This is a genomic window from Aerococcus sp. Group 1, from assembly GCF_000193205.1.
Classification (GTDB): domain Bacteria; phylum Bacillota; class Bacilli; order Lactobacillales; family Aerococcaceae; genus Aerococcus; species Aerococcus urinae_A.
On record NC_015278.1, the window covers coordinates 230,687 to 288,357 of the forward strand.

Sequence of the window (57,671 nt, forward strand, 5' to 3'; positions counted from 1 at the left end):
TAGGAAAAACAATATTAAATTATGAGGATTCCCATCAATTGGCTTCAGCCATGGGAACGGCCTTTAAGGATTCTCTTTTTCTACTCATTTCCTATTCTGGTCAAACCCACGAAGTGATTGAATTAGCTAATCTGGCTCATGAATTAAATATCAAAGTCATTGTAATGACATCAAGCTCAGGGAATAACTTACAAAAACAAGCAGATTACCAGCTCTTAGTCGCTCAATATCGTGAAGCGTCTCTGCGTGCTGGAGCAATGATCTCCTTACTGAATCATCTATTCTTAAATGATATCTTATTTCTATATTTCCTATCGACTACGTATAAAAAACTCTTACTAGTTTAGAAACCAGTCGTCATGGAGTAGAGGAGCTAGTGAATATACGTCGTCAAAAGTGATTAAATATTTTTTATATATAATACATTTAAATAAAAAGCTATGAATATGATATTTACGTCTCTAGGGGTATGAGGGTAGATAATGACATAGCTTTTTTGTGTTTTAGAGGTTAAGAAATTATTTCATTCAATGGTGTTTTATTTTATTATAATATATAGTTTTGCTGATAAAGATTAACCCAGCCAGGTGATTCATATGCTCTCTCTAAGAAAAACTTTTCATAAACATAAGCTGCTGCTTCGACTCCTATACATGACCTTTACTTTAGTGATTGTTACCTTATTAATCATGTTTTTTATCTTAACTCGGTCCAGTAAGCAGACCATTGTCGATTCTCAAGCGGACATGTTGTTAAAAGTGGGCCATGAAATTGCGGACGATCCCTTTATCCAGTCCTCTGCTGAAGATACGCATTTTTCCCAGCAGATTATCGACTATGCCTCTGCTGAAGAAGCTCGCTTTGGCTTGGATTATGTGGTGATAATGACTAAGGATAGTACCCGACTAACCCACCCCAACCGTCATTTAATTGGAAGTCCCTTCCAGGGAGAACAAGACCAGTATGATGCCCTCAATGGTAAATCCTATACCCGGACAGGGCAAGGCCCTATGGGGCGGTCGATGCGTGCCTTTGTCCCTATCCTCAATCAAGAGAATCAAGTGGTAGGCGCAGTAGCTTTAGGGATCATGTTGCCCAAGTTAAATCTCTTATTCGATCAGGCTAGACACACAGTGATCAGTTCTATCTTGGTCGCCTTTCTTGTGGCAGGGATAATGGCCATTTGGTTGGCTTATTCCTTAAAGAACCGCATGTTGGGAATGGAACCTGAAGAAATTGCCCAGGTAGTGGAAGAGCGCAATGCCATGTTTAATTATACCGATATGGCTATCCTAATCACTGATCCAAAAGGGAAAATCCGTTTTGAGAATAATAGTGCAATCACCTATATTGGCAACTATCTCAACCAACCTTATTCTGCAATTTTCCCTAATTTAAAGGTAAAGGACAAGGCATTTATGTCTTTGATTAAGTCGGTCAACGAGGATGAATATGTCGGTTCTGTGGCTCCGATTATTGTCAACCGGGAGAAACGAGGCTATCTTTTTATATTACGTAATGCTTTAGAAGTGATTGATTTAGTTAACCAGCTGGAGAATTCCCACTACTTTGCCAAGCAATTAGTCAAGCAGAACCATGATTTTCTCAATAAAGTTCATGTTATCTATGGCCTAACTGATTTAGGGGAATATAAGGAATTAAAGAGTTATTTGCAAGACTTAATTAGTGATAAGAGCCACTTCAATCAAAATGTGCAGCTATTGATTAACAATCCCACCATAGCGGGCTATTTACTCCTAGGCGCTAATCACTATTCCACTTATCGGCAGATCACTGTGAAGGATGAAATTCCCGAAGCCCAAAATTTTAGTCAGAATAATGAATGGCTGAAAATCACCAATACGATTGAAGAAAGCTTAAACCAGCTTCAAGACACGGTGAAAATTGACATTGAACTGGAATATGTCAATGATCATTTATTGACTTCATTCTATTTATATCCTGACCAAGGTCTTTACCATAAAGTCGCTAAGGTCTTAGATCAAGTACACAATGATTTTGATAAGGTGAAAATAAATAATAAGAGAAACTACTTTGTTTTAAGCTATCAAGTGCAATATGGAGGCTAAGTGATGTATAAAGTAATGCTTGTTGAAGATGACCGCATGGTTCAAGCCATTAACAAACAATATGTCGAAAAAGTGTCAGGCTTTGAAGTAACTGCGGTGACAGAAAGTTACCAAGAGGCCCTTGATCAGTTAGCTGAGGACCATTTCGACCTTTTGTTAATTGATGATCATTTGGACGATTTCCAATCACCCGGTATGCAGCTGGTTGAATATTTGGCTACTCGTGACCAGCATCCGGGAGTAATCATGTTAACGGCTCAAAACGCCAAATCAGCCATTCAAAAGGGCTTAAATTTAGGGGTGCAGGACTATATTCTCAAACCCTTTACCTTTGAACGCTTAGAAAGTAGTTTGCTTCGGTTTAAAAAGGAAAGAGAGTTATTAAATCAAGAGGAGGAGATTGACCAAGACATCTTGGACCAATTATATGGTTATCCGGATGACTTAGGTGCCGACAACCGTTTAGCGGAGTCTGCTAATATGGAAATGAGTGATAGTATCGAAAAGGGTCTGACCTTTTCCACCATGGAAGTCATTGCCGCGTCCATCGAAAGCCAAGATTGTGAATCTTTTACTATTCCCCAAATCACTCAGAAAAGCCAACTCTCCCATGTGACGGTGCGTAAATATATCCATTATCTGGTTAAAAAGGGCTATCTGAAGACCTTCCAATACTATGGAACAACTGGGCGGCCTACTATTCATTACCAACAAGTCCACCCCTTGGATAGAAGTTTGTGAAAAGTCTCTTAAATTACTTAAAAAACTTTCATTTAATTAAATAATATTTCCTAGCTCCTCTATATAAACTAGAATTCAACTATAGAGTTTATCGATAAGTTCTTGTGAATTTTTTATTATAGAGGAGCTATTTTTATGTCGTTTGGTGAAATATTGATAGCTACCCTGACAAATATGAAGTTTATTTCGGCAATTACTTCGACGATTGGGATTATCTTGATTGGTTATATTTGCAGACGTCGTGGCATCTTTAACCAACATGTTTCTAAAGTCTTGTCAACGGTAGTTTTAAAGTTAGCGATTCCATGTATGGCCTTCAATGCCTTTATGCAAGATTTGAATGTCCAACAACTCCACCAAAGTATGAGTGTTTTGGTATGGGGCCTGTTAATTTATTTAGTTTTTATTGTTATTACCCGTCTTACTTATGCGCGTTATGAGGGGGACACCCAACTTGTTTTACGCATGTTAACGATTTTTGGCTCGACAACCTTTTTTGGGATTCCAATTGTGTCAGCGGTTTACGGGGCTGACGGGGTCATTTACGCCAATGTTTTTAACATCGGTTACCGGATCTTCTTATATTCCTATTGCTATATCTTGATGAGTGGTTTGCAATTTAAAAAGAGCAACCTCAAAAGTATCTTCCTCAATCCGACGATCTTATTTACCTTGGCGGGTTTACTGATTTGGGCTATGCAGGCTTATCTGCCCCATGTCACGGTGGAAACCCTGGCCAAGACTGGAGAAATGGTTGAGCGTCAAGCCCCAATTCTCCGCTTTGACTTAACCCTACCTTGGTTATACCAATTGATGAACTATTTATCTAAATTGGCTTCACCATTGGCCTGGTTATCAATCGGGGCAACTCTTGGTGAAAGTGAAATTACCGAAGCGGTTAAGGACAACAAGGTGTGGTACTACGCCTTTAATAAAATGCTTATTGTTCCATTGATTACTTTAGTCTGTGGGATTTTATTCACGGTGACGAACACTCTCCCAATGGATTATGCCGCAATTGGGACGACTGTAGTGATGATGGCGACTCCACCGGCCAGTGTGGCGGTCTCCTATGCGATTGGTTTTGGACGTGAAAGTAAGCTAGCCTCGAACGCCTCTTTTGTAACCACCTTAACGGCTACCCTAGCCATCCCAATTTGGCTGGTGGTAATTGAAATCTTAAAAACCAGTGGGATTATTTAAATTTTTTGAGTGAACGTGCATTAAAAATTAATAAATATGAGTAAAAAGAATAAGGAGAGATTGTAATGACTTTTAAAGTAGCTTGCTATGGGGTACGGTCGAACGAAGTGGATATTTTTAACCAATATAATAAGTATAATTATGACCTAACTTTAATTGAAGAATTATTGACTGAAGATAATATTGAAACCGCTAAAAGCCATGATGCTGTCCTACTCAGAGGAAACTGTGTGGCCAATCGGAAAAACCTGGAATTACTGAAATCCTGGGGCATTGATTTAGTTTTCACCCGGACTGTGGGAATTAACCACATCGATATGGACGCTATCCGCGACTTAGGCCAAGTGGTCGCTCGAGTACCAGGCTATTCTCCGAATGCCATTGCCGAATTAGCAGTGACCCTGGCCATGAGTTTGTTGCGTAATGTGCCTTATACTACTGAAGCGACCGCTAAGGCATACGATTTCCGTGTGAAACCTCGTATGTTTAGTCGCGAAGTGAGAAATTGTACGGTGGGAATCATTGGTTGCGGACGTATTGGCGTGACCGAAGCTAAACTCTTCCAAGGTTTAGGAGCTAGGGTGATTGGTTATGATATCTATCAATCTGATGCGGCCAAAGAAGTCGTTGAATTTAAAGACACCCAAGACGAACTCTTAAAAGAGGCTGATATTGTAAGTATTCACTCGGCCTACATTGAAGGTGAAAATGACAAGATGATTAACCGTCATTTTATCGAAACCATGAAAGATGACGCTATCTTAGTCAATACTGCCCGAGGAGAACTCCAAGACAACCAAGCCATTATCGATGCCCTTAAAGCAGATAAATTGTATGGCTTTGCGGCCGATGTGCTCCCCAATGAAGGACCAATTTTCTTCCACAACTTCGATCGTTTAGAAGATGTTCCTGATGAAACGGTTCAAGAATTGATTAAGTTATATCCAAGAGTCCTGCTAACTCCTCATGTAGGTTCCAACACCGATGAAGCAGTCAAAAACATGGTGGAATATTCCATGGATAATTTTGAAGAATACCTTACCACTGGGAAAGTTGCTAATTTGGTGGAGTAAGGGTAAGTCATACCCAAAAAGTAAAAACTCCTTCCAATGAAAATAGGCCTATGATGAAAGGAAAGTCGTCATAGGCCTTTTAAGTCGATCTGCTGTTGTTAAGTCGCTAAATATTCTCCGTCAAGAACCGGGCCGTATCAATATCTGTAATCAATTCATCAACATACTGACTCTTAATGGCGGAGAGAATACTTATATGTTTTTTTCGCCCGCCAGCGATACAGATTTTACGGTCAATTTGAGCAAAGGCCTTTTGGGAGACGCTGATGCGGCGTTCTTCTAACTCTTGAAGGATTTCTTTACCTTCTTGGTTAAGGAAAATAATGGAGGCAATATCACTCGTGGTATCACTTTCCTTGATGAGGGCTGTCTCTTTTTCGGACAGGTAGCCGGTCGAGATAATATTATTTTCTTCGTCATTAGGGTTACCGATACTGAAGATGGCGATGTTGGCTTGACTGCTTCTATCAATAGTGGCCAAGACGTTGGGGTCGTGCATGTACATGTCGGCAGCAACTTGGCTTTGGGCGAAGGCTGGGGCTAGGATGGTAGCTGACTTGGCCAGATAGTTTTCGGCAAATTGGTTGGCGATGGAATTGGAATGGCGGTTGAAGTTCTTATCTCCGTGACCGCCGATCAGGGGAGTGAAGAGCGTCTTTTTATTCAGATTGCCGTAGCAATACTTGGTCAATTCTTGTAGGGTCTTTCCCCATCCCACAGCGATCGTGTCGCCTTCTTCAAGAATAGTATTTAAATAAGAGCCAGCCATTTGGGCTAGGGATCCGCGGACGTCATGGTTATGGATATCCGTAATCATGACGTTTTTAAGTTGAAAACTTTCTTTAATGGTGCGTTCAACATGCTCGTAGTTAGGGGTGTCATTAACAACGACGGTTATAATACCCATATCACGGGCTTTTTTGAGCATACGGGAGACTTTGATGCGAGAAATGCCCACCTGGTCAGCGATTTCTTCCTGGGTCAGGTTGTGGTAGTAGTAGAGTTTAGCCACTCGAATAAGATCTTTTTTACTGTTCATGTGTTCACCTCGTGGTATATATAACAATGATACGGGAAGAAGAGAAAGAAAGGCAAGAAATTTATAAATAATTTTTTAGTGACAGAAAATTATTAATTTTTCTATGGGGTTAATGGGTGTAGAAATAAATAATTATCTCCAATGAGTAAAATGTGTTTATATTTTGCAGGAAAGTGCTTTCTGCTATAATATGATTTATCGTGAATGGTTAACTAAGGAGGTGTATTGATGGAAACCAACATAGCAGAACTGATTAAGCAAAAGTATAATCATTTGCCCAATTCACAGAGAAAAGTCGCTGATTATATTTTAAATCATGGTGGTGAGGTCATGAATCATACTTTGTCTGATTTAGCGGCTAAATCGGGAGTTAGTATTCCTAGTGTGGTTCGTTTTACGCACACCATTGGCTACTCTGGCTTCAGTGAATTTAAGAAGGCTATCTTACTAGAAACGGGTCAACAACAGAACCAAGACAATGGCTTTGAGAAAAATTCTCGTGTCAATCTCGATTTTTCGCCTAAAGATTCCTTAAGTGATGTTCCCAAGATGGTGGTGGACAAGTCTATACGAGGCATGCAGGATACCTTAAACTTGCTAGATAGGAATGATTTTGAAGAGGCCATTACAAAAATTATTTCAGCCAAACGGGTAAGTATCTATGGAATAGGAACGTCTTCCAGTGTTGCTTTAGACTTTGTCAGCCGTCTGATCCGTATCGGCATACCAGCGACTTATTATTCAGATATTCATTTACAGCAATTGGCTGTTCACTCCTACACAGAGGATGATTTATTGATCGGGATTTCTCATTCTGGAGCCACAATGGATGCCGTGGATACCCTGAAATTAGCAAAGTCAAGAGGGGTACAAACGATTGCTTTGACTAACTATAAATCCCATTTTATTAATGAATATGCTGATATTTCTCTTCTCACCGGTGATAATGAAACCTCTTTATACAGTGAGACCATGGTTTCACGTATTTCGCTTTTGACTCTGATCGATATGTTATATATTGGAATCATTTTGAGTGACTATGATCACTATACCCAACAGCTTGAACAAATTAGTCATTTCGTCGATAGTAAAAATTACTAATACGGTCTCTTTTTTTACGACTATATGTATAAATTATACAGTTAGGAGAATAGATAATAATTTTTATACCACTCCAAATGCCTTCAACACGGGCGATTGGAGTGGTTTTTATATTCTCCAAGCATAAACACTGAAAAAATAGTAAAGAAAGCGCTTTACAAATGTATGTATTAATTATACAATACAAGTGAGAAAAAGATAAAAATATACAAAAGGAGGAAATGTAATGGCGCTCAACTTATATCCAATGATTTTTGAAGATAATTATAAACATCATATTTGGGGCAATGTCAACCGCCCAGAGCACAATAAAGTTTCTGACCAAGAGGAAGGATTTTCAGAAAGTTGGGAGTTATCGACTCATCCTAACGGCCCTAGTGTGATCGCTAACGGTGACCTAGCTGGTAAACAATTAGTCGATGTATTTAATGAGGATAAGACAGGGATTTTAGGAAGCTTCGCTGATAGCTTTGACGAGTTTCCATTATTGATTAAATTTCTAAATACCAAAACCCGTCCTTCAGTTCAAGTTCACCCTAATGATGAGCAGGCCCAAGAATTAGAAGATTACCCCTATGGTAAGGGTGAACTCTGGTACTTCCTAGACAAGGACCAAGATACCTTTGCGGTCTGTGGTGTTAAACCAGGAGTAACTAAGGAAGAATTAAAGGCAAACTCTAAAAATATTTTTGATTATCTAGGTAAATACCCGATTGAAAAGGATTCATTCTTTAATTTACCACCTGGGACTGTGCATTCTCCAGGTGAGGGGTGTCAGTTTATTGAGATTCAACAATCGAGTGATATCACCTATCGGATTTATGACTACGACCGCTTAGGTAAGGACGGTAAGCCGAGAGAATTGCATCTTGATAAAGGCATTGAATGTATCGACCTGAACTATCAGCCGGATACGGGCGATCCCAAGATTTTAGAAGAAAACGACCACTATAGCGAAGCTAAGATTGCTGACCAAAAATATTTTGAAGTCAACCGTGTCCAAGTGAAAGACAGCATCAAGGAAACAACGGATGGCGGCCCTGTTATCTTAATCTTTATTGAAGGTAGTGCCACCATCGAGGACGCTGGGAAAAATCTGGCTGTTGAACAGATTGAAACCGTTCTTATTCCTGCGTCACTAGATGAAGTAACCATTAAGGGAGATTGTACTTATCTGAAAGTAACTATCCCTGACGCATTAAAGGCATAATAAAAAATAAAAAGGAGAATACTAACAATGACTGCAAAATTACAACTCGCTTTAGATGATATTAGTTTAGAAAAAGGCTTAGAACTCGTAAAACAAGTGAAAGATTATATTGATATTGTTGAAATCGGGACCCCATTTATGATGGAGTACGGTATGGAAGCGGTTCGCCAAGTCAAAGCAGCTGTGCCTGAAGTTGAAGTCCTCTGCGATGCTAAGATTATGGATGCGGGTTACCTTGAAGCTAAGGAAACCTTTGATGCTGGGGCCGATTACGTGACTGTCTTAGGGGTAACAGACAACTTAACCATCAAAGACGTTGTTAAAGCGGCTAAAGAAGCCAATGCTAAAGTCATGGTCGATATGATTACCATTACCGATATTGCTAAACGGGTTGCTGAAGTAGAAGAATTAGGAGTCGATGTGGTTGCTGTTCACACGGGTGTTGACGCTCAAGCAGCGGGCCGTACCCCACTAGAAGACTTAGCAGAGATGAGTAAACACGTCGATAACACCGTTACTGCTGTTGCCGGTGGAATTAAAGTAGACACGGTTGCTGATTACATGCAATACAATCCTCAAATAATCATTGTCGGTGGAGGTATCCTACACGCCGATGACCCCGTTCAAGCAGCAAAAGAATTGAAAGAACAAATGGAGGCTTAATCATGAGTGCAAAAAATTATGTTAAAGAAATTTTAGAAGAATTACTACACAACGTTGCCTATGAAAATGATGATCAATTAAATGACCTGGTGGAAGCTATCCTAAAGGCCAACCATATCTTCTTAACCGGGGCTGGGCGGTCAGGAGTAGGCATTCGTGGCTTTGCTAACCGTTTGATGCACTTAGGTTTCTCTGTCAGTGTGATTGGAGAAATTACTAACCCCCACACCCATGAAGGAGACTTATTAATTGTTGGTTCTGGATCCGGTGAAACCGATAGCTTGGTATCCACTGCCAAGAAGGCGAAAAAGAATGGCGTTAAGATTGCGATTTTAACTATGGATGTGGAATCGACCATTGCTAAATTAGCCGATGTTGTGGTCTTACTTCCTGGGGTATCCCCTAAATTACAACATTCTGGAATGGATATTACTTCCATCCAACCCATGGGCTCAGCCTTTGAACAGTTACTCTTCTTAACTGGTGACGGGATCATCCTGGAATTAATGGATCGGACGGGTGAAACTTCAGATTCTATGTTTGCTCGTCATGCCGATTTAGAATAGTGAAGAAAAAGAAGGAGGATGACATGGAAAATCAAATCGATGCTATTGTTCCTCAAGCAATGATCTTATTAGACGAAGAAGTTGAAAATAGAGATGCAGCCATCCATCATCTGGTCAGCCAAGCCAAGGAAGCTAACTTAGTCAATGATGTGAAACAAATGGAAGAAGCGGTCTTAGCACGTGAAGCTGAGGTTTCGACTGCTGTAGGCTATCAAGTAGCTATTCCTCATGGTAAATCTGAGGCGGTCAACCGACCCTTTATCGGTTTTCTTCGTTTGAAGGATACCATGCTATGGAATGATAGTGATGAAGTGAAATTAATCTTCTTAATTGGCGTCCCTGAAAGTAATGTGGATAATATTCATTTACGCTTTATCGCCCAATTAAGTAAAAACTTATTAAATGAAAACTTTAGAGCCTTTATTTCTAAAGAAAGTAGTCAAGACAAATTGTATGAATTTTTTAAAGAAATTGATTTTAGTGTGAATAGAGATTAGGGAGGATTCACCATGAAAGTTGTCGGAGTATCAGCTTGTCCAACGGGCATTGCCCATACTTATATGGCCCAGGAAGCAATCGAAAAAGAAGCTAAAGCGAGAGGCTATGAATGCAAAGTGGAAACCCAAGGGAGCATGGGGATTGAAAATGAGTTAAGTCAAGAGGAAATTGATGCAGCGGATGTAGTTATTTTTGCAGTAGCCATTGAAGTTGAAGACGAAGAACGCTTTGAAGAAAAAGAAAATCAAAATAAAGTACTCACCGTAGAACCCGGTGAAGTCATTAAAAACCCTCAAGCTATCTTTGACCAATTAGAAGAATTATAGCTAGGGGGAGAAGAGAATGAAAGATAATAAAATTTGGAAAGACCTAAAGAAAGCTTTTAATACAGGTGTTTCCTATATGCTTCCCGCAGTGGTTGTGGGGGGGATCTTTTTAGCCGTTGCTTTATCAACGGGTACAGCGACAGACGCTGGTTTAGAAATCACCAATCCTTTCATGAGAAATTTGAACGAATTAGGGAATGCCGGCTTTGCCATGATGATCCCCTTGCTAGCAGGCTATATTGCCCATAGTCTGGCCGGTAAACCGGGCTTAGTGCCAGGGATGATTTTAGGGTATGTTGCTAATAATCCTATTGGCGCTAATCAAGTAAAAACGGGTTTTCTAGGAGCTATGATTCTAGGCGTCTTAGCGGGTTACTTTGTTCGTTGGGCTAAGACTTGGAAAGTTCCACAAATGTTAAAAACCATCATGCCTATCCTAATTGTTCCTATTGCAACGGTTTTTGTGATTGGGATGCTTTATGTCTACCTCATTGCTACTCCAATTGGAGCCTTTATGGATGCCTTAGTCAGATTACTATCAGATATGCAGGGAGGAAGTTCACTGCTTCTGGGAGTCTTGATTGGCGCTATGACAGCGGTTGATATGGGTGGACCAATTAATAAAACGGCCACAGCCTTTACCATCGCTCTCATGGCAGAAGGTGTTTATGCGCCAAATGGTGCCCATCGGATTGCTTGTGCAATTCCCCCGTTGGCCCTTGCTATTTCTACTTTTATTGATGGGAAGAAATATGACGAATCGGACCGGAATTTAGGTCTATCGACCTTCTTTATGGGCCTTATCGGCATCACTGAAGGGGCTATTCCCTTCGCTGTAAAAGATATGAAGAGTGTCTTACCGGCAATTATTATTGGTAGTGCAATAGGTGGTGCCATTGGAATGATGAATGGGGTTGAATGTTTAGTCCCTCATGGCGGCTTAATCGTCCTACCTGTTGTTAATGGTAAGCTCTGGTATACACTAGCTATTTTTATCGGCGCTATTGTTGCAGCAATCATTCTTCATTTCACTAAGAAAAATATCAATCAGGAAAATATTTAGCAAACACTCCCACAAATAACTGTAGGTACAATTAGGCCACAGTTATTGGTTGGGAGTTTGTTTTTAATAAGGAAGGGAGTAAGTCGATGACGGCAAAAAAACTATGCTTAGTTTGGGATTTAGATGACACCCTCTATCAAAAGAGTGATATTTTTAAGAAGGCTAATGAGAAATTTAAGGAGGTAAGACGGGACTTTGACCCTGATCAGCTCGATTATCAAGTATTTAAAAGGATGAGTAATCTAGCCTATGATCGAGCAGCTCAAGGGGATTACTCTAATCAAGAGATGTGGCGGGACCGCATTCAATTAGCTATGAAAGAAATAGGGATTCAAATAAGTGATGAGGAGGCTGATCACTGGCAACACTTATACAGTCAAAGTCAAGCGACCATGAGCCTTTCTCCCAAATTGGAACAAGTCTTTTATTGGTTGATTGATCAGGGCGTTCCTTTAGGGATTATTACTAATGGATTAAGTGACCGCCAATGGCAGAAAGCGCGCTATTTAGACCTAGGTCGCTGGTTTTCCTCAAATCGCATTGTTGTCTCGGGAGACATTGGTATCGAAAAGCCTGACCCGCGAATCTTTGATTATATGAAGCAAATTATTGGCGAAGATTATGATTATTGGTACATTGGTGACTCTTACCAGCATGATATTAGAGGGGCTCATGCTGCGGGCTGGCACAGCATCTGGTTAAATTACCATCAACAAGATCAAGCAGATAGCCAAGCCGACCTATCAGTAAACGATGAAGGCCAGCTACAGGCGGCGATTGAGAATTTGCTTAAATAAAAAATGATAGAATCCTTAAAATCACTTCAGTCATGGAGTGATTTTTCTTTGCCAAAAATGTATTGGGAGATGGTATACTTTAGGGTGGAGATAAAAGGGTTTTCATATAGAAAGGAGACTATCGAGAAAAGTTTAGCGCTATAATTTATTTATTATCAATAGAAAGAAGGATAGAAGGATGGCTAAGAAAGTTTTAGCGATCACTTCCTGCCCAACCGGAGTTGCTCATACCTATATGGCTGCCGAAAATTTGGAGGAAGCAGGGAAGAAAATGGGGGTTGACGTTAAGGTTGAAACCCATGGATCGATAGGTGTTGAAAATGATTTCACATATCAGGAAATTGAAGAAGCTGAAGGAATAATTATTGCAGCGGATACCGATATTGACAAGTCACGCTTTGCGGGGAAAAGAGTCATTGAAGTGGCTGTTAGACAAGGGATTGATCGCCCGGAAGAATTAATTCAATCCATCTTAGATGGCAAGGGCAAAGTAATGAAAGGTCAAGCCGTCAAAAGTGAAGAAAAAGAGGAAATGGGTGTTGGAAAAACTATCTACCGGAGTATCATGAATGGGGTTTCCTTTATGATTCCTTTTGTTGTTACCGGCGGGCTCCTCATTGCTATAGCCCTATCCCTAGGCGGAGAAGCGACTCCAGAAGGCTTCGTGATTCCTGAAGATAGTATTTGGTTCCATGTCAATAATATTGGTGGAGCAGCCATGTCCTTTATGGTTCCTATCCTAGCTGCTTATACGGCCTACGGAATTGCTGAACGTCCCGGTTTAGTACCAGGTATGGTCGGTGGTTATATTGCAGTCAATGGGAGCTTTTATGGGAGTGAAGCTAACACTGGATTTATTGGTGGTATTATTGCCGGTATTATTGCTGGTTACGTGGCTAAATGGATCAAATCGATCAAGGTGCCAAAGGCCATGCAAACAGTGATGCCCATTATCTTTATTCCGATTATTTCAAGTTTAGTGGTTGGATTTATCTTTATTTTCCTAATTGGAGCACCAATTGCCGCAATGTTTGATGCCATGACCCATTGGTTAGCTTCCCTACAAGGTAGTAGTAAGATCTTTTTGGGTGCCATTATTGGAGCAATGATTTCCTTCGACATGGGTGGTCCCTTTAATAAAACGGCCTTTCTTTTTGGTTCAGGCTTAATCGCTGAAGGATCCTATAGTGTCATGGGTGCCAATGCGGTAGCTATTTGTATCCCTCCACTAGCCATGGGGATTTCTGCACACCTCTATAAGAAGAAATTTACTGAAGTTGACCGGCAAACGGGTACAGCTTCCTTTTTAATGGGACTATTTGGGATTACTGAAGGAGCCATTCCTTTTGCTGCTCAAGACCCCTTCCGTGTGATTCCGTCTATCATGGGTGGTTCCATCGTTGGGGCTATCATTGCCATGATGACCGGTGTTGGCGACCACGTGGCTCATGGAGGCCCTATTGTTGCAGTGCTAGGAGCAGTGGATAATGTCGGCTGGTTTACTATTGCTGTTTTGATTGGGGTCGCTGTCAGTGTGGCCTTAATCGGACTATTGAAGCAAAATATTGCAGATAATCCGGGCCTGGCCACTGCTGAAGTTGAAAGTGCTGCAGCTAGTGAAAGTGATCAAGAAACGACAGAAAGCCAAGGAGCAGTAAACAGTATTCATGATTTAACGGATATTACTGAAGAACATTTAATGGATCTCAATCTTAAGGCAAGTACAAAAACTGAAGCCTTTAAGGAAATGTTAGCTTTTAAGGGAATCGATCAATTTATCAATGATAAGGAAACCGTCCTCGAAGCCCTAGAAGCCCGCGAAGCAGAGAGCACCACCGGAGTCGGTCAGCAATTAGCCATTCCCCACGCCAAATCAGCGGCAATTGACCAAGTAAAAGTGCTTTACGGTTATTCTGAAAAGGGGATCGACTGGGATAGTATGGACGGCCAACCCGCTAATATGGTCTTTATGATCTTAGTTCCTGAACACGAAAAAGGGAACACCCACCTCAAAATCTTACAAATGCTATCGCGGAAGCTAATGAATGATGATTTCCGGACTGCAGTGATGAATGCAAAGACAAAAGAAGAACTCTATCAATTGTTTAAAGAAATCACAGTAGAATAGACCCTGCTGATTGATAGTTAGTGAGTCAGTAATAAAGGAGAAACAAGCGTTATGGATGTTATATTTTTACAAGCTGCCCTGCATGAAAAAATTTGGGGTGGGACCAAGTTACGTGATGACTATCATTTTGATATTCCCTCTGAGACAACAGGGGAAGCATGGGTAATCAGTGCCCATCCTAATGGGCCAGCAACCGTTATTGGAGGAGAATTTGCTGGTTTAACTCTGCAAGAGCTCTATGATAAAGAACCTGAACTCTTTGGCAGAAAAGAGGGTGGGAAATTCCCTTTATTGGTAAAAATTATCGATGCTAAGGATGACCTATCTGTCCAACTTCATCCTAACGATGCCTATGCCTTAGAGCATGAGAATGAACTCGGCAAAACTGAAAGTTGGTATATCTTAGCAGCCGAGCCTGGGGCCCAAATTGTCTATGGACATAATGCCCAAAGTAGAGCAGAGTTTGAAGAGATGATAAAAGATCATAAATGGAAGGAACTCTTGCATTATGTGGATGTAAAGCCAGGCGAATTCTACTATGTGCCGGCAGGAACTATTCACGCTATTGGTAAGGGGATCACTATCTTAGAAACCCAACAAAATTCAGATACCACTTATCGAGTGTATGATTATGACCGTAAAGATAAGGATGGTAAGCTCCGCGACCTCCATCTCAAGCAATCTTTGGATGTTGCTCAGGTTCCTCATCAAGATCCTGAATTAGATGAATGGGAAAAGAAATATGGGAAGAGTTCCATCAAACATTTTGTCACTGGTAAGGATTTTGCTGTCTACCGTTGGCATGTGGATGGCGAATTAAAGGTTGATTTACCTGAAGATTATTATTTAGCTACTGTGGTTGAGGGCCAGGGGAAACTGTTTGTTAATGACAATGGCTACTCCATTAAAAAAGGACAATCCTTCATTTTACCGTATGAAGTGACGGAAGTAAGGCTTGAAGGCCAAGTGGAATTGATTGTTTCGCATGTGGTGAAGTAGGAATAGATATAGGATCTTTTTAATAAGCACTGAAAGTTTATCTTTTGGTGCTTTTTTCATTATGTATAGTAATAGATGGTCAAATATAATAAACTGAATTATATATAATTGATAGAATATAAAAAATTAAGATTAATTTATTAATAAGTTGAATTTACTCCACCTAATATTTGTAAAAAATAATAACCGATTGAAACTCTATCAAGCTATGGATTTTTGATTTAGGATAGGTATTTAATAAAATATGTATGACAATTCAAATATTTAAGTGAACTTAAATGTATATTCTAATGAAATAGGGAACCTATAGATGCAATAAGCAACTATAGGTTCCCTTATTCTATTCTTTTAATGAAAATTTAGTAAATATTATTTAAAAATACTTAATTTTATAGTTTTGTAGAAATAGGAAATTTCTTATTAAGGATGCCTAAATAATGATTTATACTAAAAATAACTAATAATATATATTAGAAGATCATAATAGATAGTGGTTATATAATAAATACTAAATTGTATAGGCTATCTCTTAGTATAACCATTTTAATGGATATTTACTTATTATCAACAATCAATGTTGAAAAAGCTGTAATCGCCTTCATTAGGTGTAGATGCTAGGATATATTTAAAGAAGATCTAGCTAGTAAAGGATGAGAGTTATGAATAGTAGACAGTTAAAACTACTGAAATCGATGCTTAGTGAACATAGCTATCAACCTGCTTCTTATTATGCAAAAAGAATGTCTGTATCAGCACGGACAATCTATTCGGATTTAGATATTATAAATGAGTTTATTAAAAAAATGGAGGAGAAGTCCAAAGAAAACCATCAGCAGGAGTTAAAATTGTTGGAGATATATCTATAATACAAACAAACTTATTAAGCAGCAATTTATTGGATTGTGATATTTACGATCCTTCTAATAGACGCTTAATAATAATTAAATTACTAGCTTTCACAAATCAAGATATCAGTCTGGACTACCTTTCTGAAGCTTTTATTGTGAGTAAAACTTCGATCTATAAAGATATTCATGTATTAAATGAGATCATTGATGGCACAGACTCGTATATTGAATCCTCTAAACACGGACTGGCACTCATTGGGAACGAGGAGACTCTTCAAAAAGCAATTAAAGCAATTGTCTTTTATTTTTCAAACAATGAATCTGATCTATCTTTTACGCAAGTGATTAAGTTATTATTCGATGAAGAATCGATACAGTATGTTGATTCATTGCTTAAGGATGAAATTGATGGTTTCGCTAGAGATGCATCCAACTATTATTATCGATCTTTGGTTAGTGTCTTACTTATTCATTTGTCAAGGATACAGATTGATCATCAGATTCAGTCGCAGGAAGAACTTTTATTAGATTCAATTAAATATTTAGAAGTCTATCCAATAGCGGAAAGTTTAGTCAATAAGCTTTCACAGACCTTTGAAATTGAATATCAGATCGAAGATAAAACTTATATTACAAGACAACTTTATGCTCATAGAATACAAAAAAATATAGTAAATATCGATGATAATATCAAGAATTCCGTAAAAATCTTAATTAATGAAGTCAGTATGATAGAGGATATTAATTTAATGGAGGATAGACATTTGCTATTTTCGTTATACCAACACTTTCCTCCAATGCTGATGAGATTAGAAAAGGGAATACAAATTGAGAATCCATTGCTAGATTCTATAAAAATTCAATATATGGAGCTTTTTAGCATTTTATGGTATTTACTTGGAGATTTTGAGAAAAAATATAATGTTTCACTCAATGATCATGAAGTTTCTCTAATTTTAATTCATTTTCAAATTGCATTAGAGAAACAGTCAGAGTCTAAAAATATTTTAATTATATGTCAGTATGGTATGTCTTCTGCGCAACTTATTTACCAAAAAGTAAAACGGATTTTACCAAACCAAGATAATATTGAAATTGCTAATGCTAATAAGTTACACAAGGTTAACTTAAAAAATGTTGATTTAATAATAACTACCATTGATTTAGGAGATTTTAAAAGGAATTATATTAAAGTTTCGCCTATATTTTCTTCACAAGATTATAAAAGCATTTTAAATGCATACAGTTTACTACTTAGTGAACAAAACAACTACAGTCCATCTGAAAAAATAAAAGCTCCTACTTTATTAGAATTTATGAATAAAGACCTAATAAATCTTCATATAGATTCTACAAGTAAAGAAGAACTACTAGATTTTATGATTACTCAATTAGAACAGAAGAAGATGGTAAAAAAAGAATTTAGACAGTCAATCTTTGAAAGAGAAAAATTAGGGGATACTAATTTAGAAAATGGAATTGCGTTACCTCACGCAAATCCAAACACTGTTATAGAATCTTCTATATCTTTTACAACATTAAATAAACCAATTAAATGGGGAAAAGGAAAAGTGCAATTAATAGTTATGATTACCTTTAATGATCAAGATACTAACAAGATAAAATTAGTTATCGAAGAACTGTTTCCAGTAATTAATAACAAAAAATTAGTTGATGAACTCCTAGAAATAAAAGATAAGACGCAATGGATAAATCGATTTATTAATTAGGAGGGAAAATATGTATTTAGACAAAAACTTAGGAATATTACATGTAAAACAAAAAAATTCAAAAGAATTAATGAATAATTTAATTGATATTCTTGAAGAAAACAACATTGTTAAGGGTTCTTTTAGAAATGCTATTTTCGAAAGAGAAGATAATTATCCTACTGGCTTAGAAATAAATGGGTATGGATTTGCTATTCCTCATACTGATGGTGCGCATGTTAATAAATCTCAAATATGTTATGCGACTTTAGTAGAACCCGTAGAATTTCGTAGTATGACAGATCCTAATCAAATTATTAATGTTCAAATGGTATTTATGATCACTATGAAGGAGGCCCATGAGCAACTTGAAATGCTACAGAATTTAATGTCTCTATTTCAAAATAAAAATGAAGTTCATGATTTATTGAGGATTGAAGATAAAGAAATATTTAAAAATAAATTGATCAGTCTTGGAATTCAATAGAAAGAGGGAGAATTATGGATATTATATTAAATGCATTTGAATGGTTCATTTCATTAGGATCAAATGTATTTTTACCTATAATTATATTTATTATTGGTTTATTATTTGGGCTAAAGCCTGGAAAAGCTTTTATTTCTGGAATCACAGTAGGTATTGGTAGTATCGGCCTTGGCTTAGTTTTAGATTTATTATCAAACAGTCTCGGAGCTGCAATTCAAGATATGGGGCAGCAATATGGTGCATCATTGAATATATTAGATATTGGTGTTGGTGTAGGTGGACCATTGGCCTTTTCCACTTCATTAGGTATTTTAATGATTCCAATATCATTAATTATTAACTTTATTTTTATTTATTTAGGGTGGACGAAAGTATTAAATGTCGATATTTGGAACTTTTGGTTTCCGATTTTTATGGGATTAGTCGGACAAGCAATAACAGGAAAATTTGCTTATGGACTACTTATAGCAATAATCGCTGTTATACTCCAATGGACTTTTGCAACATTTACTCAAAGAACGGTTAGTGAGTTTTTTGGATATCCTGGTATTGCTATTAGTCACATGATGGCAACTTCTGGTGCAATTTTTGCTATAATGATCAATTGGATTTTTGAACGAATCCCTGGATTTAACAAGATAGATATGGATGCTGAAACTTTAACTGAACGTTTCGGAATCTTTGGTGATACTGTCGTTATTGGTTTAATTATCGGAATTGTTGTTGGTATTTTTGCTGGCTATGATGTAGCAGGTATAGGCACACTCGGAATGTCAACGGCTGCTATTATGAAGATCATGCCAAAAATGGTTGCAATGTTCATGGAGGGGTTAATGCCTATAGCCGAGGCAGCTCAAGAATTTGCCAATCGTCGCTTAGAAGGGCGTGAGGTTTTAATTGGTATGGATGCGGCTCTAACAGTTGGACATTCAACAGTAATGTCTACATCTCTTCTACTTGTTCCAATTTCTCTAGTTTTAGCTTTAATTTTGCCAGGTAATAAAGTATTGCCCTTCGGAGATTTAGCGTTCTTTGCTTTTGCGATATGTTTAATGATTCCTTTCTTTAAGGGTAACGTGATGAGATCAATTATAGGAAGCTCAATTTACGTTATATTTTGCTTATATATGTCAACCTGGCTTGCACCTATTATTACAGATGTCTTCAATCTTGCCAGTTTTGATATAGGAACTAGTGGATTAGCAACTATGCTTTTAGCGGCTTTATGGCCTGTAGGGCTACTAGTAATTGCATACAATTACCTAGGGATAATAGGAATTGGAATTTACGCTGTAATAGTAATTACTTGTGCTATTTACTTCAGCAAAATTAAAGACATTGAGACTTTCAGTTAAGAATATTTAAAGGAGATTAACTATGAAAAAATTATTAGTTGTTTGTGGAGCTGGACATGCTACCTCAACTATTGCTGTTTCTAAAATTCAAAATTGGCTTAAAAGTAACGGGAAAGATGATCAAGTAAAAATTTATCAATCTAAAATTGCTGATGAGCTTCATCATTTAGATGAATATGATGCTGTTGTCAGCACAACGGTTGTTCCTGAAAATGTTAAAAATAAAGTGATTAATGGCTTAGGCCTATTAACAGGAATGAATACTGACATTATTTATAATAAACTTGAAGAACGTTTGGAGTTGTAATCATGAAAATTTACCATGATTTTATGACTATTGATACAGTTGCAGGCAGGCCCTCTTACCATGACATTTTTGAAAAAATCAAAAAAGTACTTGAGAAAGCGGAAGTCAGAGATGGTATCTTAGTAATTACTACTCCTCATACAACCTGTTCCTTATATTTTGAAGAAAATATGCATGATATTAATTTTTTGGTGATGAATATCTACAAGTAGATTTCAATAATGTTATGGATAAGATTGCTCCTCCAATGAAAACGGAAAATGATTATAACAGTCCTGGAGAAAAGCACATTGAGTTTGGAATGAATCTTTCTGATCCTAACTATCCCGCAGAAAAATGGGTAATGCTGAATACTGATGCGCATATTCGCTCATCAATTTTTGGAAGCAATTCTATGACGATTATTATTAAGAATAACAAGTTGTTAACAGGTAATCTTGGTCGTGTATATTTTGTTGATTGGGATCAGCTAAGAGAGCGTAGCCGTACTGTGAATTTTTTGATTATGGGCGAAGAATAAGGGGGGATACCTATGATTATTGCTCCTTCATTATTAAATAGTAAATTATATGAATTTGAAAAGAATCAAGAGATTTTTCAAAAAAACGGTATTACTGAGCTTCATATTGACGTAATGGACGGAAATTTTGTTCCTGATCAAGCAAATGGTCCTAAATTAATTAGAGATATTCGACCGTTATCAAATCTATACTTTGATATTCACTTGATGATTTCTTCTCCAGAAAGAAAAATTGAAAATTATTTAGATACTGGGGCAGATGGTATCACTTTTCATATTGAAGCAACTAGTGATTCAATGTATATTGTCAACACTTTAAAAAATGCAAATATTGATGCTTCTGTTGCAGTTAATCCTGGAACTTCACTTAATGCTATTGAGGAATTACTACCCAAAATCAATAGAGTATTAATTATGACTGCTAACCCAGGCAGATCAGAGGAGCAATTTCACTTAGAGTGTTTAGAAAAATAAAAAACTTAATCGAATTAGAAAAGATAAAGGATATAAATTTGTTATTCAGTCCGATGGTAAAGTAGATAATAAAGTGATTACTTCACTAAAAGAGTCAGGTTGCGATCATATTGTTTCAGGGGGTTATATCTTCAATCACAAATCACCCGGTCGTCAAATTCAAAATTTAATAAAGGAACTTGATAAATGATGACCAATTCAACATATAGAAATTACGTCTCGATTCTTAAAGAACTTAACATGCATCAAGAAGAATTAGCGTTGTATAATTTTGGAAAAATAAATAATCTGATTATAAATGCTAATCATATATTTTTACTAGGAGCAGGGAGATCTGGTTGCGTAATGAAGATGTTTGCTAATCGTTTAAATCATCTTGGGCTCAATGTGAGTATTATTGGAGAAGTTACCGCTCCACCAGCTAATAAAAATGATGTCTTAATATTAAATTCTTCATCTGGCGCAACTGATCGATTAATTGTTACTGCTAAAAAGGCAAAAAAATAGGTGTTACAATTATATTGATAAGTTCACAAACGAATACGGAACTTTATAAAATAGCAGACGAAGCCATTATTTTTTCTGCAAATAGCAAAAGTTCTGCAGATAATTCATTATCACGACAACCGATGGGCTCATTATTTGAACAGACCAGCCTTATCATTTGTGATGCTATTGTAATTTCTTTAAAAGAAATGCTTGAAGAAACTAATCAAACAATGAGTAAACGACATGCAAATTTAGAATAATTTATAATTATAAAATAGTTAAAGATCGATAAGTAATGATTTCATTGCTTATCGATTTTTATTTATAAAAAAGATTGTAAACGTATATTTTGATATATAATAAGTGATAAAACGAGAGATCAGCCTATAAAAATAAATTTTCTGTTATCGAAATTGTGCTCAATTATTCTTGATAACGCTTACAGATCACTTTACTATAGTTACATAGAAGGGAGTGATAAGTTGTTAAATTATAAAGTTAGCTTTCTGGTGAGTGAACCGAGAACGCTAACTAGAAAAGATGCTTTAAATTTGTCAGAACTATCACTTTCAGAATTCAATAAACAAATCAAAGAGCTAAGCGAAAGGAGCTATCGTTTATTAGATCACATAATAGAGTATAAAGGAAACCTAATAATGTCATCTACAGTTGTTGAACATTGGACCGATTTATATTTCGATTCGAGTGAACAAGAAATCATTTACTCTAAATTAGAAAGACAGTTGATGATAACCCTTCTATCTTTTTCAAACATCAGCTGTAACTCGATATTTGAACTACAATTATTTTTTGATGTTAGCAAAAATACCATAGTAAATGATATAGCGGCCCTAAGAAGTGAATTGGAGAAAGAAGACTTAGACCTTACCTACAGCCGAGCGAAAGGCTACCAGCTTAAAGGTGATGAATTAACTGTTCGTTCTTTTGCTTTTGATAAAATGGGTGACTTATTGAAGTTACAGAATGGGGAGCGTTTGTTATACAAGGGGTTAACCCAAATAAGTAATGACTACTACGCTAAAGTCAGACTTAGTTTTGACACCATCATTCAAAATAATCACTTAAAAATTGTAGAAACTCGTTTTAATAAATCGCTTTACTTTGTGGCTTATTTATTACAGAGAAGTAAATATAATAACTGCCATTTTACTCAAGCCGATAAGAAATTAATTTCATCAGTTAGGTTATATCATTCTTCAAAGATCTTATTAGACAATGTAGAGAATATAAAATCTTATGATGAAGAAAAATATTATTTCACAATTTTACTTTTAATTATTTGTGAAAAAATTCCTAAATCAAATGGATTTGATTTTCTCTATCAGTGCTCAAAAGAAATTATTAATGAATTTCAAAGAATTTCTGCAGTTGAGATTGAAAATTATGACTATCTTTTAGAGAGTCTATATCAGCACTTAGTTCCTGCTTTTTTTAGAATTAAATTTAATTTTTATATTTCTAACCCACTACTAGAGGAAGTATTCAATCAATATAATGATCTTTTCAATATATTGAAGGTTGCCTTAGAGCCTTTTAGGCAAGTTTTAAATAAGCGGATTCCAGATAATGAAATTGGTTTTTTTACAGTGCTTTTTGGCGGACAGACGCAATCAAAATATTCTAAGCAAAGTTTAAAAGCAGTTATTCTATGTCCCAATGGAATTAGTTCATCGGTTATTATGCGAGCTGAACTTCAAAGCATGTTTCCTGAAATTGAGATGATTAATTCTGAATCGATTAATGATTTTGAAGGATTTTTAAAAGACAACGATAATCATAGTGAAGTAGACTTAGTCTTTTCAACTGTTCCCATCAAGTTAGATAAAAAAGTGTTTGTTGTTAAACCTTTAATGACAGAGATTGAGAAGTATGAATTAATTGAAGAAGTCCATAGTGAATTTAATTTTAAATCAGCTAAAATGCCAACGGTTGTCGATCTATTAGATACGATAATGCCATACATATCACTGAATGAGGGTGTCACTCGAAGCAAGTTAATTAGTATTATGCGCAATAAAATAAATAAATCGATTTCTAGAAATACTGACAGACGTCCCCAACTGTCTGATTTGTTAACGGACGATATGATTCAATTTAGCGATGAAGACTTAACCTGGCAAGAGGCGATAAAGTTATCGGCATTACCCCTATTAAATAAGAATTCTATTGAAGATAGGTATGTTGAGGCAATCATTAATCGGACTTATAAATATGGTGAATTTATATATCTCGGGAAAGGCATCGCTTTACCTCATGCGCGCCCCGAAGAGGGGGTAAACAATATAGGAATGACACTTCTTTCTTTGAGAAATCCTATACATATATTAGAAAATAGAAAGAATCCGATCTATATATTAGTTTTCTTAGCAGCAATTGATGATAAGTTTCATTTAAGAGCCTTAGCAAAATTAACAGAAATTTTAAATGATCAGCATACTTTAGAAGAATTGTTCGCAGCTGAGGATAGTCAAGCAATTATTGAATTAATAAAACGAGAAGAAATGAAAGGGTAGATGTTTTAGTGGATAAAAATCAATTGGCTCAAAAAATTGATCATACCTTATTAAAGGCAGATGCAACTGAGCAAGCGATTAGAACAGTTTGTCAAGAAGCGATTGATTACAATACAGCCTCAGTTTGTGTGAATTCCTATTGGGTTCCTATAGTGCATGAGCTTTTAGAAGAAACAAAAATCAATACAGTAGCTGTTGTAGGTTTTCCCTTAGGAGCTATGTCGACTGAAAGTAAAACATTTGAAGCTAAAAATGCTATCGATAATGGTGCAGATGAAATTGATATGGTTATGAATATTGGACAAATGCTCAGTGGAAATTATGACGAAGTTCTAAATGATATTAAATCTGTAGCTGATGTTGTTCATGACAGCGACAAGGTACTTAAGGTTATCCTTGAAAATGCACTTATTGGAAAAGATTTAATTGAAAAAGCATGTCATTTGGCTGAAGAAGCTGGTGCTGATTATGTCAAAACCTCTACTGGTTTTAGCACATCTGGAGCTAAGCTGGAAGATGTCGAATTAATGAGAAAAAGTGTAAGCCCCCATGTAAAAATAAAAGCAGCGGGTGGAATAAGAGATAAAGAGACGGCAATAAAAATGTTAAAAGCAGGTGCAGACCGTCTGGGATTAAGTAGTACCCTTACCATTTTGGCTGAGTAATTATAATCCTATAAAAAATATTTATAAATAGAAATTATAAAAAGGAGAATGTACATGTTTTCAAAAGTTGACAGTTTGGCTGTAGACACTATTCGTATGTTGAGCTTAGACCAGGTCGAAGAAGCTGGAGCAGGACATCCAGGAGCGCCTCTTGACCAAGCACCTATGGCTCATGCTTTGTGGACAAAACATTTAAGAGTTAATCCAACTAATCCTAAATGGTTTAACAGAGATCGCTTTGTTTTATCTTCAGGACATGGCTCTCCGTTAATTTATTCGTTATTACATTTAGCTGGTTTTAATTTATCGATAGATGATCTAAAACACTTTAGAAAATTTAATTCAAAAACACCTGGGCACCCTGAAGTTACCCATACAGAAGGTGTTGAAGCAACTACTGGTCCACTTGGGCAAGGAGTAGCAAATGCAGTTGGTATGGCTATGGCAGAAGCTCATTTAGCAGCAATGTTTAACCGGGATAACTATAATGTGGTCGATCACTATACCTATACAATTTGTGGGGATGGCGACCTGCAAGAAGGTGTTTGCCAAGAAGCATCTAGTTTAGCTGGGCACCTAAAATTAGGGAAACTAATCGTTCTCTATGATTCTAATGATGTTCAACTCGATGGGCCAACTAATATGGGCTTTACTGAAGATATTGAAATGAAGTATAAAGCTTATGGATGGCATTATCAACGTGTTGAAGATGGAAATGATATGGAGGCTATCAATAAAGCCATTGAAAAAGCTAAGGCTGAAACCGATAAACCTTCTATTATTGAAATAAAAACAATTATTGGATACGGTATGCCGAATGCAGGCACATCTGATGCCCATAGTGATCCTATTGGAGCGGAAGGCGTTGCTTATACTAAAAAGCAATATCACTGGACACACGATGAACCTTTCTATGTTCCAGACGAGGTTTACAATGTTTATAAAGAAAATGTTGAAAATCGAGGCAGTCAAGCTGAAGAAGAGTGGAACAAATTATTTAAGGGCTATCAAGAAGCTTATCCAGAATTAGCTGAAGAACTAAGTGCAAGTATTAGAAGAGAATTACCAGACAATTGGGCAGATGAAGTGCCAAACTATGAAGTTGGTGATTCAGAATCTACCCGCGATACCAGCAGTCGGATTATAAATGGCATCGCTGAGAAAGTTTCTACATTCTGGGGAGGCTCGGCCGATCTCTCTAATTCTAATAAGACAATGATAAAATCAGCAGAAGCATTTACTCCAGATAATTATGAAGGAAGAAATATTTGGTATGGTGTTCGTGAATTTGCCATGGGTGCTATCTTGAATGGGATCTTATTACATGGAGGCACTTGGTCTTATGTAGGTACTTTCTTTGTATTCTCTGATTATCTGCGCCCTGCAATTCGTTTGGCTGCTTTATCTCAAATACCAGCTATTTATGTATTTACCCATGACTCTGTTATTTTAGGATTTGATGGAGCCACACACGAACCTATTGAACATTTTGCAAGTTATAGAGCTATGCCAAATCTAACAACCTTCAGACCTGCTGATGCTAACGAAGCTGTTGCAGCTTGGAAATTTGCTATGGAATCTGAAGACCGTCCGACTATTTTGGCTTTATCTAGACAGGCACTTCCAGTATTAGAAGGAACTGTTAAATATGCTCAAGATCATGTTGAAAAGGGTGGTTATGTGATTTCTCCCGCTGAAAGTAAAGATTATGATGGAATAATTATTGCCAGCGGTTCAGAAGTTTCATTGAGCATTGAAGTCCAAAAACAATTAAAAGAAGATGGAATTGATGTAAGCGTAGTCTCAATGCCAAGTACTGATTTATTTGATTTACAAAGTGACGAATACAAGGAAGCAGTATTACCAAGTAAAATCGAAAAACGTTTAGTAGTGGAAGCAAGTAATGATCCAGGTTGGGCAAAATACTATGGGTCTAAAGGCAAAGCGTTAGGTATTGAAACATTTGGAATTAGCGGCGACGGCCAAGAAGTTTATGAATCATTTGGTTACACCGTTGATAAAATTGTTGAAGAATATAAAACTTTGTAATTAAAAGGGAAGTATCGATATATCGCATTATAGATTTTCTATAATGCGGTGTATTGGAAAAAGGTGAAGGAATGCTTACAGATTTAATAACTGAAGAAACAGTACAAATTATAGATAAAAAGGTTAATTGGAAGGAAGCTTTTGAAATATTAGCTGCCCCTTTAGTTAAAAATGGGTCTATTGAGCCAAGGTATATCGATGCGATGATTAATCGGATTGAAGAATTAGGTCCCTTTATTAATTTAGGTAAGGGGATTGCAATCCCACATGCTAGACCTGAAGATGGGGTAACCAAAAAAGCAATGGGCTTGCTAGTGCTGAAAGAGCCAATTTATTTACTTGATCGTGATGATCAAAAGATCGACGTATTATTTTTAATTGCGGCAACCGATAATGAAAGCCATCTTGAAGCATTGCAGGAATTAACCATTTTTTAAGAGATGATGAAAATATCTCGAAATTAAAGAAAATTGAAAATTATAGTGATTTTAAAAATATTGTAAGTGAAGCAAAAGGAGAATGATATTATGTTAAGAATTATGGCAGTTTGTGGATCAGGACTTGGAACGAGTTTTATGGTTGAAATGAATATTCAATCGATTCTTAAGGACTTAGGAGTTGCTGATCAGGTAACAGTTTCTCATACTGATTTGGGTAATGCGTCTGCTGGCGATGCCGATGTGTGGATCGCAGGTAAGGACTTAGAAAATTCCGTGCAACACCTAGGTGATGTTCGTATTTTGAACAGCATTATTGATATGGATGAATTAAGAACAGTTATCGAACAAGTCATTGAAGAAAAAGGGATAAAATAGTAGTTAATTTATTAATAATAAATACTTAATGATAGGAGTAGAAAAATGAATAATGCATTACAAGTTATCATTGATATAGTCAGTACTCCGGCTATTTTAGTGGCGCTGATTGCTGTTTTAGGTAATATTTTACAAGGCAAATCAGCTACAGACGTAGTGGTCGGTGGTATTAAGACATTTGTTGGTTTCTTAATTGTTACAGCGGGAGCTGGCGTCATTGAATCTTCCATTGTTCCATTTGGGGACTTATTCCAACATGCCTTCAATATGCAAGGTGTTGTTCCAAATAATGAAGCTATTATTTCAGTTGCTTTACAAAATTACGGAACCAATACCGCTTTAATTATGTTGGCGGGGATGATTTTCAATATTTTAATTGCTCGCTTTACTCGTTTTAAATATATTTTCTTAACCGGTCATCATACCTTATATCTGGCATGTATGATTGCTATTATTATGACTGTTGCCGGCTTTAGTACAATGCCTTTAATTTTATTAGGTGGTTTAGCTTTAGGGATTGTTATGGCACTATCTCCAGCCATTGTACAAAAATATATTGTTCAATTAACTGGAAATGATAATGTTGCTTTAGGTCACTTTAGTTCTACTGGATATTGGTTAAGTGGTTTCATTGGAGAAAAATTTGGTGATAAATCAAAATCTACCGAAGATATTAACTTCCCAAAGAGTTTAGCCTTCTTACGTGATAGTACAGTAAGTATTGCTTTATCTATGATGATCTTCTATATCGTAGTTTCTTTATTTGCTGATTCTTCCTGGGTAATGGAAAATCTTAGCGATGGTAAAAACCCTTATGTTTGGTCTGTGATTCAAGGTGGTACTTTTGCTGCTGGTGTTTCTGTAATCTTATCTGGTGTCCGTATGATTCTTAATGAAATTGTTCCTGCCTTCAAGGGTATTTCAGAGAAACTCGTTCCAAATTCAAAACCAGCTTTGGACTGCCCTATTGTATATCCATATGCTCCAAATGCTGTTTTAATCGGTTTTGTATCTAGTTTTGCTGGTGGACTTTTAAGTATGGCACTCATGATTATTACTGGTACAACAGTTGTCTTACCAGGCGTTGTGCCTCACTTCTTCTGTGGTGCTACATCAGGTGTATTAGGCAATGCATCAGGTGGGGTCCGTGGAGCAGTTTTAGGTTCCTTTATTCAAGGTATTTTAATTAGTTACTTACCAATCTTCTTAATGCCTGTCCTAGGAGACTTAGGATTCGCTGGGTCTACATTCTCAGATGCAGACTTTGGTGTTTCTGGTATCTTCTTAGGTAACTTAGCAAACCATGGTGGAACAACTGCAGTTACAATTGGTATCTTTGCAGTTCTAGCTCTAATGTTTGTGATTACATATATGACTAAGAATAAAGAAAAAGCATAATATAAATTTTTAAAAGCAGTATTTTATTTCTGTAATTCTATAGTTAAAAACAGTCGAGACATATTATCGTTTTGTAGTGACCCCCAAAAGTTGGACTAAGAATTCAACTTTTGGGGGTTATTTTTATGTCTAAATATTCATTAGAATTTAAACTGAATTTAGTAGGAGACTATATTGCGAAAAAAGGAAGTTATCGAACCTTAGCTAATAAAGCAGGAATAGATCCTTCTATTTTACGAAGGTGGGTTAATAACTATTATGAATTTGGTGTAGATGGTTTAAAGAAAAGGCGGACTCAACAGGTTTATACTGTTGAATTCAAATTAAATGCGATAGAATTGTATGAAAGTACGGAAATGAGTTATCGCGAATTGGCCAATTCATTAAACATGAATAATCCAAGTCTAATCGCTAATTGGCGAAGAGCTTATCATGAAAGAGGACTTGATGGCCTTTCCGCGAGGAAAGGAAGGCCACCTAAAGTGTCTAAAAAGAAATCACAAATCAATCAAATAAAGGATAGCAGCGAAACCAATCAGTTAAGTGAAGCAAAAATAAAGGAACTTGAACAACGGATTACGGATTTAGAAATTGAGAACAAATTTTTAAAAGGATTGAGGAGACGTGTGGCTCAAAGAGTCAAGCGAGAAAAGAAGAAATAGTGACCGAAATCACACGTCTCCATGATGAAAAATATGCTTTAAAAGATATTCTTAGCGTTTTAAAGTTTCCTAAATCGACCTACTTTTATTGGAAAAATAAAGATGAGGAAATTGATAAGGATGCCGATTTAAAAGAGGAAATGAAAGACATCAGAGAAACCCATAAGGATTATGGTTATCGAAGAATGCGAGCTGAACTGCTTTCCCGTGGTTATAAGGTCAGTAAAAACAAAGTTCAACGCCTAATGAAAATTATGGGGATACAGGTCACTAGCTATACTAGAAAGACAAGAAAATATAATTCCTACAAAGGAACGATTGGAGAGATAGCGCCAAATCGTATCAACCGGCGGTTTGATTCGACCATTCCTTATCAAAAAATAACAACAGACACAACAGAATTTAAATACTACTATGCCGATGATTCTGGGAATTATCAAACTGGAAAACTCTATTTAGATCCTTACATGGATCTATTTAATCGAGAAATTATTTCTTTTAAGATAACACATCAGCCTAATGGACAAAGCATGTTGGAGGGGCTACAAGCTGCCATTGAAGCAAGTAAATTATGTCCATACAGAAGAACCTTTCATTCTGATCAGGGCTGGGCCTATCAAATGAAAAGTTACACCCGGCTCTTGAAGGATCACCGAATTTTTCAAAGTATGTCTCGTAAAGGAAATTGCTTAGATAATTCGCCAATGGAGAATTTCTTTAGTCTACTAAAACAAGAAGTCTACTATGGTCGGACTTATCATTCCTTTGAAGAATTAGCACAAGCGATTGAAGATTTTATAATCTATTACAATGGTGAAAGAATCAAAGAAAAATTAGATTTTAGGAGTCCTATAGAATTTCGTCTTCATCACGCTTCTTTCGCCGCTTAATGATTACACATAAACTTTAAACTTATCAAGAGCCGCTACGCTCTTCCTCTTGACAAGTTTAAATTTCTGAGTAAATGTGTCGGCAAGAAATAAGCAAGAACTGTAAGCAACAAAAAGAGCTGGCCAAAGGCCAACTCACTATATATAAAGTCCAACTTATTGGGGTCACCATATTTCGACTGTTTTTTATGGGAATTATTTTTCCCATTCTACTTCTCACTCCATGATCCCTTCCGCTAGTTCACTATCTATAATTAAATCGGTCACCAGTTTAGGCTGCTGAAGAATAGCTTTAAGACTTGCAATTTTTTCCTTACCACTTGCTAAAAGTATAGTTTGAGGAATAGCTTGAAGGTCTTTTATTTTGAGTCCAATCATTTTTTCAGCTAAGGAAATTTGAACTGGTTTGCCCTTGGAATCATAAAAAGAGGCTAAGATATCGCCTACTGCACCTGATTGTTGAATTTGCTTAGCTTCTTCATTGGAGATATATCCTAATTGGCGGATTGTAGAATCACTTGTGGGATTTCCGATACTTACAATGGCGACGTCAACATCCTTTCCTTTTTGCATAACTGATCTTACCAATTCTGAAGAAGAGAAGGCTTGGTAAACAGTTGGGTTTTCTGCAATAGCTGGTGCATAAAAATAAGTGGGTTCGCAATGGTATTTTTCAGCCAATTGAAAAGCCAAATGGTTAGAATGATATTTTATATCATTGATGCCAATACCTCCTATTAAAGGAACTACACTATGAATCGGGGTGTCGATATAACTTGCTGCTTGCACGTATTCATAAACCGTTGTCCCCCAGCCAATCCCTATGTTGCGATAAAGTTGCATGTTCTTTTGGACAAGATCACTGCATAGTTGCCCAATAGCCTCTTTAACATGGTTGGAATTGTTTTTACTTGGAACAATAAAAACCTTATTCAATCCATAGCTTTCTTCAATTGTTTCACTTAGTTTGGTGAATGAGGGCATCTTATGTTGGATAGAAATGCGGACAATACCACTCTCTTTGGCTTCTTTTAGGAATTTAGCCACAGTAGGACGTGAAATCCCTAGTTCTTCGGCAATTTGTGTTTGTGTTTTTTCCTTTTCGTAGTAGAGAATAGCAGTTTGTAAAATCAAATCTTTGCGGTCGTACATGGTTCAACCCTTTCTATTTGACAATTGATTCTTTCTTTAATTTTATCAAATGTAAAATATATTATCAATTGTAAATCGTTTGTTGACTAAAGTGAGATGAAACGCTTACAATACAAGTGAGAATTGAATTTATAGAAAAGGAGTTAGACAATATGAAGGTTGATTCAAAAGAACTATTACTTGACGCTAAGAAAAAGGGCTACGCCATCCCGGCTCCTAACTTTATTGACCTGGATTCAGGGCGTGCTTATGTTGAAGTGGCAGAGAAGCGTGGCCTCCCAGTGATTTTATCCTATGCTCAAAAGCATATTGATATTATGTCTTTGGAAGAAGCCGCTTTAATTGGTAATTTCCTGGCTGAAAAGGCTAATGTTCCTGTGGTGCTCCACCTAGACCACGGTTTTGATAAAGACTTTATCTTTAAGGCGATTGATTTAGGCTTTTCTGCAGCCATGATTGATGCTTCGGAAGCCAGCTTTGACGATAATGTCAAAATAACTAAAGAAGTGGTTGACTATGCCCATAAATATAATGTTCCCGTCGAAGCTGAATTGGGTCACGTGGGCGCTAACGACTTGTCCGAAGCTCGTGCTCTAACGGATTCAGTCTATACCGAGGCCAAAGATGTGGTCCGCTTTGTTGAGGCAACAGGTGTTGATTCCTTAGCGGTTTCAATTGGTACTGCACATGGTGTTTATTCAGGGAACCCAGAAATTAACTTTGACCGCCTAGAGGAGATCAACCAAGCCACCGATATTCCTTTAGTTCTACATGGGGGCTCTTCCTCAGGTGATGAGAACTTAAAGAAATGTGCGCAAAAAGGGGTCGCTAAAATCAACATTTACACAGATTTCATTGTAGCGGCTTATGAAGCCATTAAAAAAGAAAAACTTGCAGGCTATGTGGAACTGAAGAAGACTGCTGATCAAGGCATGAAAGAAGTTCTTGACCATTATTATGATGTCTTTGAAACCGATCATTATAAGGAAGGAAAATAATCCATGGCTAAAACACAAGTAAAGTCTCCATTTTTCATTTTTAATCCCAAATCATTCTTATACGGCGAGGAACTTTTAGAACTGGCTAAAGTAGCTGACCAAGAAGCCGAAAAGCACCCAGAAATTTCAGTATTTGTGACTTGCCCTTATGCTGATCTCGCGGCAGTTTCCCAAGCTACGGAACATATTATTGTCTCCGCCCAACACCTGGACGGTATTGAAGCTGGGAGGGGAATGGGGAAAGTCCTCCCTGAGTCCCTCCAAGCCGCTGGGGCCAGAGCGACTTTCTTAAATCACGCTGAGAATGCCATGACAATGGCCGAGATTGTCCAAGCCGTTCAACGGGCAGATGACTTAGATATTATTACCATAGTTTGTGCGGATTCCATGAAAGAAGCCCAGGCTCTAGCTACCCTACATCCTGACATTATTCTCTGTGAACCGACTGAGTTAATTGGGACAGGCCAAACTTCTGATGCTTCCTATATTGAATCAACTAATGAAGCTATAAAAGCCATTGATGAGAATATCCTAGTCATGCAAGCTGCGGGGATTTCAACCGCTGATGACGTCTACCGCACCATTGAAATGGGAGCGGACGGTACTGGTTGTACGAGTGGGATTACTAAGGCTGACAATTCCAAGCAAATGTTAAAAGATATGATCCAAGCGGCTGCCAAAACTAAATAGAAAGGAAGAGTAAGATGACTGTTTATAAAGAAACTATTAAAGTCCAATCAACTGGAGGGCAACCCACCTATGTTAACATCAGTGCCCAAGTGCGCCAAGCCATTGAAAACAGTGGTGTTCAAAATGGCATTTGTGCAGTGATTTCTCCTCATACCACTTGTTCAGTCTTTTATGAAGAGTATGCTCATGATATGACTGATGATGGGATTGAATCTCTGCAAGCTGATTTTAATAATGTCTTAGAGAAGATTATTCCCTACCATACCAGTGCTGATACCTATATTTATCCAGGTGAGGAACATTATCAAGCGGTTGCTTCTTGGCCTAACGCAAAAGATTACTTGCCTAATAATTCACCATCAGACTTATGGAATGGTGATGCTCACTTAAAGGCGACCTTGATTGGATCTAGTCAAGTGTTTGATGTGGATGAAGGCAAATTAGGAGTGGGCTCAACTGGCCATATCTACTTTGCTGATTTTGATTGTGCAAGACCACGTAAGAGAAAATGTGTGATTACAGTGATGGGTGAATAATTATATAGCAGGAAGTGGTCAAAATGGGTGCTCCTTATCGTTTAGCCTTATATGAAAAAGCTTTACCAGACCATTTTAATTTAAAGGAAAAGCTAATTCTCGCTAAAGACATGGGCTATGATAGTTTAGAGATATGTATTGATATGAATGAACAACGTCAAGACCGTTTAAATTGGACAGATGAGACTTGGCAAAAGTTAAAAGAATTTTGTGAAGATGAAAAAATTGTCTTATACTCCTTATCACTCAGTGCTTTAAGAGGATGTCCTCTAGGGAGTAACGATAAAGAAAAAGTAATAAAAGCCTTTACAATGCTAGAGAAAGCTTTATCTATTGCTAGCCATTTAGATATCACTACCATATTAGTGAATGCTTATGATGTCTATGAGGAAGAATCGACTGAAGAAACCCAGCAACGGTTTATTCAAAATATGAAGTATTTTTCTACACTTGCAGGTGATAATCAAGTTGTGATAGCTATCGAAAATGCAGAAATGCCTTTTGCTGATACGGGGGCTAAAGTCAATCGCTTAGTAGAGAAGATTGGATCCCAGTGGGTGCAAATTTATTATGACTTTGCTAATACCTTCAACGCTTTAGAGGCGAATAAAAAACTCATTCGAAATGATTTTGAATGCTGTAAAAACCAGATTAGACGTTGTCATTTAAAGGACTCTTTACCCGGCGATTACCGTCATGTTCCTTATGGAAAAGGACATGTAGATTTTGAGATGATAGCTGAATTATTGGCAGAAAATAGCATTAGTGAATTTACAGCAGAGCTATTTTGTCCACAAGGAGGTAACTGGGAGAGTTATAGTCGCGGGGCTAATGTCTTTTTAAGAAGTTATTTAGATGTAGCTTTTAATAAAAGAAATCGAAAATAAAATCAGGAAAATCATAGAGGTGAATAAGATGCAAGCGGAAGTTGGAGTAATTGGACTAGGGGTTATGGGCTATGGATTTGCTATGAATTTATTAGATTATGATTATCGTGTGGCTATTGTAAACTGGGAAAAGGAAGTGACTCAGAAAGTTTCTAGAGAGAATGAAGACAAGCCATTAATTGCTACTTATTCTTTAGAAGAATTTGTTACTAAACTCGAGCGACCTAGAAAAATAATAATGATGGTCAAAGCAGGAGAAGCAACGGATAACACTATTAATCATTTACTACCACTTTTGAATGAGGGAGACGTTCTTGTTAATGGCGGTAATACTTATTTTAGAGAGACTGAAGCCACTGAAGAAAAAGTGAAAACATATGGTATACATTATATTGGCATGGGCGTTTCGGGTGGTGAAGAAGGCGCTCGCTATGGCGCTGCATTGATGCCTGGTGGTAGCCAAAGGGGTTATGAACTTTGTCAAATGCAATTAGAAGCTTTAGCAGCTAAGGCTCCCCAAGATGGAGAACCTTGTGTTGCTTACATGGGTGAAGGTGGCGCGGGACACTTTACAAAAATGATTCATAACGGAATTGAATATAGTGATAGTCAATTAATTGCAGAAGGTTACTGGTTACTCCGTTACTATTTGAAATTACCGGTTAATGAAATTGCAGATCTTTTCCGTGAATGGGATAAGGGAGAATTAAAAAGTTATTTAATAGGGATAACCGCTAATATTTTAGATCAATATGATGAAGATGGTAGTCCGATGATTGATGTTATCCTAGATGCTGCTCGCTCAAAAGGAACTGGTAAGTGGGCCTCACAAACCGCTTTAGATATGGGACAACCCCTTACAGTTGTCACCGAGGCCGTTTTTATGCGTTATGTTTCAGAGCTCAAACAGCAACGTTTAAAGGCAGCCAATATCTTAAGTGGGCCACAAGTTCAATTCGATGGTGATAAAGGAAAATACATTGAAAAAATTAGACAAACCCTATATTTTGCTAAGATTATTTCCTATGCTCAAGGCTTTTCCGCTTATCAGCTAGCAGATGAATCTTATGGGTATGAGCTTAATCCTAAGGAAATTGCTAAAATATTCCGTGCTGGCTGCGTAATTCAGGCGGAACTATTAGATAAAATAGCCCATGCTTATGAACGGACAAGTGATTTGGAAAATATTTTATTGGATGATTATTTTGCTAGTGTAACGAATGAATATCAGACAGCAATTCGACAAGTAGTTAGTGATGCAATCATGAATGGCTTTTCAGTAAATGCTATGGCATCAGCTATTGGTTACTTTGATAGCTACCGTAATGAGAATGTATCTGCTAATATGGTCCAAGCACAACGCGATTACTTCGGTGCTCATAGCTATCAGAGACGTGACAAAGAAGGTAATTATCACTATCACTGGGACGAGGCTAGAGAAGAGAGACTATCATAATTTCAAAAAGAAAATCACTATGAAACTAAGCTATCACTTTGTACTTGAAAAGTAAAAGGAAAGAGAAACTTAGTTAAGTAGTGATTTTTTAATTGTTTTTTGCGTCATTAATGATTTTTAAGCTCCGATCTATAGTGTTTTTTCTTCCTTAGCATTGTCGGCAATAATATTGACATAAAGAATATCTAAGAGTGTTGAATAAACTACTCGCGACGATAAATATTCGTTACGATATAGAGAATCTTCTATATATATAATTAAACTTTCATTGGCCAAGGCGATTAAATCTGAATCTGGGTTGCTAGTCATCACAACTATGTTAGCCCCCTGTTTACGACAGTGTTTGGCTATATTGAGGGTTTCTGGAGTTTTTCCGGAATGGGAGAATAGAAAGACACAGTCCTTAGAACTCAGTTTCATGGAATAAACCAGTTGCATATTGTAATCGAAAATATAATTACAGCTAAATGAGCTATGAATAAATTTGTGATAACCATCCAAGGCGACAATATTTGATCCTCCTTGGCCAAAAAAATGTAGAGTTTTGGATTGTTTAATCAGCTTAATAATATGATCGAGCTGATTTTCCTCCACGGTATCTAAGGCATTTTTAGGTTAAAAACATTAGCGGCGATAACCTTTTCCCCAACTTCTAGGGGAGAGTCTGAATTGCTTATTTTATGTTGATTTAATATATCTTGGTCATTAATTGTTTTATCTTCTTCAATATTTTGAGCAACGAAATATTTAAACTCTTGAAAGCCTTTGAAATTTAATTTTTTGACGAACTGAAAAACGGAGGATTGGGAGACACCAATCTTTTTAGCTAACTCAGATATGGTCATATTCAGCAATTGCTCATTGCTATGGGTCGTAAGAAATGTTGCAATCTTCTTTTCTGTTTGACTCAAATGTTGAAGATGAGTTTTTATTCTTTTTCTAAAGGCAAGGTTTTTCATTGAGCGTACTCCTCTAGCATTTTAATTATCAAAATTAATTATAACTCAAATGAGAAATAAAAAAAATTTATTTAAAACGTTTACAATAAAAAATATTCTGTATAATGATTATGTAAGCGTATACATGTATAGTCTTTCTATAAGAAGAACAGGGGTAATATTTTATGAGTAGTGAAAGCATTGTTGAGCAACTAGGGGAAGAGCAACTCCTACCTTTATATACAGTTAATGATATGAATTTTCTAGATAAGATGTCAGAAATATTACTTGCTAATAATCTACATTTTATCGAAATTACCTACCGTAGCCAACTCGCTTCTCAAGCGATTAAGTATTTGTCTGAAGCTAAACAGTTAATTGTTGGAGCTGGAACGGTACGTACTTTAGATCAAGCCAAAGACGCTATTGACAATGGGGCGGAATTTATTGTTACACCAGGTTTTTCAGATAGAGTTGTTGAATATTGTTTAAATAAAGACATTCCAATTGTTCCGGGTGCGGTAACTCCTTCTGAAATAATGAGAGCCCAAAATTATGGCATTGACATTGTGAAATTTTTCCCGGCAAATGTTTATGGTGGCTTAGATGCAATCAAAGCATTAAGTGGTCCTTTTTATGACATGAAATTTGTACCAACTGGAGGCGTTAACTCTAACAACTACCAAGAATTTCTTAGTTGTCCCAATATCTTTGCTGTGGGTGGTTCCTTTATTATTTCGGAAAAAGAAATAGCAAAAGATAATGGTCAATCAGCTAATCAAGCATTAAATCATTTAGTGACACAATTAAATTAGAAAAGGTAGGTATGTGTGATGACAGATTATAAAATAGCATTGGTTAATTCCAGTAGTTTCGGTAAATGGTTTCCAGAGCATATTGAAGCTTTAGAAAAAATTGGACCAGTGGACTCCTTCCGCTTTGATAATGACATTGATGGGAAAAGTCTAGCTGAGAAATTACATGGTTATAATTTAATCATTTCTTCTGTAACTCCTTTCTTTACTAAAGAATTCTTTGAAAATAAAGATGAATTACTCATTATTTCTAGACATGGTATTGGTTATAACAATATTGATCTTGATGCAGCCAAGGAACACGGTACTTTGGTAACTATAGTTCCTCCTTTAGTTGAAAGAGACACAGTGGCAGAAAATGCTGTTGCTCAATTATTAGCGCTCGTAAGACAAACTCTACCAGCGGCTCAAGCGGCTAAAGATAACAAATGGAAAGATCGCGCTCAGTTTATGGGACATGAACTTTCTGGAAAAAATGTAGGGGTTATCGGCTGTGGAAATATTGGTAGCCGAGTTGCTGAAATCTTAAAATATGGCTTTAACGCTAATCTCTATGTATGTGACCCCAAGGTAGATCCAGAATGGGTTGAGAAACATGGGGCAAAAGTCGTTGAGTTAGATGAATTATTAGCGAAAGCAGATATTATTTCCTTAAATGCTTCTCTTGATGAAGATAGCTACCATATCTTAAATGAAGAAGCCTTTTCAAAAATGAAAAAGGGCGTTTACATTACTAATACTGCTCGTGGGGCCCTGGTTGATGAAGAGGCAGTGATTGACGCTATCGAAGCAGGTATTGTACTTGGTTTAGCTACAGATGTGATGGAAGAAGAACCTGCTGATAATTCTCATCCATACTTTTCTAATGACAAGATCTTAGTAACCCCTCACATTTCAGCCTACACTTATGAATGTATTAAAGGCATGGGAGATAAATGTGTGGATGATATTCAAAAGGTTGTCAACGGAGAAGAACCTGGAGGCATCGTTTCACCAAAATAATGAATGATGATGTACTAATTTATTATGATCAGAAAAAGGGCTGGATGACAGTTTTTATTTATAGTCTATTTTTGCTAGCCTTGATATTACTGTTACTTTATTTCTCACTAAATCTATGGGTTAAAGCTTTAATAGCCTTTCTTTGCCTACTATTGGTCATTGTGATGTGTTTAATTATTAAACAAATTTTAGAGCATAAGCCCTTGTATCGGATTAATGATTCTTATATAGAAGATTGTAAAGAAGATCGACGCATTTACTATAAAGATGCTATCCAGCTTCAATTGGCGCCACAAAATAATTTTTTAACGATTTCGATAATCGCTAATAAAACTAATGATTATCAAACAATTTCTATTAGTGGATTTCATTTTAGAACAAAATTAATTAAACAGTATTGGCAGACACTAAAGCGTAAAGCCAGTCTTACTAATCCGAAAATTAAGATTAATGAATATCAGACATTAGAGAAAAAATTTGATAGGAGAAGAAAATGAAAATAGGAATGATTGGACTAGGCAAAATGGGAGCCAGTCTTGCAGAAAATATGAGCAACCACGGCGTGGAGGTTCTCGGTTATGATCAAAACCCAGGCAATCCGGGTTTGACACATGATAAGTTTACTAGGGTTACAAATTTAGATGAAATGATTGCTGGTTTATCTAAGCCGCGAGTAGTTTGGTTATTAGTTCCCGCTGGAGATATTACTAATTCAGTAATTGATGAAGTTAGTCAAAAGCTTGATCCAGGAGACCTTATCATTGATGGTGGCAATTCTTTCTTTAAAGATTCCATAGCTAATTATGAAAAACTAAAAGAGGATAATATTTATTTTCTTGATTGTGGGACTTCTGGCGGCATGTCGGGAGCCCTAAATGGCGGTAATTTTATGATTGGTGGCGATCAAGAAGCCTTTAAGATTGTTGAGCCTGTATTTGAAAAAATATCTTGGGAGGGTGGCTACCTATATACGGGGAAAGCCGGTAGTGGGCATTATCTCAAAATGATTCATAATGGGATTGAATATGGCATGATGGCTGCTATTGGCGAAGGTTTTGATGTTTTAGAACATTCTCAATATGAGTATGATTATGAAGCGGTTGCTAATTTGTGGAATAATGGCTCAGTTATTCGTTCCTGGTTAATGGAATTAGCAGCAGATGCCTTTAAGAAGGATGCTAAGCTCGAAGGAATTGAAGGTGTCATGTATTCATCTGGGGAAGGTAAATGGACTGTAGAAGAAGCTTTAGACTTACAGGTTTCAATTCCAGTAATTACTTCATCTCTAATGTCTCGCTACCGCTCATTAGAGTCAGATACCTTTAATGGTAAAGTTGTCTCTGCATTACGCAATAGCTTTGGAGGCCATGCTATGAAGAAAAAAGAAAATTAAAAATTAGTTATTTAAAGGAGGATGACATATGGATGTTACTGTAAGTATGTGGCAAGCCTTGGCAATTGCAGTTTGGGTGGCCATGGTTATGTCACGTTCAATTTTAGGTGGTGCCACGTTAACCCTTAGGTTCTCACCACTGATGACAGGTTTTGTGGTTGGTTTAGTATTTGGTAATGTTGCTGATGCGATGGTGATTACAGCAGCTATTCAATTAATTTACATGGGGGTATTCTCACCAGGTGGGCAAATGCCATCAGAACCATGTATTGCTGCAGCAATTGCTGTACCTGTAGCATTGCTAAGTGGTATGGGCCCTGAAGCGACTGTTGGTATTGCTGTTCCAGTCGGATTATTAGGTTCTTATTTATATCAATTTAGATTCTTTGTTAATACCTTTATTGCGCGGTCATTTATGGATAATGCTGCAAAAGAAGCAGATAGCCGTAAATTAACAATTTCTATTATTTGGTTACCAACTTTAGTATCGTTCTTAATTTTTGTACCTTTTATGTTTATTGCATTGTATCTCGGCACTCCGTTAATTGCATCATTCGTTGAATCAGCATCAGGTACAATTATTTTCCATATCTTAGAAGTTATCGGTGGCGGTTTAGCAGCCATTGGTATTGCTGTGACAGTTTATGTTATCGGTAAGAAAAATTATATTCCTTTCTTCCTCTTGGCTTATTTCATGGCAGTAATGTTCAGTTCCTTAGAGATTACCATGGTTACTTATGCGATTTTGGGTGCTTTAATTGCCTATATCTTCGTAATGGCCCAAGGAAGCTCAACCGCAGGTATGGTTTCAGGTTCAAGCGCTGACGAAGATGATGATGACTATTAAGAAGGAGAAGATTGCTATGAATGAAATTAGAAAAGATAGTGCATTAGCTCCAGAAGTGATTACTGCAAAAGATGTTAATAAAGCATGGACACGATTTTATTTTGCTAATGAAATTCCCCATTCTTTTGACCGTTATATCTCTGGTGCGTTAATGTGGGGCTTAATGCCAATTTTGAAAAAATTATATAAAGATAAAGATGAACTTTCGGCAGCTTATCAACGCCACCTATTGTTCTTCAACACCCAGTTATCCTGGGGTGGCGGTACCATTACTGGTATCATGGCTTCAATGGAACAAGTTCGGGCTCAAGAGGTACACAATGGCGAAGAAATTACTGTATCCGATGACTTATTATATAACACAAAAGCAGGGCTAATGGGAGCCTTAGCGGGTATCGGAGACTCGATTGATTCGGGAACTATTCAGTATATTTTCATCGCTATTGGTCTTCCTTGGGCACAACAAGGGTCCGGGCTAGGGGCTCTGATTCCATTTATCTGTTTTGCTACTTATCAATACTTAATTGGTGCTTACTTTGCTCAAATGGGCTTTAAGCTAGGATGCTCAGCTGCTTCAGAAGTGATGGGCTCCTCTATGCAAAAAATCATTAACGGCCTGTCAATATTAGGATTGTTTATGATGGGGATTTTAGCAGGTAATTATGTAAAGGTTTCTTCAAGTTTACAGTTTACTCTTTCTGGAAAAGAGTTTGTTATTCAGGATATCTTAGATGGTATTTTACCAGGTCTATTACCTTTACTTACCGTAGCAGGAGTCTATTTCTACTTCCTTAAAAAAGAATTTAATGTGACAAAAGCTCTAATCGGACTGACTGTAATATTAGGTGTGCTAGCTGCGGTTGGTATACTTTAGGAGAAGTTATCTTATTTGTTTAAATATAATGATCAGGAGGAGATTAATTTATGGGAGAAGTTGTTTTAGCAAGAGTCGACGCACGTTTAATTCATGGGCAAGTATCCACTAATTTAGTTAATTCGACTGGAGCCAATGCTATTTTTGTAGCAGATGACCCTTCAGCACATGATGATTTTGCTAAAAATGTCATTATTAGTGCTGGCGGACGAACCGGACAAAAAATTCGCGTTTTAAAAGAAGAAGGTTCCGTTCGTTATTGGAAGGACCGTCAATATGACAACTATAAGGTGCTGTTCATGACTAAAACGATTGAAGCAGTGTATAAAATTATTAAAGAAGGCGTTCCAATTAAAAAATTAAATATTGGAGGTTTACCTCAACGTCCAGGTTTAACACCGATCATCAAAGAAGTAGCAATCAATCAAGAACAATATGATATGCTCAAAGAATTACGTGATGATTATGACGTAGAAGTCTATTTCCAAGCAATTCCTTCCTCCACTCGTGTGGAATTAAAAGATGTCGCTAATAAATTCGAGTAGAGGAGTTGATAAAATGGTTGGACTCTTATTAATAAGTCATGGACGTATGGCAGAGGGCATGATTGATAGCCTTGCTTTGATCGGTGGGGTTGATGAACATATTGATTATTGCTCTTTAGTAGCTGGTCAAGATTTTGAAACTTTTAAAGAAGATGTTCGCCAGTCTATCAAGGCGCTTGATAGTGGCGATGGGGTCTTAGTCTTTGTCGACCTATATGGGGCCTCTCCTTTTAATGCAACACTACAAATTTATCGAGAATTATTGAAAGAAAATATTCACATCCGTGTGATTACTGGTATGAATTTACCTATGCTACTAGAAGCTAATGCCATGAAATCAGCTTTGAGTCTTGGTGAACTTACCAATATGGTTTTATCAAGCGGTCAAGAATCCATTCAAGAACCAATTTCTGAAATTGTTAACAATGAAGTGGAAGAAGAGGGAGATGATTACTAATGGCGAAAGTATTAATTACACCGCGATCCTTTGCTAAATATAATAAAGAAGAAATTGTGCAACTCTTTGAGGAAGCTGATATTGAACCTATATTTAATGAAACAGGTACGATCTATACAGAAGAAAAACTTATTGAGTCAGTTTCAGATGTAGATGGAATTATTGTAGGTGTCGATCCAATCACGGAAAATGTGATAAACAATGCACCTAAGCTGAAAACTATTGCTAAGTATGGAGTCGGCATTGATAATATTAATGTTGAACTTGCCAAAGAAAAAGATATTACCATTACTCGTACGATAGGTGCTAATGCAAGTGCAGTTGCTGACTATGATTTCGCTCTATTAATGGCTGTTGCTCGTAGAGTCGTTGAGATTAATAATGCAGCTAAAGAAAAAATCGATTGGTCTAAGAAAATGGCCCTAGATATTTACGGCAAAAAAATCGGTATACTTGGCTTAGGTGCAACAGGGCGTGAAACAGTTAAACGCGCTCAGGGCTTTGCTATGGATATCTATGGTTATGATATCTATGAAGATAAAGATTATATTAAAGAAAACAATATTCACTTTACCCAAGATTTAACAACCATATTTAAAGAATGTGATTTTATTTCCATTCATATACCATTAACTGAAGATACTCATTATTTGATTAATAAGGACCTTTTTGCAATAGCAAAACCTAACTTAGTATTAACTAATACAGCTAGAGGAGGCATTATTAATGAAAAGGACCTTTATGAAGCACTAGCTAATAAACAAATTTTTGGTGCTGGAATTGATGCTTTTGAGCAGGAACCACTAGAAGATTCACCTTTACTAGGTTTAGAAAATCTAATTATTGGAACACATACAGCAGCTTCTTCTGTTGGAGCAAGTGAGCAAATGACTTTTCAGGCGACTCAAAATGTTATTTCAGAAATTCAAAGATAACATTCGTCTTGTATTAATAGAATGTGCGAATAAGGATGAAATGAATGTCAATAATACATAAAAATTGCATTATTTTCGATATGGATGGTCTTTTGGTCAATAGTGAAATTGTTTACCATGATGCCTGGCACCAAAGTTTTAATGACTTTGATATTGAAGTGCCAGATGGACTAGTTACATCCTGGATTGGCCAAAGCGCCCGTAATGTTCACGATAGTTTAGTAGCTATTTGCGGAAGTGATGAAAAAGCTAAAGAAGTTCGGTCCTATCGGGAAACCTTATTTTTAGATTTATTGCTAAAGATCATGTCCAATTAAAGCCCTATGCAAGGGATATTTTGGATTATTGTAAGGCGACATTTGATGCTGTTGGCTTAGGGTCATCAGCCCCTAATGTTAGGGGATATAAAATGCTAGAACACTTTGAGATTAGCAAGTATTTTGACCATATTTTATTTGCCCAAGATGTGAAGCATAATAAACCTCATCCGGAAGTCTATTTGAAACATTTGGATTATCACCAAGTTGATGCAGATGAAGCTCTGGTTATTGAGGACTCTATCGTGGGAGCTCAAGCCGCGAATAATGCTGGAATTGGGGTTGTTTTAGTGCCTGATAACGAATTTCCTAAATCTTCTGAACCACGACCAGACAATGTTTTACTTGAAGTAGATAACTTAAATGAAGTCATTAAATGGATGAAGGACTAAATAACTATGGAATTGAAGGATCTTATTGCCAGTTTTGGTATATTTCAAAGTCGGCGATTCTACAAAAAAGAAAAGTTTCGCTATTTACAAATGTTAGGACAAGAAATGAAAGCTTTAGGCTGGCCAACTAAATTTATTCATACAGAAAAACAAGTTCTACTAGAGAAAATTCCTGTGATCCATCTACTATCTGGTAATTTAGAAAAGGCAGATACGATTATAATGACTAATTATGATACACCGCTCAACTCTTTCTCATCAACGCAGTTTGCATTCATGGGACAGAGCAAGAAGTCCTTTGTTATCAATAGTCTGATATCCTTAGCTGTTGTAATTATTTGCTTTAGTGCTGTTCTCTTTTATTTCTATCCTAGACTTCAAGCTGATGGACTTATTAGTTGGAGTGGTTTATATTTTGTTCTTGCAGTAATGGTCAGTTTGTACTTAATCACTCGCTATCGGAGCGGATTTCCAAAGCAAAATAATTTGATTATCAACAGTTCGAGTATTATTTCTATGTTACTTTATGCTAAAGAGATAAATAGTGATAAAGTCGCCTTTGCTTTTATTGATCAGACTTTACCTTTAGAAGAAGTATTAGCAGTTATGCAACAGCTTCTAACGCATAAATGCCAAATTATCCACTTAGATGCTGTAGGAAGTTCGGGAAATCTTTCGGTGATTTCCGATTCTTATCTTGATTTAACTGATCGAATCGATTTACTAGGAAAATCTGAAACTGCTTATGCTGATTATCCTGCTGAAATTATGATCACTTCGGGAGAATATGAAGAAGGGAAGATCAGGGTTCGTAACCAGCTAGAAGATAATGATATGGAAGCTTTTGAAAGAAGACTTCAAGAAGCGAAAAGTTTGTTAAGTCAGATTGTTGAATAAAATAGAATTTATTATCCTATAAAAATAAACAATATAGTTTCCCTTAAGTTGGACTTGATGTTCTAACTTAGGGGAATTTTTAGGTTCTATAATATTTGGTGTTGATGGGAGCCAACGGCTCTTCATTGGCACCATTTTTTGATACACAAAAAGCCATGGAAGGCCTATACTGAAAATACAATCCAAAACACAGAAAGGCGGATTCCATGACTCAATCTAATTGTATACAAAATCTCTTTAATATAAAAGATGAAAATATTGAAATTGAAGATAAAGTAGTGGAGGAAAAGAAAAATAATATCATTCATAAGGTTATTTTTGGAACCTTAACTAACCATCCTTCTCACTGTTCCCATTGCGGACATATCAACGAATCACAAGCTGATATCGTTAAAAATGGATTTTATTCAAGCGATATCTTACTAACGACCATTAATGGAGGTCAACCCGTTACTTTGCGTCTTAAAAAGCAACGTTTCTTTTGTAAGCACTGCCAAAGGACTTTTAATACTGAAACCCCCATAGTGGCTATGGTGACCCCAATAAGTTGGACTTTATATATAGTGAGTTGGCCTTTGGCCAGCTCTTTTTTGTTGCTTACAGTTCTTGCTTATTTCTTGCCGACACATTTACTCAGAAATTTAAACTTGTCAAGAGGAAGAGCGTAGCGGCTCTTGATAAGTTTAAAGTTTATGTGTAATCATTAAGCGGCGAAAGAAGCGTGATGAAGACGAAATTCTATAGGACTCCTAAAATCTAATTTTTCTTTGATTCTTTCACCATTGTAATAGATTATAAAATCTTCAATCGCTTGTGCTAATTCTTCAAAGGAATGATAAGTCCGACCATAGTAGACTTCTTGTTTTAGTAGACTAAAGAAATTCTCCATTGGCGAATTATCTAAGCAATTTCCTTTACGAGACATACTTTGAAAAATTCGGTGATCCTTCAAGAGCCGGGTGTAACTTTTCATTTGATAGGCCCAGCCCTGATCAGAATGAAAGGTTCTTCTGTATGGACATAATTTACTTGCTTCAATGGCAGCTTGTAGCCCCTCCAACATGCTTTGTCCATTAGGCTGATGTGTTATCTTAAAAGAAATAATTTCTCGATTAAATAGATCCATGTAAGGATCTAAATAGAGTTTTCCAGTTTGATAATTCCCAGAATCATCGGCATAGTAGTATTTAAATTCTGTTGTGTCTGTTGTTATTTTTTGATAAGGAATGGTCGAATCAAACCGCCGGTTGATACGATTTGGCGCTATCTCTCCAATCGTTCCTTTGTAGGAATTATATTTTCTTGTCTTTCTAGTATAGCTAGTGACCTGTATCCCCATAATTTTCATTAGGCGTTGAACTTTGTTTTTACTGACCTTATAACCACGGGAAAGCAGTTCAGCTCGCATTCTTCGATAACCATAATCCTTATGGGTTTCTCTGATGTCTTTCATTTCCTCTTTTAAATCGGCATCCTTATCAATTTCCTCATCTTTATTTTTCCAATAAAAGTAGGTCGATTTAGGAAACTTTAAAACGCTAAGAATATCTTTTAAAGCATATTTTTCATCATGGAGACGTGTGATTTCGGTCACTATTTCTTCTTTTCTCGCTTGACTCTTTGAGCCACACGTCTCCTCAATCCTTTTAAAAATTTGTTCTCAATTTCTAAATCCGTAATCCGTTGTTCAAGTTCCTTTATTTTTGCTTCACTTAACTGATTGGTTTCGCTGCTATCCTTTATTTGATTGATTTGTGATTTCTTTTTAGACACTTTAGGTGGCCTTCCTTTCCTCGCGGAAAGGCCATCAAGTCCTCTTTCATGATAAGCTCTTCGCCAATTAGCGATTAGACTTGGATTATTCATGTTTAATGAATTGGCCAATTCGCGATAACTCATTTCCGTACTTTCATACAATTCTATCGCATTTAATTTGAATTCAACAGTATAAACCTGTTGAGTCCGCCTTTTCTTTAAACCATCTACACCAAATTCATAATAGTTATTAACCCACCTTCGTAAAATAGAAGGATCTATTCCTGCTTTATTAGCTAAGGTTCGATAACTTCCTTTTTTCGCAATATAGTCTCCTACTAAATTCAGTTTAAATTCTAATGAATATTTAGACATAAAAATAACCCCCAAAAGTTGAATTCTTAGTCCAACTTTTGGGGGTCACTACAGGCAGCTAATTGCTATATTTCTAAACCGCTAAAAACTGCGATTACTTTTGCTCTTAGTGAAACGATAGCGATGACTCTTATCGGTAAACAACACAATGTTTCTGTATCGACGGTGATTCGTCTTCTAGAAGAAAGAGGGAAAGCATTACTACCTAAATTTAATTATTTGCCCCAGTGCCTTTCTTTTGATGAATTTAAATCAGTGAAAAATGTTAGTGGCGCGATGAGCTTTATTTTTATTGATCCCCTAAACCATCGGTTAATTGATATTGTTGAAAATCGACAAAAGAACGAATTAATCCACTACTTTATGCGTTTTTCTTACAAAAGTCGACAAGCTGTCAAAATAGTTACGATTGATATGTATAGCCCTTATATTGAAGTTATCCGCGCTTGTTTCCCTAATGCAAAGATACTATTTGATCGTTTTCACGTTATTCAACATCTTAATCTGGCAATCAACTCCGTACGTATTCAACTGATGAATCATATTCGCTATCAATCACCACGTGATTATCGCAAATTAAAACAGTTATGGAAGTTACCTTTAAAAAATGAATGGGAACTTGACTATAAAAACTTATATACACATCGACTTTTTGACGGTCTCGTTTCAGAACAGATGATTGTCGATTACCTCATCAATTTATCTCCCGAATTGTCACGTACCTATACCTATGTTAATCGCCTAAAATACAGTATTTATACCCATGACATTCAGTCATTTAAAGACTTACTCATTGAAGTCAAGAAGTACACTTTTCCACGTAGAGTACGAACTATTTTTCAAACCTTAGAAAGATATCAAGAAGGTATTTGTGAAGCTTTAACGTATACTTTGTCTAACGGTCCAATAGAAGGAATGAACAATAAAACGAAACTGATCAAGCGCACAGGTTATGGCTACCATCGTTTTGATCATTTAAGAATACGTATAATAATGGCTTCTCGCTTGGTATGTAATGATTTCCAACCTCGTTCACTCACTTTTTCAGAAGCAGCATAATCTTTGTGGTATTTATTCATTATTTATAATATTGCTTTCTCACTCTCTGTCTTCGCCTACGGCGAAAAAATAAGAAACAAGAGGCCTTTTAATCGTACCCTTTTTCACCTATCAGAAGCTATTAAAAAATGCCATACCATTTCTGATATGACATTAATTATAAAAATTCCTATCAACACTATTTGACAGAGAACCAATTTTTATTAAAAGCATATAGTAGCATTCCTATCCATTATATAGTTTATATAATATATGATATCCATAGCAATTTTTAATCTTTACTATAATTTTAGCTATTAATAATTAAATAATAGTATCTAATAAACTTATAAGAAATGACTTTGTTCAAAAACGATCAAGTTTTAATTTTTATTAAAAATATAATAATTATCATCAGCACATTTCCGTATCGCTAAGGAAAATGTTAAAATGTAAGCGCTTAATATAAATAGTATAATGTAAAAAGAGTTATTTCCTTATCAATATAGAAAGGAGTCTTAGAATGATTAAGTTTCCAAAAGATTTTTTATGGGGAAGTTCAACATCGGGTCCTCAAAGTGAAGGTAGAGAAGCAGGAGACGGCAAGGGAGATAATATATGGGACTATTGGTATAAAATAGAACCGTTTAAATTTCATAATGAAATTGGGCCGGGTGAAACTTCTACATTTTATAAAAATTATAAATCTGATATAAAGTTACTAAAGAAAACAGGTCATACAATTTTTAGGACCTCCATCCAATGGGCACGACTATTTCCTAATGGAACAGGTGATATCAATGAAGAAGCCGTCAAATTCTACAAGGATGTCTTCCAAAGAGTAAAAAATGAGGACATTCAATTAATGGTTAATTTATATCATTTTGATATGCCAATGGAACTACAAAAGATTGGTGGCTGGGAAAATAGAGAAGTAGTCTACGCCTATCAAAATTATGCTCAAACTTGTATTGAGTTATTTAATGATTATGTTGATTATTGGATTACTTTTAATGAACCAATTGTGCATGTTGAGTGTGGCTATTTAAATCAATATCACTATCCTTGTAAAGTCGATCCCCAAGCTGCAGTACAGGTAGCTTATCATACTCAATTAGCTAGTTCGTTAGCTGTTAAGTCAGCTCATGATTTTAATAAAAATATTAAGATTGGGATTGTTTTAAATTTAACTCCTGCATATCCGCGGAGTGATCACCCTTATGATAAAAAGGCTGCTAATATAGCTGAACTCTTCCAAGCTAAAAGCTTTTTAGATCCATCGGTTAAAGGTGAGTATCCAAGAGAACTCATTGAATTATTAGAAGAACATAATTTACTTCCAAGTTACAACAAAGAAGACTTAAAAATCATTTCAGAAAATACTGTAGATTATTTAGGAGTTAACTATTATCAACCACTGAGGGTAAAAGCGCCAGTAAATGTTAGAAATAGCGATGCGCCCTTTAGCCCTGAATATTATTATGATACTTATGAAATGCCAGGTAGAAAATTTAACCCCTACCGCGGATGGGAAATATATGAACAGGGAGTCTATGATATTGCTATTAACATAAAAAATAATTACGGCAATATCCCTTGGATTCTGACTGAAAATGGTATGGGAGTTGAGGATGAGGATAGATTTAGAGTTGATGGGCAAATCCAAGACGATTATAGAATAGAGTTTATTCAGGGGCACTTGAAAAAACTGCATAGTGCTATCCAAGAGGGGGCTAATTGCAAAGGTTATTTGCTTTGGACATTTATCGATTGTTGGTCCTGGCTGAATGCGTATAAAAATAGATATGGCCTCATTGAATTAGATTTAAAAACACAGAATAGGATTGTAAAAAAATCAGGTGAATGGTTTAAACAACTAAGCGAAAATAACGGATTTGAGGAGTAGGCGTATACAATGAAGCTGGGATGTGCAATTTATCCAGAGTACCATGACTATTCGACTATTGAAAAGTACTTAACCAAGTTAAAAAAATTTGGATTTAAAAGAATATTTATTTCTCTACTACAAATAAACGATGCAGAAACTTTTACTAAGTACCAAAAAATTTTGGAGTTTTTAAATAATGAAGACTTTCAAGTTGTTGCAGATGTTAATCCAGATGTTTTAAATAGACTTGGGTGGAGTGAAGATTTAATAGGGAAGTTGAATAACTATGGAATTAATATCATTCGTTTAGATGAAGCTCCATCCTTAAAATACCTCGCAGAGCTCACACATAATAATCATGGAGTCAAAATTGAATTAAATATGTCAACTCATCCAGAAATTTTAAGAGAATTAATAGAGATGGGTGCTGATAAGAATAATATTACAGGAAGTCACAATTTTTATCCTAAAAGATATACAGGTTTATCAGAAAGACATTTTAAAGAGATGACTAAATTTTTTAGAGATTATGAGGTTGAAACATCTGCATTTGTTAATTCCCCATGTAGTAATGAGGGGCCGTGGCCTTTAGCCGAAGGATTATGTACTTTAGAAGATCATAGATATAAAAATTTAAATTACCAAATTAATTATTTCAAGGCTTTAGGAAATATAGATAATGTCATTGTTGCCAACCAATTTATGAGTGAAGAAGAGATGAAACTTCTAAGTGAAGCAGTTGAAAAACCGGTTACTTTTCAGGCTCAATTGCTAAATGATATTTCTCCTATAGAAAAAGAAATTGTGGAATCAATGCATGTTTATCGCGGAGATATTTCCCATTATGTGATTCGTTCGAGTAATAGTCGTGTCAAATATGCGAATTCAGATATCAAACCGATCAAGCAATCAAAACAGGTACATAAGGGGGACATCATGATTGATAATAACCTTTATAAACGATATAAAGGAGAACTTCAAATCGCCCTAACTCCTTTTGAAGTATCTGATAAGACTAATATCGTCGGACAAATAGATAGTGATTATATTCCATTACTTGAAAATCTAAAGCCATGGGCTAATTTTAAGTTTGATATGGGAAATGATATTAAATGAATGGAATAGCTAAAAATAGATGTAAGTATATTTTAGGAGATGATACTCATTTTAAGAAAAAAGGAGTGGGAAATCCTGAAAATTTTATGGAAAGACAGGAATCAATATACTAGTAGCCAAGAAATGGCCATGTTAATAGGTGCATCTGATAAAACTATTCGTAAATACACTAATTTTTTAAAGAGTAGTCTTAAAGGTCATGGAGCAGAAATTCAAGCCAAACAGGGTAATGGCTATCAGCTAGTCATTACTCAACCAGTTATTTTTGCTGAATTTCGTGAACGAGAAACTAAGAAACACGCTGATTATAAAATAGCGACCAATGTTGATGATAATTTCGATCGAAAAAAATATATCATTAATAAGTTGTTTTTAGAAAGCGTGATTTTAAAAAGGAATGAGATTGAGCAAGACCTTCATATTAGTTCAACAGTAGTGTTTAAATTGATTGCTGATATTCGTTCTTTACTAGCCGAGTACGACATAAGCGTTGTTAACACAAAAAAAGGGTTAGAAATAAGGGGGAGTGAATTAAAACAAAGGCAATTTCTAATAGATTATTTCTTCTCTAGAAAATTTAATTCATCTTTTATGATTAATTTACAGAATACAGTTTTTGATTCTTCGATTAATCTGGGAGAAATAACAGTTATCGTACTAGATGAGATACGTAATGCAGACTTATACGTATCAGACTTTGTCATTGAAAATTCAATTGTTCATATTGCCTTAATGGTTCAAAGATTAAGGAATGGAAATACGCTTATGAGACATTTACTTGATGATTTAGATAAGCAAGGAAAAAATTATCAGGTAGCAAAAAATATATATGATCGTTTAGTAAGATCCTTTCCAGATATTCGTATACCGGAAGTTGAAGCTGAGTATATATCTATTCACCTAATTTCAAGGAATAATAAAAAATTAAGCATCAAAAATACGGAAGTTGATAAAGAAATAAAAACAGCTATTAATAATTTTTCTGAATTAGTGAATGGAAGGATACAAAATGATTCCATACTTTATAAGGGGCTAGTTGATCACTTTAATCAATTATTAATTCGTTTACAAAATCAAATAGAAATTTCCAATCCAGTACTACGCGATGTTGAAAAATACTACAGTGAAGAATTAGCAATAACAAAAAAGAGCTTCCAATCGATAGCTGATATTTTAGACTACCCCATTAACGATAATGAATGGTCATATGTAACTTTACACATGATAGCGGCGATGGAAAGATATTCTAATAGTCAAAAAATACGCGTGCTTATTATGTGTGCCACTGGTGTTGGTAGTGCACAAGTTATGAAGAACCGATTGGAACGTGAGTTTGGAAATGCCTTATCCATAAGTAAAGTTATTAGCTATTATGAGTTGGATAAGAAGGTTTTAAATGAAGTAGATTTAGTGATCTCTTCTATAAATGTTGACGGTCTTTACTTACCTGTTCCGGTTATAAATGTAAGCGTTATCATAAATGACTCTGATATTAGAAATATAAAAAAATTTGTAAATATAAAGACAGATAATAAAAGAAAATTAAGTAATAGTGACCATAAATACGAAAATATTCAGAATGAATATGTTTTCTATAATTGTTTTAGCGAAGATCGATTTATTGTTACACATAAAGAAAACATAAATAAGGAAAAAATGCTTTCTCACATGATTGCACTATTGGAAGACAACCCTCAAACGAATTTTAATGAGATGTTTTTAAGAGAAATCAAAATAAGAGAAACGTATGGGCCTATTATCTTTAATAATATATTAGCTATTCCACATCCGACAAAGCCTTTAACTAAAGATGAAAAAATTGTAGTAGCGATTATAAAAAAGGGCCTATATTGGGATAGCGAAAACCCTAATATACGATTTATCTTTTTATTGTCTCCTTCGATTACCAATAATAAAAATATGAGGCAAGTAAGTAATTCCTTAGCAAAGATTATAGAAAATAAGAGCCTTGAAGATGAGCTTCTAAACATTAATAACTATAATGATTTTAAAAATATAATGCTAAAAATTTTAAGTTTGTAATAAGAAAGAGGTATATATATGAAAACGATTATGCTCGTATGTAATGCTGGAATGTCTACAAGTTTATTAGTCACTAAAATGCAAAAAGCAGCAGAAAAACTGGACCAAAATTTTGATATTTTTGCTATACCACTTTCTGAAGTAGAGGAGAATGTTGCTAATAAAGATATTGATGTCTTACTAGTTGGCCCTCAAGTGAAGTTTATGAAGAATGAATATGAAAAAGCATACGGAGACAAATTAAAAGTGGATTCTATTAATATGCAAGACTATGGGACCATGAATGGGGAAAAAGTTCTCAATGCAGCTATTGAATTAATGGAGAAGTAGCAAATGAGCGATGAACAATATCTACAAGACATCATGGGATTGATCATGTATTCAGGTGATGCTAAAGGAAAGGCTATTGAAGCTATACAGGCTGCCAAAAAAATAATTTTATCTTGGCAGAAGAAAAATTTAAAGAAGCAACTGTCTCTTTAAATACTGCTCATAAATCTCAAACTGGTCTTCTAACGGCAGAAGCGCAAGGAGAAAAATTGGATATCAATTTATTAATGATTCATGGACAGGACCATTTAATGACAGCTATCACTTTTATTGATCTCGCTAAAGAAATTGTCGAAGTCTATGAAAGAAAAGCTCAGGAAGCTAACTAGGTGGGTGTCATGCAAGTAGAGAGAATATACCATATAACGGCTGAAGCTTTCTTTTTGGAGCTGAAAAAATTAGCAATCAATGATTTTGAGGTGAATACAGGAGAAATTTTTCCTTCTGACCAGTCTCTAAAAGGATTAAAATACATAAAAAACTTTGGTAAGAATAATGCTAATCAGGCAAGAGTTGAAATAACAAAATTTGAACCATTTAAAATATACGAAAGTTTAATTAAGTCAAATAGAGGAAGCCAAGTGATCACTTATTCAATTGAAGAAAAAGATAGTAATTCAATTGGTGTGACCTATAATGAAAAATTAGAAGATATAGATTTCTTTACAAAAATCAACTATAAATTATTACTTCCTTTTATGAAAAAGAGGCTAAAAAAGAATATAGAAAACAGGCTTGATTATATAGCGGATAGAGCTATTGAAAGTGAAGATAAAGTGATGGGGGATAAAAATGAGTTTTCAAGATAAATTTATGGAGATATCCGGACGAATAGGCTCTGAAAAGCACTTGGTAGCAATTCGTGACTCATTTGTAGCAATGATGCCAATTACTATGGCTGGATCAATTGCAGTCTTATTAAATGTGTTCTTTAGAGATATACCGACTAATTTAGGCTGGGATAATTTTGTAAATACAGTCCAACCACTTATAGATATAAATGGCTATGTATATTTTGGAACGATTACCATTATGGCCTTATTCTTTGTATTTACACTAGGTTATAATTTATCAGTTGCATATAAAGTAAATGGTCTATCTGGTGGTATTATTGCTTTTTCATCATTTATTGCCACTATTCCACAAATTGCAACTATTTCTTCGGATATTAGTGGAGCAAGTAATGAAGCAGTAAATGTTCTTAAGGATATAGGGTTAACCATTACAGAAAATGATGGAACTACTCTCATGGAAGCTAGCGGCTTAGGAGCTATTCAACTATCATATGTTGGAGCAACCGGTTTATTCACCGCTTTGGCTATTGGATTTCTTTCAACAATGATCTATATTTGGTTAACTAAGAAAAATCTAACGATTAAATTACCTGAGAGTGTTCCACCTGCTGTTAACAAAGCATTTGCAGCTATTATACCAGGACTTATAGCAATATATGCTTCTTCAATAGTAGCCTACGGTGTTTATAAGTTATCAGGAATACCTTTGAATAATTTAATTTCTACATATGTACAACAACCTTTAATGGGACTTTCTCAAGGTGCCGGAAGCGTTATATTATTAGCTTTCTTGGTACAACTTTTCTGGTTCTTTGGCTTACATGGGCATAATGTTTTAGCTCCTATTATGGATGGAATTTACTTAGCAGCTTTAAATGAAAATACCGCGGTTTATGAGACTACAAGAAGTATTGCCGAATTACCATGGACCTGGACAAGAGGCTCCTTTGATGCCTATTGTCAAATGGGAGGATCGGGAGTGACTTTAGCCTTAATTTTAGCCATTTTCTTCTTTTCAAAACGCGAAGAGTATAAGACAGTATCCAAGCTGTCATTCCCTATGGGAGTTTTTAATATAAATGAACCAATGATTTTTGGGATACCTATCGTTTTAAATCCATTATTCGTTATTCCATGGCTTATTATTCCACCAATTTGCGCTGGTATAGCATACTTTGCAACAGCAGTCGGTTGGATACCTCCTGTATTCTTAGCAGTACCTTGGATTACTCCACCAGGACTATATGCCTATTTAGCTACAGGGGGAAGTATTGGAGCAGCTTTAGTTTCATTATTTAATATGTTTATTGCTTTTCTAATCTATATTCCATTTGTACTGAATGCCAATAAAGTTAAGACTGTAGAAGAGGAAGAGTAATAGTGAATAATAATCGTTTAAAGTGGTATTTGTTTATAATAGCCCTTGGACTTTTTATTATTTGCATGAGCTACACTGTATCTAGGCCTCTTTTAAGTATTATATTTGGTTTAGCGCTGATATTATTTGGATTTATAAAGATAATGAAAAGAAGATAAACACTATGACCGAGTTGGGTGATACCAACTCGGCCTTTTTTTGAGTGACTCGGGATGAGAATTAACTCAAAGTTCATTATAGTTTTTGTTTCTGAATCTTTTCTATTCAAAAATACCTCCAAATGTATACTAACCACCCAACAATAAAGAAAAATTTACAAAAAGCTGTTCAACCTATGTTTCCCGATGTTTTGTTTTATATAACTGAATAATATTTATTATATTACTTGGATTTCTTTACATATTTTTCGCCAGCTTAACGTAAACTACATTGTATTTTTACTTCAATTTTACATGAAATTGCTACAATGAATTTGTTAAAAAGAAACTGTGGTGTCAGAAAGTAAGCATTCCTGTAAAGAGAAAATATGCTATTCGACTGATATCTATTATATAAAGGTCAGGCAAGCTCTAACTGTCATCATTTTATTGTAGCGTCGCCAAATAAACGGATAACTAGCATTTTAATTTGTGGAGGATTCGTGTAATGAAAAAGTTGTTTAAACCCTTATTATTACTGTTTACTTTTATCTTTCTTTTTGGTTGTTCTACAGCTGAGCAGCCTAGTGATTCAAACAACACGGGATCGAGCTCAGGTCAATCCGAAGAAAGCCATTCTGCTTCAGGTGAATTTGTTCTTTATACTTCTCAACCTGAAGAAGACATCAATAAATTGGTTGCAGAATTCAATAAAGAGTATCCCGATATAAAGGTGAATATATTCCGTTCAGGTACCGAAGAAGTTATTTCAAAAGTTATGGCGGAAAAGGAGACTGGAGACATTTTAGCAGATGCATTGCTTGTTTCGGATAGTTTTACATTCGATCAATTAGCAAATGAAGATCTGCTTCAGTCCTATGAGTCCCCTGAACTTGATAAGATTCCTAGCGACTATGTGCATCCTGATTTTAAGTATACAGGGACAAAATTAATTGTGACTGGTATAGCAGTGAATACAGATATGGT

59 protein-coding genes and 3 pseudogenes (2 of these 62 running past the window's edge) are annotated in these 57,671 nt (G+C 36.0%); 57 read left to right on the forward strand and 5 right to left on the reverse strand.

The genetic code is table 11. The annotated features are described in order from the left end of the window. The 5 genes from HMPREF9243_RS11005 to HMPREF9243_RS01090 form a co-directional block, all read left to right on the forward strand. A protein-coding gene (locus HMPREF9243_RS11005; protein ID WP_224786531.1) for an SIS domain-containing protein crosses the window boundary here: on the forward strand, positions 1 to 347 show its 3' portion. 85 nt of this gene lie to the left of the window's left edge; only the last 347 of its 432 coding nucleotides appear in the window; its start codon lies beyond the left edge, outside the window; it ends in the stop codon at positions 345 to 347. A gap of 306 nt (positions 348 to 653) precedes the next feature. Beyond that, entirely contained in the window at positions 654 to 2,090 is a 1,437-nt protein-coding gene (locus HMPREF9243_RS01075) for a Spo0B domain-containing protein (RefSeq protein WP_041705800.1), read from the forward strand. Positions 2,091 to 2,093: 3 nt separating this feature from the next. After that, positions 2,094 to 2,831: a response regulator gene (locus HMPREF9243_RS01080; RefSeq protein ID WP_013669489.1), complete on the forward strand. Its 738-nt coding sequence runs from the start codon at positions 2,094 to 2,096 to the stop codon at positions 2,829 to 2,831. A 135-nt stretch (positions 2,832 to 2,966) separates the two neighbouring features. After that, positions 2,967 to 4,034: an AEC family transporter gene (locus HMPREF9243_RS01085; protein ID WP_013668735.1), complete on the forward strand. Its 1,068-nt coding sequence runs from the start codon at positions 2,967 to 2,969 to the stop codon at positions 4,032 to 4,034. A gap of 65 nt (positions 4,035 to 4,099) precedes the next feature. Next, complete coding sequence (locus HMPREF9243_RS01090; protein ID WP_013669696.1) at positions 4,100 to 5,107, forward strand: NAD(P)-dependent oxidoreductase; 1,008 nt, start codon at positions 4,100 to 4,102, stop codon at positions 5,105 to 5,107. A gap of 106 nt (positions 5,108 to 5,213) precedes the next feature. Here the strand turns inward: HMPREF9243_RS01090 and HMPREF9243_RS01095 are convergent, their stop codons facing one another. After that, complete coding sequence (locus HMPREF9243_RS01095) at positions 5,214 to 6,146, reverse strand: sugar-binding transcriptional regulator (protein WP_013669770.1); 933 nt, start codon at positions 6,144 to 6,146, stop codon at positions 5,214 to 5,216. A gap of 228 nt (positions 6,147 to 6,374) precedes the next feature. On the opposite strand from HMPREF9243_RS01095, the gene HMPREF9243_RS01100 reads away from it, so the two are divergent. The 25 genes and pseudogenes from HMPREF9243_RS01100 to HMPREF9243_RS10165 all read left to right on the forward strand — a co-directional run bounded on the left by HMPREF9243_RS01100 (position 6,375) and on the right by HMPREF9243_RS10165 (position 30,699). Continuing rightward, positions 6,375 to 7,247 (forward strand): MurR/RpiR family transcriptional regulator, encoded by an 873-nt coding sequence (locus tag HMPREF9243_RS01100; RefSeq protein ID WP_013668902.1) that lies wholly within the window; start codon positions 6,375 to 6,377, stop codon positions 7,245 to 7,247. A 226-nt stretch (positions 7,248 to 7,473) separates the two neighbouring features. After that, on the forward strand, positions 7,474 to 8,457 hold the full coding sequence (locus HMPREF9243_RS01105; protein WP_013669916.1) for a type I phosphomannose isomerase catalytic subunit: 984 nt from the start codon (positions 7,474 to 7,476) through the stop codon (positions 8,455 to 8,457). A 27-nt stretch (positions 8,458 to 8,484) separates the two neighbouring features. Next, positions 8,485 to 9,120: a 3-hexulose-6-phosphate synthase gene (gene hxlA, locus HMPREF9243_RS01110; protein ID WP_013669197.1), complete on the forward strand. Its 636-nt coding sequence runs from the start codon at positions 8,485 to 8,487 to the stop codon at positions 9,118 to 9,120. A 2-nt stretch (positions 9,121 to 9,122) separates the two neighbouring features. Beyond that, positions 9,123 to 9,686, forward strand: coding sequence for a 6-phospho-3-hexuloisomerase (gene hxlB / locus HMPREF9243_RS01115; RefSeq protein WP_013670107.1), 564 nt, complete (start codon positions 9,123 to 9,125; stop codon positions 9,684 to 9,686). A gap of 23 nt (positions 9,687 to 9,709) precedes the next feature. Next, positions 9,710 to 10,183, forward strand: a complete 474-nt coding sequence (locus HMPREF9243_RS01120; protein ID WP_013669325.1) for a PTS sugar transporter subunit IIA — start codon at positions 9,710 to 9,712, stop codon at positions 10,181 to 10,183. A 12-nt stretch (positions 10,184 to 10,195) separates the two neighbouring features. Next, positions 10,196 to 10,510 (forward strand): PTS fructose transporter subunit IIB, encoded by a 315-nt coding sequence (locus HMPREF9243_RS01125; RefSeq protein WP_041705804.1) that lies wholly within the window; start codon positions 10,196 to 10,198, stop codon positions 10,508 to 10,510. Between the two features lie 16 nt (positions 10,511 to 10,526). Then, positions 10,527 to 11,573 carry a PTS fructose transporter subunit IIC gene (locus HMPREF9243_RS01130; protein WP_041705807.1) on the forward strand — a complete coding sequence of 349 codons (1,047 nt, stop codon included), beginning with the start codon at positions 10,527 to 10,529 and terminating at the stop codon, positions 11,571 to 11,573. An 86-nt stretch (positions 11,574 to 11,659) separates the two neighbouring features. Beyond that, entirely contained in the window at positions 11,660 to 12,370 is a 711-nt protein-coding gene (locus tag HMPREF9243_RS01135) for an HAD family hydrolase (protein ID WP_013668581.1), read from the forward strand. Positions 12,371 to 12,548: 178 nt separating this feature from the next. Next, positions 12,549 to 14,498 (forward strand): fructose-specific PTS transporter subunit EIIC, encoded by a 1,950-nt coding sequence (locus HMPREF9243_RS01140; protein ID WP_013669673.1) that lies wholly within the window; start codon positions 12,549 to 12,551, stop codon positions 14,496 to 14,498. A gap of 51 nt (positions 14,499 to 14,549) precedes the next feature. Then, complete coding sequence (gene manA / locus HMPREF9243_RS01145; protein WP_013668684.1) at positions 14,550 to 15,497, forward strand: mannose-6-phosphate isomerase, class I; 948 nt, start codon at positions 14,550 to 14,552, stop codon at positions 15,495 to 15,497. 895 nt (positions 15,498 to 16,392) lie between these two features. Next, the gene (locus HMPREF9243_RS01150) at positions 16,393 to 18,075 is read left to right on the forward strand and encodes a transcription antiterminator (RefSeq protein WP_081456595.1); all 1,683 of its coding nucleotides are present in this window, start codon (positions 16,393 to 16,395) and stop codon (positions 18,073 to 18,075) included. Between the two features lie 10 nt (positions 18,076 to 18,085). Then, positions 18,086 to 18,541: a PTS sugar transporter subunit IIA gene (locus tag HMPREF9243_RS01155; RefSeq protein ID WP_013668978.1), complete on the forward strand. Its 456-nt coding sequence runs from the start codon at positions 18,086 to 18,088 to the stop codon at positions 18,539 to 18,541. A gap of 14 nt (positions 18,542 to 18,555) precedes the next feature. Then, complete coding sequence (locus HMPREF9243_RS01160; protein WP_013670126.1) at positions 18,556 to 19,896, forward strand: PTS galactitol transporter subunit IIC; 1,341 nt, start codon at positions 18,556 to 18,558, stop codon at positions 19,894 to 19,896. 22 nt (positions 19,897 to 19,918) lie between these two features. Beyond that, positions 19,919 to 20,203 carry a PTS sugar transporter subunit IIB gene (locus tag HMPREF9243_RS01165; RefSeq protein ID WP_013668975.1) on the forward strand — a complete coding sequence of 95 codons (285 nt, stop codon included), beginning with the start codon at positions 19,919 to 19,921 and terminating at the stop codon, positions 20,201 to 20,203. A gap of 2 nt (positions 20,204 to 20,205) precedes the next feature. Then, positions 20,206 to 20,723 (forward strand): annotated as a pseudogene (locus HMPREF9243_RS01170) (YjbQ family protein). 12 nt (positions 20,724 to 20,735) lie between these two features. Then, positions 20,736 to 21,197, forward strand: coding sequence for a hypothetical protein (locus tag HMPREF9243_RS01175; RefSeq protein ID WP_049776706.1), 462 nt, complete (start codon positions 20,736 to 20,738; stop codon positions 21,195 to 21,197). Between the two features lie 186 nt (positions 21,198 to 21,383). Continuing rightward, positions 21,384 to 21,704: an SIS domain-containing protein gene (locus HMPREF9243_RS09710; RefSeq protein WP_049776707.1), complete on the forward strand. Its 321-nt coding sequence runs from the start codon at positions 21,384 to 21,386 to the stop codon at positions 21,702 to 21,704. Positions 21,705 to 21,718: 14 nt separating this feature from the next. Further along, positions 21,719 to 21,946, forward strand: a complete 228-nt coding sequence (locus HMPREF9243_RS10450) for a hypothetical protein (RefSeq protein ID WP_155811966.1) — start codon at positions 21,719 to 21,721, stop codon at positions 21,944 to 21,946. Between the two features lie 222 nt (positions 21,947 to 22,168). Further along, positions 22,169 to 24,220, forward strand: coding sequence for a BglG family transcription antiterminator (locus HMPREF9243_RS01185; RefSeq protein WP_041705810.1), 2,052 nt, complete (start codon positions 22,169 to 22,171; stop codon positions 24,218 to 24,220). A gap of 8 nt (positions 24,221 to 24,228) precedes the next feature. Beyond that, on the forward strand, positions 24,229 to 24,885 hold the full coding sequence (gene deoC, locus HMPREF9243_RS01190; RefSeq protein WP_013669548.1) for a deoxyribose-phosphate aldolase: 657 nt from the start codon (positions 24,229 to 24,231) through the stop codon (positions 24,883 to 24,885). A 54-nt stretch (positions 24,886 to 24,939) separates the two neighbouring features. Further along, positions 24,940 to 26,934: a transketolase gene (gene tkt, locus HMPREF9243_RS01195; RefSeq protein ID WP_013669243.1), complete on the forward strand. Its 1,995-nt coding sequence runs from the start codon at positions 24,940 to 24,942 to the stop codon at positions 26,932 to 26,934. 71 nt (positions 26,935 to 27,005) lie between these two features. Continuing rightward, a complete protein-coding gene (locus tag HMPREF9243_RS01200; RefSeq protein ID WP_041705812.1) occupies positions 27,006 to 27,371 on the forward strand; it encodes a PTS sugar transporter subunit IIA in 366 nt (121 codons plus the stop codon). A gap of 90 nt (positions 27,372 to 27,461) precedes the next feature. Next, entirely contained in the window at positions 27,462 to 27,749 is a 288-nt protein-coding gene (locus HMPREF9243_RS01205) for a PTS sugar transporter subunit IIB (RefSeq protein ID WP_013668533.1), read from the forward strand. A 45-nt stretch (positions 27,750 to 27,794) separates the two neighbouring features. Next, positions 27,795 to 29,147, forward strand: a complete 1,353-nt coding sequence (locus HMPREF9243_RS01210) for a PTS ascorbate transporter subunit IIC (RefSeq protein WP_013669339.1) — start codon at positions 27,795 to 27,797, stop codon at positions 29,145 to 29,147. 125 nt (positions 29,148 to 29,272) lie between these two features. Next, positions 29,273 to 30,699, forward strand: a protein-coding gene (locus HMPREF9243_RS10165) for an IS3 family transposase (protein ID WP_101560582.1) whose coding sequence is annotated in 2 segments (ribosomal slippage) — positions 29,273 to 29,783 and positions 29,783 to 30,699 — 1,428 coding nt in all. Because the reading frame shifts where the segments join, the coding sequence is not laid out codon by codon here. A 216-nt stretch (positions 30,700 to 30,915) separates the two neighbouring features. Here the strand turns inward: HMPREF9243_RS10165 and HMPREF9243_RS01225 are convergent. Next, the gene (locus HMPREF9243_RS01225) at positions 30,916 to 31,851 is read right to left on the reverse strand and encodes a sugar-binding transcriptional regulator (protein ID WP_013669839.1); all 936 of its coding nucleotides are present in this window, start codon (positions 31,849 to 31,851) and stop codon (positions 30,916 to 30,918) included. Positions 31,852 to 32,003: 152 nt separating this feature from the next. On the opposite strand from HMPREF9243_RS01225, the gene HMPREF9243_RS01230 reads away from it, so the two are divergent. Genes HMPREF9243_RS01230 through gndA form a run of 5 tightly spaced genes read left to right on the forward strand, consistent with a single transcriptional unit; the run spans position 32,004 to position 36,418 of the window. Beyond that, positions 32,004 to 32,849, forward strand: coding sequence for a class II fructose-bisphosphate aldolase (locus HMPREF9243_RS01230; protein WP_013669171.1), 846 nt, complete (start codon positions 32,004 to 32,006; stop codon positions 32,847 to 32,849). Between the two features lie 3 nt (positions 32,850 to 32,852). Next, positions 32,853 to 33,539 (forward strand): triose-phosphate isomerase, encoded by a 687-nt coding sequence (locus tag HMPREF9243_RS01235; protein ID WP_013669462.1) that lies wholly within the window; start codon positions 32,853 to 32,855, stop codon positions 33,537 to 33,539. Between the two features lie 14 nt (positions 33,540 to 33,553). Further along, positions 33,554 to 34,075: a YjbQ family protein gene (locus HMPREF9243_RS01240; protein ID WP_013669634.1), complete on the forward strand. Its 522-nt coding sequence runs from the start codon at positions 33,554 to 33,556 to the stop codon at positions 34,073 to 34,075. 23 nt (positions 34,076 to 34,098) lie between these two features. Beyond that, on the forward strand, positions 34,099 to 34,962 hold the full coding sequence (locus HMPREF9243_RS01245; RefSeq protein WP_013669376.1) for an L-ribulose-5-phosphate 3-epimerase: 864 nt from the start codon (positions 34,099 to 34,101) through the stop codon (positions 34,960 to 34,962). A gap of 28 nt (positions 34,963 to 34,990) precedes the next feature. Continuing rightward, on the forward strand, positions 34,991 to 36,418 hold the full coding sequence (gene gndA / locus HMPREF9243_RS01250) for an NADP-dependent phosphogluconate dehydrogenase (RefSeq protein ID WP_013669111.1): 1,428 nt from the start codon (positions 34,991 to 34,993) through the stop codon (positions 36,416 to 36,418). A 129-nt stretch (positions 36,419 to 36,547) separates the two neighbouring features. Here gndA and HMPREF9243_RS09715 read toward each other — a convergent pair whose 3' ends face one another. Then, positions 36,548 to 37,012, reverse strand: a complete 465-nt coding sequence (locus tag HMPREF9243_RS09715) for a MurR/RpiR family transcriptional regulator (protein WP_081456596.1) — start codon at positions 37,010 to 37,012, stop codon at positions 36,548 to 36,550. 5 nt (positions 37,013 to 37,017) lie between these two features. Further along, positions 37,018 to 37,377: a MurR/RpiR family transcriptional regulator gene (locus HMPREF9243_RS09720; RefSeq protein ID WP_049776711.1), complete on the reverse strand. Its 360-nt coding sequence runs from the start codon at positions 37,375 to 37,377 to the stop codon at positions 37,018 to 37,020. A 164-nt stretch (positions 37,378 to 37,541) separates the two neighbouring features. Between HMPREF9243_RS09720 and HMPREF9243_RS01260 the strand changes: the two genes are divergently transcribed. From HMPREF9243_RS01260 to HMPREF9243_RS01320, 13 genes are all read left to right on the forward strand, one after another. Further along, positions 37,542 to 38,171, forward strand: coding sequence for a bifunctional 4-hydroxy-2-oxoglutarate aldolase/2-dehydro-3-deoxy-phosphogluconate aldolase (locus HMPREF9243_RS01260; protein WP_013668948.1), 630 nt, complete (start codon positions 37,542 to 37,544; stop codon positions 38,169 to 38,171). Between the two features lie 18 nt (positions 38,172 to 38,189). Further along, a complete protein-coding gene (locus HMPREF9243_RS01265; protein ID WP_013668883.1) occupies positions 38,190 to 39,173 on the forward strand; it encodes a D-isomer specific 2-hydroxyacid dehydrogenase family protein in 984 nt (327 codons plus the stop codon). A 44-nt stretch (positions 39,174 to 39,217) separates the two neighbouring features. Next, entirely contained in the window at positions 39,218 to 39,670 is a 453-nt protein-coding gene (locus tag HMPREF9243_RS01270; RefSeq protein WP_141745202.1) for a hypothetical protein, read from the forward strand. After that, positions 39,667 to 40,566, forward strand: a complete 900-nt coding sequence (gnd, locus tag HMPREF9243_RS01275) for a phosphogluconate dehydrogenase (NAD(+)-dependent, decarboxylating) (RefSeq protein ID WP_013669421.1) — start codon at positions 39,667 to 39,669, stop codon at positions 40,564 to 40,566. Before HMPREF9243_RS01270 ends, gnd begins: the two co-directional genes overlap by 4 nt. Positions 40,567 to 40,594: 28 nt before the next feature. Further along, complete coding sequence (locus tag HMPREF9243_RS01280) at positions 40,595 to 41,413, forward strand: PTS sugar transporter subunit IIC (protein ID WP_013668607.1); 819 nt, start codon at positions 40,595 to 40,597, stop codon at positions 41,411 to 41,413. A gap of 16 nt (positions 41,414 to 41,429) precedes the next feature. Further along, a complete protein-coding gene (locus HMPREF9243_RS01285) occupies positions 41,430 to 42,287 on the forward strand; it encodes a PTS system mannose/fructose/sorbose family transporter subunit IID (protein WP_013669570.1) in 858 nt (285 codons plus the stop codon). Between the two features lie 50 nt (positions 42,288 to 42,337). Further along, positions 42,338 to 42,832 carry a PTS sugar transporter subunit IIB gene (locus HMPREF9243_RS01290; protein WP_013669635.1) on the forward strand — a complete coding sequence of 165 codons (495 nt, stop codon included), beginning with the start codon at positions 42,338 to 42,340 and terminating at the stop codon, positions 42,830 to 42,832. Between the two features lie 13 nt (positions 42,833 to 42,845). Continuing rightward, entirely contained in the window at positions 42,846 to 43,289 is a 444-nt protein-coding gene (locus HMPREF9243_RS01295) for a PTS sugar transporter subunit IIA (protein WP_013669715.1), read from the forward strand. Next, the gene (locus HMPREF9243_RS01300; RefSeq protein ID WP_013669018.1) at positions 43,289 to 44,224 is read left to right on the forward strand and encodes a phosphoglycerate dehydrogenase; all 936 of its coding nucleotides are present in this window, start codon (positions 43,289 to 43,291) and stop codon (positions 44,222 to 44,224) included. The genes HMPREF9243_RS01295 and HMPREF9243_RS01300 overlap by 1 nt, the downstream gene beginning before the upstream one ends. A 44-nt stretch (positions 44,225 to 44,268) precedes the next feature. Then, positions 44,269 to 44,541: an HAD hydrolase-like protein gene (locus tag HMPREF9243_RS10820; protein WP_041705819.1), complete on the forward strand. Its 273-nt coding sequence runs from the start codon at positions 44,269 to 44,271 to the stop codon at positions 44,539 to 44,541. Between the two features lie 17 nt (positions 44,542 to 44,558). Next, positions 44,559 to 44,933, forward strand: a complete 375-nt coding sequence (locus tag HMPREF9243_RS10825) for an HAD family hydrolase (RefSeq protein ID WP_308662069.1) — start codon at positions 44,559 to 44,561, stop codon at positions 44,931 to 44,933. A 6-nt stretch (positions 44,934 to 44,939) separates the two neighbouring features. Further along, complete coding sequence (locus HMPREF9243_RS01315) at positions 44,940 to 45,830, forward strand: hypothetical protein (RefSeq protein ID WP_013669221.1); 891 nt, start codon at positions 44,940 to 44,942, stop codon at positions 45,828 to 45,830. A 206-nt stretch (positions 45,831 to 46,036) separates the two neighbouring features. Further along, a complete protein-coding gene (locus HMPREF9243_RS01320; protein ID WP_013670036.1) occupies positions 46,037 to 46,498 on the forward strand; it encodes a transposase family protein in 462 nt (153 codons plus the stop codon). A 35-nt stretch (positions 46,499 to 46,533) separates the two neighbouring features. Here HMPREF9243_RS01320 and HMPREF9243_RS10170 read toward each other — a convergent pair. Further along, positions 46,534 to 47,960, reverse strand: a protein-coding gene (locus tag HMPREF9243_RS10170; RefSeq protein ID WP_101560582.1) for an IS3 family transposase whose coding sequence is annotated in 2 segments (ribosomal slippage) — positions 46,534 to 47,450 and positions 47,450 to 47,960 — 1,428 coding nt in all. Because the reading frame shifts where the segments join, the coding sequence is not laid out codon by codon here. Between the two features lie 66 nt (positions 47,961 to 48,026). On the opposite strand from HMPREF9243_RS10170, the pseudogene HMPREF9243_RS10175 reads away from it, so the two are divergent. From HMPREF9243_RS10175 to HMPREF9243_RS01375, 9 genes and pseudogenes are all read left to right on the forward strand, one after another. Then, positions 48,027 to 49,019: pseudogene (locus HMPREF9243_RS10175) on the forward strand (ISL3 family transposase); the annotation flags it as partial. Positions 49,020 to 49,521: 502 nt separating this feature from the next. Next, positions 49,522 to 50,904 carry a glycoside hydrolase family 1 protein gene (locus HMPREF9243_RS01340; RefSeq protein WP_013670014.1) on the forward strand — a complete coding sequence of 461 codons (1,383 nt, stop codon included), beginning with the start codon at positions 49,522 to 49,524 and terminating at the stop codon, positions 50,902 to 50,904. Between the two features lie 9 nt (positions 50,905 to 50,913). Further along, on the forward strand, positions 50,914 to 52,002 hold the full coding sequence (locus tag HMPREF9243_RS01345; RefSeq protein ID WP_013669528.1) for a DUF871 domain-containing protein: 1,089 nt from the start codon (positions 50,914 to 50,916) through the stop codon (positions 52,000 to 52,002). A 123-nt stretch (positions 52,003 to 52,125) separates the two neighbouring features. Continuing rightward, positions 52,126 to 54,045: a PRD domain-containing protein gene (locus tag HMPREF9243_RS01350; protein ID WP_230082311.1), complete on the forward strand. Its 1,920-nt coding sequence runs from the start codon at positions 52,126 to 52,128 to the stop codon at positions 54,043 to 54,045. A 12-nt stretch (positions 54,046 to 54,057) separates the two neighbouring features. Beyond that, positions 54,058 to 54,375, forward strand: a complete 318-nt coding sequence (locus tag HMPREF9243_RS01355) for a PTS sugar transporter subunit IIB (RefSeq protein ID WP_101560566.1) — start codon at positions 54,058 to 54,060, stop codon at positions 54,373 to 54,375. 3 nt (positions 54,376 to 54,378) lie between these two features. Next, positions 54,379 to 54,704 (forward strand): annotated as a pseudogene (locus tag HMPREF9243_RS01360) (PTS lactose/cellobiose transporter subunit IIA). A gap of 9 nt (positions 54,705 to 54,713) precedes the next feature. After that, positions 54,714 to 55,184, forward strand: coding sequence for a DUF3284 domain-containing protein (locus HMPREF9243_RS01365; RefSeq protein WP_013669806.1), 471 nt, complete (start codon positions 54,714 to 54,716; stop codon positions 55,182 to 55,184). Beyond that, positions 55,168 to 56,547: a PTS sugar transporter subunit IIC gene (locus HMPREF9243_RS01370; protein ID WP_013669046.1), complete on the forward strand. Its 1,380-nt coding sequence runs from the start codon at positions 55,168 to 55,170 to the stop codon at positions 56,545 to 56,547. Before HMPREF9243_RS01365 ends, HMPREF9243_RS01370 begins: the two co-directional genes overlap by 17 nt. A gap of 645 nt (positions 56,548 to 57,192) precedes the next feature. Next, positions 57,193 to 57,671, forward strand: the 5' end (the start) of a protein-coding gene (locus HMPREF9243_RS01375; RefSeq protein WP_013669987.1) for an ABC transporter substrate-binding protein. 574 nt of this gene lie beyond the right edge of the window; only the first 479 of its 1,053 coding nucleotides appear in the window; it begins with the start codon at positions 57,193 to 57,195; its stop codon lies beyond the right edge, outside the window.

Bases quoted from the DNA above. Each gene is read 5' to 3' on its own strand.
- HMPREF9243_RS01075 (WP_041705800.1), top strand. From the start codon at position 654: ATGACCTTTACTTTAGTGATTGTTACCTTATTAATCATGTTTTTTATC.
- HMPREF9243_RS01080 (WP_013669489.1), top strand. From the start codon at position 2,094: ATGTATAAAGTAATGCTTGTTGAAGATGACCGCATGGTTCAAGCCATT.
- HMPREF9243_RS01085 (WP_013668735.1), top strand. From the start codon at position 2,967: ATGTCGTTTGGTGAAATATTGATAGCTACCCTGACAAATATGAAGTTT.
- HMPREF9243_RS01090 (WP_013669696.1), top strand. From the start codon at position 4,100: ATGACTTTTAAAGTAGCTTGCTATGGGGTACGGTCGAACGAAGTGGAT.
- HMPREF9243_RS01095 (WP_013669770.1), bottom strand. From the start codon at position 6,146: ATGAACAGTAAAAAAGATCTTATTCGAGTGGCTAAACTCTACTACTAC.
- HMPREF9243_RS01100 (WP_013668902.1), top strand. From the start codon at position 6,375: ATGGAAACCAACATAGCAGAACTGATTAAGCAAAAGTATAATCATTTG.
- HMPREF9243_RS01105 (WP_013669916.1), top strand. From the start codon at position 7,474: ATGGCGCTCAACTTATATCCAATGATTTTTGAAGATAATTATAAACAT.
- hxlA (WP_013669197.1), top strand. From the start codon at position 8,485: ATGACTGCAAAATTACAACTCGCTTTAGATGATATTAGTTTAGAAAAA.
- hxlB (WP_013670107.1), top strand. From the start codon at position 9,123: ATGAGTGCAAAAAATTATGTTAAAGAAATTTTAGAAGAATTACTACAC.
- HMPREF9243_RS01120 (WP_013669325.1), top strand. From the start codon at position 9,710: ATGGAAAATCAAATCGATGCTATTGTTCCTCAAGCAATGATCTTATTA.
- HMPREF9243_RS01125 (WP_041705804.1), top strand. From the start codon at position 10,196: ATGAAAGTTGTCGGAGTATCAGCTTGTCCAACGGGCATTGCCCATACT.
- HMPREF9243_RS01130 (WP_041705807.1), top strand. From the start codon at position 10,527: ATGAAAGATAATAAAATTTGGAAAGACCTAAAGAAAGCTTTTAATACA.
- HMPREF9243_RS01135 (WP_013668581.1), top strand. From the start codon at position 11,660: ATGACGGCAAAAAAACTATGCTTAGTTTGGGATTTAGATGACACCCTC.
- HMPREF9243_RS01140 (WP_013669673.1), top strand. From the start codon at position 12,549: ATGGCTAAGAAAGTTTTAGCGATCACTTCCTGCCCAACCGGAGTTGCT.
- manA (WP_013668684.1), top strand. From the start codon at position 14,550: ATGGATGTTATATTTTTACAAGCTGCCCTGCATGAAAAAATTTGGGGT.
- HMPREF9243_RS01155 (WP_013668978.1), top strand. From the start codon at position 18,086: ATGTATTTAGACAAAAACTTAGGAATATTACATGTAAAACAAAAAAAT.
- HMPREF9243_RS01160 (WP_013670126.1), top strand. From the start codon at position 18,556: ATGGATATTATATTAAATGCATTTGAATGGTTCATTTCATTAGGATCA.
- HMPREF9243_RS01165 (WP_013668975.1), top strand. From the start codon at position 19,919: ATGAAAAAATTATTAGTTGTTTGTGGAGCTGGACATGCTACCTCAACT.
- HMPREF9243_RS01175 (WP_049776706.1), top strand. From the start codon at position 20,736: ATGATTATTGCTCCTTCATTATTAAATAGTAAATTATATGAATTTGAA.
- HMPREF9243_RS09710 (WP_049776707.1), top strand. From the start codon at position 21,384: ATGATGACCAATTCAACATATAGAAATTACGTCTCGATTCTTAAAGAA.
- tkt (WP_013669243.1), top strand. From the start codon at position 24,940: ATGTTTTCAAAAGTTGACAGTTTGGCTGTAGACACTATTCGTATGTTG.
- HMPREF9243_RS01200 (WP_041705812.1), top strand. From the start codon at position 27,006: ATGCTTACAGATTTAATAACTGAAGAAACAGTACAAATTATAGATAAA.
- HMPREF9243_RS01205 (WP_013668533.1), top strand. From the start codon at position 27,462: ATGTTAAGAATTATGGCAGTTTGTGGATCAGGACTTGGAACGAGTTTT.
- HMPREF9243_RS01210 (WP_013669339.1), top strand. From the start codon at position 27,795: ATGAATAATGCATTACAAGTTATCATTGATATAGTCAGTACTCCGGCT.
- HMPREF9243_RS01225 (WP_013669839.1), bottom strand. From the start codon at position 31,851: ATGTACGACCGCAAAGATTTGATTTTACAAACTGCTATTCTCTACTAC.
- HMPREF9243_RS01230 (WP_013669171.1), top strand. From the start codon at position 32,004: ATGAAGGTTGATTCAAAAGAACTATTACTTGACGCTAAGAAAAAGGGC.
- HMPREF9243_RS01235 (WP_013669462.1), top strand. From the start codon at position 32,853: ATGGCTAAAACACAAGTAAAGTCTCCATTTTTCATTTTTAATCCCAAA.
- HMPREF9243_RS01240 (WP_013669634.1), top strand. From the start codon at position 33,554: ATGACTGTTTATAAAGAAACTATTAAAGTCCAATCAACTGGAGGGCAA.
- HMPREF9243_RS01245 (WP_013669376.1), top strand. From the start codon at position 34,099: ATGGGTGCTCCTTATCGTTTAGCCTTATATGAAAAAGCTTTACCAGAC.
- gndA (WP_013669111.1), top strand. From the start codon at position 34,991: ATGCAAGCGGAAGTTGGAGTAATTGGACTAGGGGTTATGGGCTATGGA.
- HMPREF9243_RS09720 (WP_049776711.1), bottom strand. From the start codon at position 37,377: ATGAAAAACCTTGCCTTTAGAAAAAGAATAAAAACTCATCTTCAACAT.
- HMPREF9243_RS01260 (WP_013668948.1), top strand. From the start codon at position 37,542: ATGAGTAGTGAAAGCATTGTTGAGCAACTAGGGGAAGAGCAACTCCTA.
- HMPREF9243_RS01265 (WP_013668883.1), top strand. From the start codon at position 38,190: ATGACAGATTATAAAATAGCATTGGTTAATTCCAGTAGTTTCGGTAAA.
- HMPREF9243_RS01270 (WP_141745202.1), top strand. From the start codon at position 39,218: ATGACAGTTTTTATTTATAGTCTATTTTTGCTAGCCTTGATATTACTG.
- gnd (WP_013669421.1), top strand. From the start codon at position 39,667: ATGAAAATAGGAATGATTGGACTAGGCAAAATGGGAGCCAGTCTTGCA.
- HMPREF9243_RS01280 (WP_013668607.1), top strand. From the start codon at position 40,595: ATGGATGTTACTGTAAGTATGTGGCAAGCCTTGGCAATTGCAGTTTGG.
- HMPREF9243_RS01285 (WP_013669570.1), top strand. From the start codon at position 41,430: ATGAATGAAATTAGAAAAGATAGTGCATTAGCTCCAGAAGTGATTACT.
- HMPREF9243_RS01290 (WP_013669635.1), top strand. From the start codon at position 42,338: ATGGGAGAAGTTGTTTTAGCAAGAGTCGACGCACGTTTAATTCATGGG.
- HMPREF9243_RS01295 (WP_013669715.1), top strand. From the start codon at position 42,846: ATGGTTGGACTCTTATTAATAAGTCATGGACGTATGGCAGAGGGCATG.
- HMPREF9243_RS01300 (WP_013669018.1), top strand. From the start codon at position 43,289: ATGGCGAAAGTATTAATTACACCGCGATCCTTTGCTAAATATAATAAA.
- HMPREF9243_RS10820 (WP_041705819.1), top strand. From the start codon at position 44,269: ATGTCAATAATACATAAAAATTGCATTATTTTCGATATGGATGGTCTT.
- HMPREF9243_RS01315 (WP_013669221.1), top strand. From the start codon at position 44,940: ATGGAATTGAAGGATCTTATTGCCAGTTTTGGTATATTTCAAAGTCGG.
- HMPREF9243_RS01320 (WP_013670036.1), top strand. From the start codon at position 46,037: ATGACTCAATCTAATTGTATACAAAATCTCTTTAATATAAAAGATGAA.
- HMPREF9243_RS01340 (WP_013670014.1), top strand. From the start codon at position 49,522: ATGATTAAGTTTCCAAAAGATTTTTTATGGGGAAGTTCAACATCGGGT.
- HMPREF9243_RS01345 (WP_013669528.1), top strand. From the start codon at position 50,914: ATGAAGCTGGGATGTGCAATTTATCCAGAGTACCATGACTATTCGACT.
- HMPREF9243_RS01350 (WP_230082311.1), top strand. From the start codon at position 52,126: ATGGCCATGTTAATAGGTGCATCTGATAAAACTATTCGTAAATACACT.
- HMPREF9243_RS01365 (WP_013669806.1), top strand. From the start codon at position 54,714: ATGCAAGTAGAGAGAATATACCATATAACGGCTGAAGCTTTCTTTTTG.
- HMPREF9243_RS01370 (WP_013669046.1), top strand. From the start codon at position 55,168: ATGAGTTTTCAAGATAAATTTATGGAGATATCCGGACGAATAGGCTCT.